Annotated in this window: 56 protein-coding genes (1 of these 56 cut by a window edge); 22 read left to right on the top strand and 34 right to left on the bottom strand. The window is 64.5% G+C overall.

Annotation, left to right across the window (positions count from 1 at the left end; genetic code table 11):
* Positions 1-554, top strand: partial view of an enoyl-CoA hydratase/isomerase family protein gene (locus tag L0977_RS15925; RefSeq protein WP_234265838.1) — the final stretch only. The gene continues 562 nt to the left of window position 1, outside the view; only the last 554 of its 1116 coding nucleotides appear in the window; its start codon lies off the left edge, out of view; its stop codon occupies positions 552-554.
* A gap of 14 nt (positions 555-568) precedes the next feature.
* On the opposite strand, the gene L0977_RS15920 is transcribed toward L0977_RS15925, so the two are convergent.
* The 4 genes from L0977_RS15920 to smpB form a co-directional block, all read right to left on the bottom strand.
* Positions 569-1288, bottom strand: coding sequence for an anti-sigma factor family protein (locus tag L0977_RS15920; RefSeq protein WP_234265837.1), 720 nt, complete (start codon positions 1286-1288; stop codon positions 569-571).
* An 8-nt stretch (positions 1289-1296) separates the two neighbouring features.
* Entirely contained in the window at positions 1297-1815 is a 519-nt protein-coding gene (locus L0977_RS15915) for a sigma-70 family RNA polymerase sigma factor (RefSeq protein WP_234265836.1), read from the bottom strand.
* A 24-nt stretch (positions 1816-1839) separates the two neighbouring features.
* Positions 1840-2214, bottom strand: coding sequence for a COG4315 family predicted lipoprotein (locus tag L0977_RS15910; protein ID WP_234265835.1), 375 nt, complete (start codon positions 2212-2214; stop codon positions 1840-1842).
* Positions 2215-2292: 78 nt separating this feature from the next.
* Positions 2293-2787, bottom strand: a complete 495-nt coding sequence (gene smpB, locus L0977_RS15905; RefSeq protein WP_234265834.1) for an SsrA-binding protein SmpB — start codon at positions 2785-2787, stop codon at positions 2293-2295.
* Between the two features lie 107 nt (positions 2788-2894).
* On the opposite strand from smpB, the gene L0977_RS15900 reads away from it, so the two are divergent.
* Both L0977_RS15900 and L0977_RS15895 read left to right on the top strand, forming a co-directional pair.
* Entirely contained in the window at positions 2895-3341 is a 447-nt protein-coding gene (locus L0977_RS15900) for a type II toxin-antitoxin system RatA family toxin (protein WP_234265833.1), read from the top strand.
* Positions 3338-3667 (top strand): RnfH family protein, encoded by a 330-nt coding sequence (locus tag L0977_RS15895; RefSeq protein WP_234265832.1) that lies wholly within the window; start codon positions 3338-3340, stop codon positions 3665-3667. Before L0977_RS15900 ends, L0977_RS15895 begins: the two co-directional genes overlap by 4 nt.
* Before the next feature lie 16 nt (positions 3668-3683).
* Here L0977_RS15895 and L0977_RS15890 read toward each other — a convergent pair whose 3' ends face one another.
* A complete protein-coding gene (locus L0977_RS15890; RefSeq protein WP_234265831.1) occupies positions 3684-4259 on the bottom strand; it encodes a DUF4124 domain-containing protein in 576 nt (191 codons plus the stop codon).
* Between the two features lie 161 nt (positions 4260-4420).
* Between L0977_RS15890 and guaB the strand changes: the two genes are divergently transcribed.
* The 6 genes from guaB to tnpC all read left to right on the top strand — a co-directional run bounded on the left by guaB (position 4421) and on the right by tnpC (position 11786).
* Positions 4421-5890: an IMP dehydrogenase gene (gene guaB, locus L0977_RS15885; RefSeq protein ID WP_234265830.1), complete on the top strand. Its 1470-nt coding sequence runs from the start codon at positions 4421-4423 to the stop codon at positions 5888-5890.
* A 69-nt stretch (positions 5891-5959) separates the two neighbouring features.
* Positions 5960-7576 carry a glutamine-hydrolyzing GMP synthase gene (gene guaA, locus L0977_RS15880; protein WP_234265829.1) on the top strand — a complete coding sequence of 539 codons (1617 nt, stop codon included), beginning with the start codon at positions 5960-5962 and terminating at the stop codon, positions 7574-7576.
* Between the two features lie 226 nt (positions 7577-7802).
* Entirely contained in the window at positions 7803-9209 is a 1407-nt protein-coding gene (locus L0977_RS15875; RefSeq protein WP_234265828.1) for a tyrosine-type recombinase/integrase, read from the top strand.
* Between the two features lie 225 nt (positions 9210-9434).
* Positions 9435-9830 carry an IS66-like element accessory protein TnpA gene (gene tnpA / locus L0977_RS15870; protein ID WP_006217728.1) on the top strand — a complete coding sequence of 132 codons (396 nt, stop codon included), beginning with the start codon at positions 9435-9437 and terminating at the stop codon, positions 9828-9830.
* Complete coding sequence (gene tnpB, locus L0977_RS15865; protein WP_003121550.1) at positions 9827-10159, top strand: IS66 family insertion sequence element accessory protein TnpB; 333 nt, start codon at positions 9827-9829, stop codon at positions 10157-10159. The genes tnpA and tnpB overlap by 4 nt, the downstream gene beginning before the upstream one ends.
* A gap of 76 nt (positions 10160-10235) precedes the next feature.
* On the top strand, positions 10236-11786 hold the full coding sequence (gene tnpC / locus L0977_RS15860; protein ID WP_234265827.1) for an IS66 family transposase: 1551 nt from the start codon (positions 10236-10238) through the stop codon (positions 11784-11786).
* Between the two features lie 22 nt (positions 11787-11808).
* Here tnpC and cadR read toward each other — a convergent pair whose 3' ends face one another.
* Positions 11809-12228 carry a Cd(II)/Pb(II)-responsive transcriptional regulator gene (cadR, locus tag L0977_RS15855; RefSeq protein WP_010791743.1) on the bottom strand — a complete coding sequence of 140 codons (420 nt, stop codon included), beginning with the start codon at positions 12226-12228 and terminating at the stop codon, positions 11809-11811.
* A gap of 55 nt (positions 12229-12283) precedes the next feature.
* Here cadR and L0977_RS15850 point away from each other — a divergent pair, with 55 nt between their 5' ends.
* From L0977_RS15850 to L0977_RS15820, 7 genes are all read left to right on the top strand, one after another.
* Positions 12284-13384 carry a cation transporter gene (locus tag L0977_RS15850; protein WP_077446928.1) on the top strand — a complete coding sequence of 367 codons (1101 nt, stop codon included), beginning with the start codon at positions 12284-12286 and terminating at the stop codon, positions 13382-13384.
* A gap of 42 nt (positions 13385-13426) precedes the next feature.
* Positions 13427-14365: a PhoX family protein gene (locus L0977_RS15845; protein ID WP_234265826.1), complete on the top strand. Its 939-nt coding sequence runs from the start codon at positions 13427-13429 to the stop codon at positions 14363-14365.
* Positions 14329-14733 carry a rhodanese-like domain-containing protein gene (locus L0977_RS15840; RefSeq protein WP_234265825.1) on the top strand — a complete coding sequence of 135 codons (405 nt, stop codon included), beginning with the start codon at positions 14329-14331 and terminating at the stop codon, positions 14731-14733. Before L0977_RS15845 ends, L0977_RS15840 begins: the two co-directional genes overlap by 37 nt.
* Before the next feature lie 2 nt (positions 14734-14735).
* Complete coding sequence (locus L0977_RS15835) at positions 14736-15161, top strand: thioredoxin family protein (RefSeq protein WP_234265824.1); 426 nt, start codon at positions 14736-14738, stop codon at positions 15159-15161.
* Positions 15158-15838, top strand: a complete 681-nt coding sequence (locus L0977_RS15830; protein ID WP_234265823.1) for a cytochrome c biogenesis CcdA family protein — start codon at positions 15158-15160, stop codon at positions 15836-15838. The genes L0977_RS15835 and L0977_RS15830 overlap by 4 nt, the downstream gene beginning before the upstream one ends.
* Before the next feature lie 90 nt (positions 15839-15928).
* Positions 15929-16348 (top strand): OsmC family protein, encoded by a 420-nt coding sequence (locus L0977_RS15825; RefSeq protein WP_234265822.1) that lies wholly within the window; start codon positions 15929-15931, stop codon positions 16346-16348.
* A 13-nt stretch (positions 16349-16361) separates the two neighbouring features.
* Positions 16362-17354, top strand: a complete 993-nt coding sequence (locus L0977_RS15820) for a cation diffusion facilitator family transporter (protein ID WP_234265821.1) — start codon at positions 16362-16364, stop codon at positions 17352-17354.
* On the opposite strand, the gene L0977_RS15815 is transcribed toward L0977_RS15820, so the two are convergent.
* From L0977_RS15815 to L0977_RS15765, 11 genes are all read right to left on the bottom strand, one after another.
* Entirely contained in the window at positions 17333-17569 is a 237-nt protein-coding gene (locus L0977_RS15815; protein WP_234265820.1) for a thioredoxin family protein, read from the bottom strand. The genes L0977_RS15820 and L0977_RS15815 overlap by 22 nt on opposite strands.
* A 30-nt stretch (positions 17570-17599) precedes the next feature.
* Complete coding sequence (locus L0977_RS15810; protein ID WP_234265819.1) at positions 17600-19045, bottom strand: permease; 1446 nt, start codon at positions 19043-19045, stop codon at positions 17600-17602.
* Between the two features lie 112 nt (positions 19046-19157).
* A complete protein-coding gene (locus L0977_RS15805) occupies positions 19158-20537 on the bottom strand; it encodes an SLC13 family permease (RefSeq protein ID WP_234265818.1) in 1380 nt (459 codons plus the stop codon).
* 42 nt (positions 20538-20579) lie between these two features.
* Positions 20580-21314, bottom strand: coding sequence for an arsenical resistance protein ArsH (gene arsH / locus L0977_RS15800; protein ID WP_326491078.1), 735 nt, complete (start codon positions 21312-21314; stop codon positions 20580-20582).
* Positions 21307-21729, bottom strand: coding sequence for an arsenate reductase (glutaredoxin) (gene arsC / locus L0977_RS15795; RefSeq protein ID WP_234265817.1), 423 nt, complete (start codon positions 21727-21729; stop codon positions 21307-21309). Before arsC ends, arsH begins: the two co-directional genes overlap by 8 nt.
* 22 nt (positions 21730-21751) lie before the next feature.
* Positions 21752-22765, bottom strand: a complete 1014-nt coding sequence (gene arsB / locus L0977_RS15790) for an ACR3 family arsenite efflux transporter (RefSeq protein WP_234265816.1) — start codon at positions 22763-22765, stop codon at positions 21752-21754.
* Between the two features lie 69 nt (positions 22766-22834).
* Positions 22835-23329: an arsenate reductase ArsC gene (locus tag L0977_RS15785; RefSeq protein WP_079364899.1), complete on the bottom strand. Its 495-nt coding sequence runs from the start codon at positions 23327-23329 to the stop codon at positions 22835-22837.
* An 11-nt stretch (positions 23330-23340) separates the two neighbouring features.
* Positions 23341-23904, bottom strand: a complete 564-nt coding sequence (locus tag L0977_RS15780) for an ArsI/CadI family heavy metal resistance metalloenzyme (RefSeq protein ID WP_234265815.1) — start codon at positions 23902-23904, stop codon at positions 23341-23343.
* A gap of 11 nt (positions 23905-23915) precedes the next feature.
* Complete coding sequence (locus L0977_RS15775) at positions 23916-24245, bottom strand: ArsR/SmtB family transcription factor (RefSeq protein WP_234265814.1); 330 nt, start codon at positions 24243-24245, stop codon at positions 23916-23918.
* Between the two features lie 9 nt (positions 24246-24254).
* On the bottom strand, positions 24255-25535 hold the full coding sequence (gene arsJ, locus L0977_RS15770; RefSeq protein WP_234265813.1) for an organoarsenical effux MFS transporter ArsJ: 1281 nt from the start codon (positions 25533-25535) through the stop codon (positions 24255-24257).
* Entirely contained in the window at positions 25535-26578 is a 1044-nt protein-coding gene (locus tag L0977_RS15765) for an ArsJ-associated glyceraldehyde-3-phosphate dehydrogenase (protein WP_234265812.1), read from the bottom strand. The genes arsJ and L0977_RS15765 overlap by 1 nt, the downstream gene beginning before the upstream one ends.
* Before the next feature lie 436 nt (positions 26579-27014).
* Here L0977_RS15765 and L0977_RS15760 point away from each other — a divergent pair, with 436 nt between their 5' ends.
* The 4 genes from L0977_RS15760 (at position 27015) to L0977_RS15745 (ending at position 32048) form a co-directional block, all read left to right on the top strand.
* Complete coding sequence (locus L0977_RS15760) at positions 27015-29036, top strand: ParB/RepB/Spo0J family partition protein (protein WP_234265811.1); 2022 nt, start codon at positions 27015-27017, stop codon at positions 29034-29036.
* A 384-nt stretch (positions 29037-29420) separates the two neighbouring features.
* Positions 29421-29957, top strand: coding sequence for a JAB domain-containing protein (locus L0977_RS15755; RefSeq protein WP_234265810.1), 537 nt, complete (start codon positions 29421-29423; stop codon positions 29955-29957).
* Between the two features lie 700 nt (positions 29958-30657).
* Positions 30658-31110, top strand: coding sequence for a single-stranded DNA-binding protein (locus L0977_RS15750; RefSeq protein ID WP_234265809.1), 453 nt, complete (start codon positions 30658-30660; stop codon positions 31108-31110).
* Positions 31111-31187: 77 nt separating this feature from the next.
* Positions 31188-32048: a DUF932 domain-containing protein gene (locus L0977_RS15745; protein ID WP_234265808.1), complete on the top strand. Its 861-nt coding sequence runs from the start codon at positions 31188-31190 to the stop codon at positions 32046-32048.
* A 104-nt stretch (positions 32049-32152) separates the two neighbouring features.
* On the opposite strand, the gene L0977_RS15740 is transcribed toward L0977_RS15745, so the two are convergent.
* The 3 genes from L0977_RS15740 to L0977_RS15730 are packed head-to-tail and all read right to left on the bottom strand — an operon-like array spanning position 32153 to position 33797.
* Positions 32153-32623 carry a hypothetical protein gene (locus L0977_RS15740; protein WP_234265807.1) on the bottom strand — a complete coding sequence of 157 codons (471 nt, stop codon included), beginning with the start codon at positions 32621-32623 and terminating at the stop codon, positions 32153-32155.
* Complete coding sequence (stbB, locus tag L0977_RS15735) at positions 32620-33363, bottom strand: StbB family protein (RefSeq protein ID WP_234265806.1); 744 nt, start codon at positions 33361-33363, stop codon at positions 32620-32622. Before stbB ends, L0977_RS15740 begins: the two co-directional genes overlap by 4 nt.
* Positions 33360-33797 (bottom strand): hypothetical protein, encoded by a 438-nt coding sequence (locus tag L0977_RS15730; RefSeq protein ID WP_234265805.1) that lies wholly within the window; start codon positions 33795-33797, stop codon positions 33360-33362. Before L0977_RS15730 ends, stbB begins: the two co-directional genes overlap by 4 nt.
* A 297-nt stretch (positions 33798-34094) precedes the next feature.
* On the opposite strand from L0977_RS15730, the gene L0977_RS15725 reads away from it, so the two are divergent.
* Entirely contained in the window at positions 34095-34691 is a 597-nt protein-coding gene (locus L0977_RS15725; RefSeq protein ID WP_234265804.1) for a hypothetical protein, read from the top strand.
* Positions 34692-34738: 47 nt separating this feature from the next.
* Positions 34739-35788, top strand: a complete 1050-nt coding sequence (locus L0977_RS15720) for a relaxase/mobilization nuclease domain-containing protein (protein WP_234265803.1) — start codon at positions 34739-34741, stop codon at positions 35786-35788.
* A gap of 31 nt (positions 35789-35819) precedes the next feature.
* Here the strand turns inward: L0977_RS15720 and L0977_RS15715 are convergent, their stop codons facing one another.
* The 14 genes from L0977_RS15715 to L0977_RS15650 form a co-directional block, all read right to left on the bottom strand.
* Positions 35820-37793, bottom strand: coding sequence for a chromosome segregation protein SMC (locus L0977_RS15715; protein ID WP_234265802.1), 1974 nt, complete (start codon positions 37791-37793; stop codon positions 35820-35822).
* Complete coding sequence (locus L0977_RS15710; protein ID WP_234265801.1) at positions 37777-39675, bottom strand: restriction endonuclease subunit S; 1899 nt, start codon at positions 39673-39675, stop codon at positions 37777-37779. Before L0977_RS15710 ends, L0977_RS15715 begins: the two co-directional genes overlap by 17 nt.
* A complete protein-coding gene (locus L0977_RS15705; RefSeq protein WP_234265800.1) occupies positions 39668-40765 on the bottom strand; it encodes a PDDEXK nuclease domain-containing protein in 1098 nt (365 codons plus the stop codon). The genes L0977_RS15710 and L0977_RS15705 overlap by 8 nt, the downstream gene beginning before the upstream one ends.
* Positions 40762-42339 (bottom strand): class I SAM-dependent DNA methyltransferase, encoded by a 1578-nt coding sequence (locus tag L0977_RS15700; RefSeq protein WP_234265799.1) that lies wholly within the window; start codon positions 42337-42339, stop codon positions 40762-40764. The genes L0977_RS15705 and L0977_RS15700 overlap by 4 nt, the downstream gene beginning before the upstream one ends.
* An 11-nt stretch (positions 42340-42350) precedes the next feature.
* Positions 42351-45761, bottom strand: a complete 3411-nt coding sequence (hsdR, locus tag L0977_RS15695) for a type I restriction-modification system endonuclease (protein WP_234265798.1) — start codon at positions 45759-45761, stop codon at positions 42351-42353.
* A gap of 179 nt (positions 45762-45940) precedes the next feature.
* Positions 45941-47179 (bottom strand): DUF1173 domain-containing protein, encoded by a 1239-nt coding sequence (locus L0977_RS15690; protein WP_234265797.1) that lies wholly within the window; start codon positions 47177-47179, stop codon positions 45941-45943.
* A 10-nt stretch (positions 47180-47189) separates the two neighbouring features.
* Complete coding sequence (locus L0977_RS15685; protein WP_234265796.1) at positions 47190-48356, bottom strand: LPD7 domain-containing protein; 1167 nt, start codon at positions 48354-48356, stop codon at positions 47190-47192.
* A 41-nt stretch (positions 48357-48397) separates the two neighbouring features.
* Entirely contained in the window at positions 48398-49042 is a 645-nt protein-coding gene (locus tag L0977_RS15680) for an OmpA family protein (RefSeq protein ID WP_234265795.1), read from the bottom strand.
* On the bottom strand, positions 49039-51069 hold the full coding sequence (locus L0977_RS15675) for a type IV secretory system conjugative DNA transfer family protein (RefSeq protein WP_234265794.1): 2031 nt from the start codon (positions 51067-51069) through the stop codon (positions 49039-49041). Before L0977_RS15675 ends, L0977_RS15680 begins: the two co-directional genes overlap by 4 nt.
* Positions 51066-52196, bottom strand: a complete 1131-nt coding sequence (gene virB11 / locus L0977_RS15670) for a P-type DNA transfer ATPase VirB11 (RefSeq protein WP_234265793.1) — start codon at positions 52194-52196, stop codon at positions 51066-51068. The genes L0977_RS15675 and virB11 overlap by 4 nt, the downstream gene beginning before the upstream one ends.
* On the bottom strand, positions 52193-53512 hold the full coding sequence (virB10, locus tag L0977_RS15665) for a type IV secretion system protein VirB10 (protein WP_234265792.1): 1320 nt from the start codon (positions 53510-53512) through the stop codon (positions 52193-52195). The genes virB11 and virB10 overlap by 4 nt, the downstream gene beginning before the upstream one ends.
* The gene (locus tag L0977_RS15660; protein ID WP_234265791.1) at positions 53509-54426 is read right to left on the bottom strand and encodes a TrbG/VirB9 family P-type conjugative transfer protein; all 918 of its coding nucleotides are present in this window, start codon (positions 54424-54426) and stop codon (positions 53509-53511) included. Before L0977_RS15660 ends, virB10 begins: the two co-directional genes overlap by 4 nt.
* On the bottom strand, positions 54423-55193 hold the full coding sequence (locus L0977_RS15655; RefSeq protein WP_234265790.1) for a virB8 family protein: 771 nt from the start codon (positions 55191-55193) through the stop codon (positions 54423-54425). Before L0977_RS15655 ends, L0977_RS15660 begins: the two co-directional genes overlap by 4 nt.
* A 23-nt stretch (positions 55194-55216) precedes the next feature.
* Positions 55217-55834 carry a type IV secretion system protein gene (locus tag L0977_RS15650; protein WP_234265789.1) on the bottom strand — a complete coding sequence of 206 codons (618 nt, stop codon included), beginning with the start codon at positions 55832-55834 and terminating at the stop codon, positions 55217-55219.
* Between the last annotated feature and the right edge of the window lie 162 nt (positions 55835-55996).

Raw genomic sequence — 55996 nt, 5'->3', positions numbered from 1 at the left:
CGGTGGCAGCCGGGCTCGCCGACATCGTGGTGGACACCGGCCGGCTGGTGGGGCTGTGGGAAAGCCTCGGGACCACGCCTTTCGAAACCGGCGAAGCGGTCGAGCGCTGGTGCCGCACGTATGCGCTCAAGAACGTGGCGCCTGCCGCCTGGCCGCTGGCCGAGATCGACCGGGTTTTCGCGCTGGACAGCGTGATGGTCATCGTCCAGGCGCTGGAGGGGGGTAGCAGCGACTGGGCCCGCGACACCGCCGCGCTGTTGCGCAAGCGCTCGCCGTTGATGCTGCACGTGGTGCTGGAACAGGTGCGCCGTGCCCGTGGCATGGGCCTGGCCGAGGATCTGCGCATGGAGCGCGACATGGTGCGCCGGTGTTTCCACCTCCGCCCCGGCGTGGCCAGCGAAACCGTGGAAGGCATCCGAGCGCTGGCGGTGGACAAGGACCACCAACCGCGCTGGAATCCGGATCGCATCGAAGCGGTACAAGCCGCCGACGTGGCGGCGTTCTTCGACAGCCCCTGGCCCGCCCACGCCCACCCCTTGCGCGGCCTGGCTTGAAAGCGGGCCCGGGCTCAGGAGCCGGGGGACGCCGCTGACAGTTGCTGGTGCACGGTCTGGGCGAGCGCGAGCAGTTCGGCCCGGGGCAGTGCGCCGGCCAGGGCATAGCCGGTGCCTTGCTCCACCCAATAAAAACGCGCCACGCCCCGGTCGTCGGAAAACCGGAAGGCGGTCTCGGCGCTGTCCTCTGACGGCAGGCCACCGATGTAAAGCGTCAGGCGCAGCTGCCGGTCGTTTTCGAACATGAACTGCGCCCGTGCCCCCTCGTCGCCAGGCAACAACCGGCCGCCGACGAGCTGGTACCCGAAGGGTTTCAGGTGGGGCACCTGCAAGGAGCGTCCGAGGCGGCGCGAGAGCCACTGCACGAGGTGGTCGTGCTGCGCGGCTGTGACCTCCACCGGATGCCGGGTCTCCGGCGTGTAGACCGCGTGTGCGAGCGCTGCATCCTGCGCAAAGTGGCGGGCCATCAGGGCCGGGCTGTTGGCGGGCAGGTCGCCATGCGACCACCAGCCCGAGGCAAAAGCCAGCACGACCATGAGCGTCATTGCTCCCACGCGTCCGATGCGTCGCGCGCGGGCGCGGCTGGCGCCTGCCTGCCGCGCCTGGGCGACCCAAGCCTCGGGCAGCGGCTCGCGCACCGAGTCGGCGTGCAGCGTCTGCAGCAGGGCATCCTGTTGTGCCCAGGCCTCGGTTTCGGCCGTGTCGGCAGAGAAGGGCGCGTGAAGGTCTTTCATGGGGGGGCTTACTTGAGGCGTCGCAGCGGCGCCGGCGCGGTGGTGGGCGCCGGGCGGGCTGGCGCCTCCATGAGTTCGCGCAAACGGGCTCGGGCGCGCGACAGGCGCGACATCACCGTGCCGAGCGGAATGCCCAGCACACGCGCCACGTCGGCATACGGCATGTCCTCCATGCCCACCAGCAACAGCACGCAGCGCTGCTCGTCGGGCAACAGCAGCAGGCAACGCTGCAGGTCCAGCAGGTCGTCGCGCCGCGAAGCCGGTCCGGGCAGATCGGTGTCTTCGGGATCGACCCCCACCGCCACGGGGCGTGCCAGCGCCGAGCGGCGCCCATTCAGGTAGGTGTTGTGCATCACCGTGAACAGCCAGGCCCGCAGGTCGGAGCCCGCCAGCCAGAGCCGCCAGCGGCTGCAGGCGCGCTCCAGGGTGTCCTGCACCAGATCGTCGGCGGCCCAGGCATCACCGGTCAGCGCCCGGGCATAGCGCCTCAGGGCTGGCAGGTGCTGGAGCAACTGGTCCTGTTCCACGGCGTGCCCGGTCCGGCGCCGAGCTCAGGGGCGGGCGGTGCGCCAGAGGTTGTTGACGCCGTTGCCGGTGATGTCGCCGGGCTGGGCGTCCTTGATCCAGAAGTACAGGGGTTTGCCCTGGTACGCCCATTGTTTGCGGCCGTCGTCGCGCGTGATGACCGTGTAGCCACTGCGGGCCTGGTCCGACTCCTGCGCCAGCAGCGGGGGCCAGTTGGTGGCGCAGGGCCCGTTGCAGACCGATTTGCCGCTGTGGGCCACATCGCGGTCAAAGGTGTAGAGCGTCATGCCGTTGGGGCCGGTCAGCCGGTCCTGGCTGGCCAAAGCGGGGGCGCTTGCGGGCGTGCTGCAGGCGGCGAGCACGGTGCCGCTCAGCGTGAGGGCGAGAAACAGAGGGCGCATGGATGAACTCCTGGTGGTGAGGGGAACATCGACATGAACACGCGAGGTGGCTGGTTTATTCCGCCCCGGTCGAAAAAATCAGCGATGGCGGCTCTTCATCGCGCGTTCGACCTCGCGCTTGCCTTCGCGGTCCTTGATGGTGTCGCGTTTGTCGTGCTCGGCCTTGCCGCGCGCCAGCGCGATCTCGCATTTGACCCGGCCACTTTTCCAGTGCAGGTTCAGAGGCACGAGGGTGAAGCCCCGCTGTTCGACCTTGCCGACCAGCCTCTGGATCTGCTCCTTGTGCAGCAGCAGCTTCTTGGTGCGGGCGGCTTCGGCCGTGAGGTGGGTGGAGGTGGTGCGGATGGGATTGATCTGGCAGCCGATGAGAAACAGCTCGCCCTGCCGGATCACCACGTAGCCATCGGTCAGCTGGACCTTGCCTTCGCGCAGGGCCTTGACCTCCCAGCCCTGCAGCACGAGGCCGGCCTCGTACCGCTCTTCGATGTGGTAATTGAAGAGAGCCTTTTTGTTGTCGGCAATGCGCGCGTCGGCGGGCTTGCCCTTGTCGGATTTGCTGGGTTTGGTGACCATGGAATACAGGTGGGGGTGCGATGGTGGATTTCCATGGCCCCTACAATGACAGCAGCGTGTCGCCGCGCCGGCACGCCGGTTGGCGGCGTTGCCAAGCGCCCGATTGTATGAAAACGATCCACAAGTCTGTTCTGCTGTGGCACAGTGCGCCCGAAATGTTCGCGCTGGTGACCGATGTGCAGCAATATCCCCAGTTCCTGCCGTGGTGCGACCGCACCGAAGTGCTCGAATCCGATCAGCACGGCATGGTGGCGCGCGTCGGCATGGCCCTGAGCGGGTTGCGCCAGAGTTTCACGACCCGCAACCACCACATCGAGGGCCAGCAGGTGAAGATGGCCCTCGTGGACGGGCCGTTCTCGCACCTGGAAGGCGTCTGGGATTTCATCCCGCTGGGCGACGGGTCGCAGAAGGCTTGCAAGGTGGAGTTCCGCCTGACTTACGGCTTCTCCAGCATGGCCCTGGCGGCACTGGTTGGTCCGGTCTTTGACCGGATCGCCGGCAGCCTGGTGGATGCGTTTGTCAAACGGGCCGACCAGGTCTACGGCAGCGCATGAGGATCAGCCTGGTCTACGCACCCGTGCCCCGTTCGGTGCAGGAGTTGGTCATGGAGGTGCCCGATGCCTGCACCCTGCAACAGGCCTTGCAGTTGTCGGGCTGGCTGCAGCGGTTTCCGGAAATCGGCAGCGAGCGGCTGCAGTTGGGCATCTGGAACCACCGCGCTGCGGCTGAAACCATGTTGCGCGAGGGCGACCGGGTCGAGATCTACCGGCCTTTGCGGGTCGATCCCAAAGTCGCGCGGCGGGAACGTTTTGTTGGGCAGGGGGCCCGATCAGCCGGCCTGTTCTCGCGCCGCCGGCCCGGCGGCAAAGCGGGCTACTGAAGCCGCCCGGCCAGCATCAACGCGCCACAGTGGCGTCGGAGGCGGGCAGGGGCCCGCAATCGGACTTGATGATCTCGTCGATGCGGCGGGATTCCGAGGCCCGCGCGGCGTCGTCCATGATCTCGCGCTCACCCTTGGCGTTGGTCGTGGCCACCCGGATACCCGAATCCAGCGTGGTCTTGGCGCGTTTGGCCCGCTCGCAGTTCTCGGCCCGGCTCTTGACGAACTTTTCCTGCTCGGCCTTCCTTTTGGCGGCTTCGGCCTGCTCAGCCTGTTTTTTGCGCGCTTCCAGTTCCGTGTCCTGTGTCGCGGGACGGGGTGTTGCCGGCGCAGCAGCCGCCTGCGTGGGAGGCGTGTCGGGTGTCTCGGTCGGGCTGGGGGGCGCCATGGCACGACCACCAGGGCGCTTGAGAATGTTCTTGTCGGGCGTGCCGGCTGGCGGCGGGGTGTCGCTGAAGACACGCTGGCCCCGGCCATCGATCCACTGCCATTGGGCGAACGCGCTGCCGGTACCCAGCAGGAGCACCAGGGCCAGGAAGGCCGGACGGGCCACGGATCGCGAGGGCAGCGAAGAGGAGGCAGAGGACTTCATGGCTTCAGTGTACTGCCGGGCGACGGGCGTCCGGGTGTAACGAATTGCATCCTGCGGATGGGCGGACATCCGGAGGGTGTGGCCGGATGTCCGGTCGAACAGATCGCTGGACGACGGTGGCGAAAGCGCGCGGGTACAATAGTGTTTTTGGAGCTTTATCCATGCGCCTCCTCGGCAAAGCGCTCACTTTCGACGACGTTCTGCTCGTCCCGGCCTATTCGCAAGTCCTGCCCAAGGACACCTCGCTGGCCACCCAGTTCACCCGCAACATCAAGCTCAACCTGCCTCTGGTCTCGGCGGCCATGGACACGGTGACCGAAGCCCGACTGGCCATCGCCATCGCGCAGGAAGGTGGCATCGGCATCATTCACAAGAACCTTTCGGCGCAGGAACAGGCCGCGCATGTGGCCAAGGTCAAGCGCTACGAGTCCGGTGTGCTGCGCGATCCGGTGGTGATCACGCCCCAGACCACGGTGCGCCAGGTCATGAAGCTCTCGGACGACCTGGGGGTTTCCGGGTTTCCGGTGGTGGATGCGGGCAAAGTGGTCGGCATTGTCACCGGCCGCGACCTGCGCTTCGAAAATCGCTACGACCTGCCGGTCAGCGAGATCATGACGCCCCGCGAGCGCCTGATCACCGTTCCTGAAGGCACCACGCCCGAACAGGCCAAGGCGCTGCTGAACAAGCACAAGCTGGAACGCCTGCTGCTGGTGAACGACGCCTTTGAGCTCAAGGGCCTGATCACCGTCAAGGACATCACCAAGCAACTGAATTTCCCGAATGCCGCGCGGGACGCCGCCGGCCGCCTGCGCGTGGGTGCTGCGGTGGGCGTGGGCGAGGGCACAGAAGAACGTGTCGAAGCCCTGGTCAAGGCTGGTGTGGACGCCATCGTGGTCGATACCGCACATGGCCACAGCAAGGGTGTGATTGACCGCGTGCGCTGGGTCAAGCAGAACTACCCGCAGGTGGATGTGATTGGCGGCAACATCGCCACCGGCAGCGCCGCGCTGGCGCTGGTGGAGGCCGGTGCCGACGGTGTCAAGGTCGGTATCGGCCCCGGTTCCATCTGCACCACCCGCATCGTGGCGGGCGTGGGCGTGCCGCAGATCATGGCGATCGACAACGTGGCCACCGCGCTGCAGACCACCGGCGTGCCGATGATCGCTGACGGCGGCATCCGCTACAGCGGCGACATTGCCAAGGCCATTGCGGCCGGTGCCAACACGGTGATGATGGGTGGCATGTTCGCTGGCACCGAAGAAGCCCCGGGCGAGATCGTGCTGTACCAGGGTCGCAGCTACAAGAGCTACCGCGGCATGGGCTCCATCGGCGCCATGCAGCAGGGCAGTGCCGACCGCTACTTCCAGGAAAGCAGTACCGGCAACCCCAACGCCGACAAGCTGGTGCCCGAAGGCATCGAAGGCCGTGTGCCCTACAAGGGCTCGGTCGTGTCCATCATCTACCAGATGGCCGGCGGCCTGCGCGCTTCCATGGGCTACTGCGGTTGCCCGACCATCGAGCACATGCGCGCCAAGGCCGAATTTGTCGAGATCACCTCGGCCGGCATTCGCGAGAGCCATGTGCACGATGTGCAGATCACCAAGGAAGCGCCGAACTACCGCGCGGACTGACCAGTCCCGCTCATCAGGCCGTCCACCGGGACGGCCTTTTTCTTTTTCCTGCAGACATCACCGAACGCCATGCAGCACCAGAAAATCCTCATTCTCGATTTCGGTTCCCAGGTCACGCAACTGATCGCGCGCCGCGTGCGCGAGGCGCATGTGTACTGCGAAGTGCATCCCTGCGACGTGAGCAGCGACTGGGTGCGTGAGTTCGCTGCCGACGGTCAGCTCAAAGGCGTGATCCTCTCGGGCAGCCATGCCAGCGTCTACGAGGTGGACGACAAGGCGCCCGACGCGGTATTCGAGTTGGGCATTCCTGTGCTGGGCATCTGCTACGGCATGCAGACCATGGCGCAGCAACTGGGTGGCAAGGTCGAGGCCGGCCACACCCGCGAGTTCGGTTACGCCGAGGTCCGTGCGCGGGGCCACACAGCGCTGCTCAAGGACATCGCCGATTTCACGACCCCCGAAGGGCACGGGATGCTCAAGGTCTGGATGAGCCACGGCGACAAAGTCACCGAGATGCCGCCTGGTTTCAAACTCATGGCCAGCACCGACAGTTGCCCGATCGCCGGCATGGCCGACGAGGATCGCGGCTACTACGCCGTGCAATTCCACCCCGAAGTGACGCACACGGTGCAGGGCCGGGCGCTGCTGGAGCGCTTTGTGCTGGAGATCTGCGGCACGCGGCCCGACTGGATCATGCGCGACCACATTGAAGAGGCGGTGCAGAAGATCCGCGAGCAGGTGGGCGACGAAGAGGTCATTCTCGGCCTGTCTGGCGGCGTGGACTCTTCCGTGGCGGCGGCGCTGATCCACCGCGCCATCGGCGACCAGTTGACCTGTGTGTTCGTCGACCACGGCCTGCTGCGCCTGCACGAGGGCGACATGGTGATGGACATGTTCGCCGGCAAGCTGCACGCCAAGGTGATCCGGGTCGACGCCAGCGAGCTGTTCCTGGGCAAGCTGGCCGGTGTTGCCGAGCCCGAACAGAAGCGCAAGATCATCGGCGGCCTGTTCGTCGACGTGTTCAAGGCCGAAGCCGCCAAGCTCAAGGCTGCCGGCAACGGCACCAAGGGCGCCACCTTCCTGGCCCAGGGCACGATCTACCCCGACGTGATCGAATCCGGCGGCGCCAAGAGCAAGAAGGCGGTGACCATCAAGAGCCACCACAACGTGGGCGGCTTGCCCGAACAACTGGGCCTGAAGCTGCTGGAGCCGCTGCGCGACCTGTTCAAGGACGAGGTTCGCGAACTCGGCGTGGCACTGGGCCTGCCACACGACATGGTCTACCGCCACCCGTTCCCGGGCCCGGGTCTGGGCGTGCGCATCCTGGGCGAGGTCAAGAAGGACTACGCCGACCTGCTGCGCCGTGCCGACGCGATCTTCATCGAGGAACTGCGCAACTTCAAGGACGACGCCAGCGGCAAGACCTGGTACGACCTGACCAGCCAGGCCTTCACGGTCTTCCTCCCCGTCAAGAGTGTGGGCGTGATGGGCGATGGCCGCACCTACGACTACGTGGTCGCGTTGCGTGCGGTGCAGACCAGCGACTTCATGACCGCTGACTGGGCCGAGCTGCCGTACGCGCTGCTCAAGAAGGTGTCCAGCCGCATCATCAACGAAGTGCGCGGCATCAACCGCGTGACCTACGACGTGAGCTCCAAGCCACCCGCGACGATCGAGTGGGAATGAGTCAAGATCGTCCCAAGGTGTTTCGGAACATCCAAGGAAAACCCGATTTCCCTTGAGGGACAAGGACTTAGCCTCCCAAGGCGTCCCATCGCATCCCAGGGCGTCCCAAGCGATCTGACGGTTGACTTGACGGTATCCGGACACCTAAGCTGGCGGGCCTGCAGCGATACCGTCAGACCCCATGACGGTATTTCGGTCCTGCGACATGCAACGGATCGGAGACCTCATGGATACCTTGATGGAACGGGCGCGGGTTGGGCTGGCGAGCGCGAGAACGCGCCACGGATTGACGGAAGCCAAACTGCGAGAACTGCTGCCGAGTGAGCGGGCCTACAAGGTCAGCGACGGAGGCAACGGTCTGTACGTCGTCGTCTCGCCCAGTGGCAGCAGGTCCTTCCGGTACGACTACCGATTGAGCGGCCGACGCGAGACGCTGACCATCGGGCGCCATGAACCGGTTGCCCGCCAGGCCCAGCGATCTCACCTGGCCTACGGCATGGATGTGACGCTGGAGGAAGCGCGCCTGCTGCTGGCTCGGGCTCGTGTCGATGTCAGTTCCGGGCGATCACCCGCCCGGGTCAAGGTCGAGCAGCGCAGCGAAGTCGCCGACGCCATGAGCTTCGGGCGCTGGACGACCCGGTACTTTGAATTCAAGTCCGACGCCAAGAGCGGTGCCGAACGCCTGGCCGACAGCACCCTGGCTTTGCGGCGTTCGATCTACGAGCGCATCCTGGCTGGCCCGTTCGGGAAGCTCAATCTTGATGAAATCAAGCCGGTGGCGCTGGGTGAGTTGCTCGACCGCGTCAAGAAGGAGCGAGGCCCAGGTCCGGCCGTACACGCAAGGGAATTGGTGTTGCAGGTCTACCGGTTTGCCAATGGTAAGGGCGTCGATATCGCCAATCCGGCAGAAGCACTTGCACGCAAGGCCTACGCCACGTTTGTCCCGCGCGAGCGCAACCTGAACCGGTATGAAATCAAGACCTTGCTTGACGGTCTGGAGATGACCGGCACTGCGCCCACACTTCGGCTGGCCGTCAGGTTTTTGCTGCTGACGGGTGTGCGAAAAGGTGAGTTCATCGGTGCGACCTGGGCGGAAGTGGACTGGGAACGGGCACAGTGGCTGATCCCAGCCGAGAGGATGAAGGCAGGCAAGCCACACACGGTGTACCTGGCAGAGCAGGCCCTGGACATCCTGACGACGCTTCGAACCTGTTTCCCGTCGAGCAGCTTTCTCCATCCGAGCCGCTATGACTCCGCCGAGCCAATCAGCCAGGCCACGTTGAACCGGACGATCGCCGCTTCGGTGGACCGGATCAACAAGGATCGAACACCCAGTCAGGAGCTGTTTCTGCCAGTCTCCGTGCACGACCTGCGCCGAACGTTCTCGTCACGCCTCAACGACGCGCTCTTCCCGGAGGCATTGGTGGAGGCCTGCTTGGCCCATCAGAAAAAGGACCAGGTCGCTGCCGCCTACAACCATGCTCGATTGTCCGGGCCTCGACGGGTCCTCATGCAAGTATGGGCGGACATGATGGACTGCTGGATGCGTGGTGAATCCGCACGGGATGTGATCATCATGGGTAAGACGAAGATCGATGCGGCAGCGCACGACGCAGAAGGCATGAACCTGTAGGTGGGAGCAACATCCGACTTTGCGCCTGGGGGCGGCTGGGTTGGACACGCATTTGCCTCGAAACCGTCACGAGATTTTCACTGTTGTTGTCGATGCTCAAGGGACTGTTCAACCCTTCAGAGACCATTGTGAAATCACAGACAACACGTCCCAGCGATCTCTTCAACGTAAGCGTCCGGCAATCCCATCTTGAGATAGACCCAGTGTCGAGGCATCGTGTGCACGATGAACATCACGCACACTATGGCGAACGACACGATCGCCCAGCGCCCCAAGCGGCACTACTACTCCCCGGAACTTAAAGGCCAGATCGTGGCCGAATGCCAGGTCTCCGGCGCGTCAGTGGCCGGCGTAGCGCTTGCACACGGAATCAACGCCAACATCGTTCATCGCTGGATGCGCGAGCAAGCAGACTCCCTGTTGCCAGCGCCCCGGAATGAGTTCGTTGCGCTGAATCTGCCTCCACCAGTTGAACAGCTCCCAGCAACCGAGACCAGCTCGCCGCCCGTGTCGCGTGCGATTCGCGTTGATGTTCGGCGCAGCGCCAGCGTAGTCACCGTGAACTGGCCCCTGGAAGATGCAGCGTCATGTGCAGCGTGGCTGCGCGACTGGCTCCGATGATCCGCATTGATGCGCTGTGGCTCTCCACCGAGCCGCTGGACATGCGAGCAGGCACCGAGACGGCGCTCGCCCGGGTAGTGGCTGTCTTTGGCGCAGCGCGCCCACACCACGCCTATCTGTTCGCCAATCGACGAGCCAACCGCATGAAGGTGCTGGTGCACGACGGCATCGGTGTCTGGCTGGCGGCCCGGCGCCTGAATAGCGGCAAGTTCGTCTGGCCGCGCGATGCCGCCACCACCGCCACACTCAGCCGAACGCAGTTCGATGCGCTCGTGCTGGGCCTGCCCTGGAAGAACGTCGGCGAGGCTGGAGTCATCACTGTACTTTGAGTGCTCCGGTCGTTGGCCAGGCAATCAGCGCTTGCACCGATGCGCGAATGTGATGTTAGCCGCATCATCTTCTCCCGTGATCACCGCAGACCACCTTGACACCCTGGAGCCGCAGCAGATGCGAGCGGCCCTGCTGTCGTTGATGGGTGAGCTGGCCGAGCGAGACGGCGTGATCGCACGCCAGGGCCAAGAGGCGGTCTTCAAGCAGGCGCAGATCGACAAGCTCACGCACGAGAACGCACTGCTCAAGCGCATGAAGTTCGCCGCACAGTCGGAGCGCTTCAGCGCCGAGCAGAAGAGCCTGCTCGATGAATCGCTGGATGAGGACCTGCAGGCGGTGGCCGATGAGATCGAGCAGGCCACGCCGCCAGTGGCAGGCCGCCAAGACAAGCAAGTCCCCAAACGCGCACCCCTGCCGGCCAACCTGTCGCGGCGCGAGATCCGCCACGAGCCCGAGTCCACCACCTGCGCCTGCGGTTGCCAGATGAAGCGCATCGGCGAGGACGTGGCCGAGAAGCTGGACTACGCGCCCGGCGTGTTCACGGTGGAGCGCCACATCCGGGGCAAGTGGGCCTGTGCCCAGTGCGAGACGATTCACCAGGTGCCTGTCGATCCTCACATCATCGACAAAGGCATCCCTACCACTGGGCTACTGGCGCAAGTGCTGGTGGCCAAGTACGCCGACCACCTGCCGCTGTACCGCCAGGAAGCGATCTTCGGCCGCGCCGGCCTAGCCATCCCCCGCTCCACGCTGGCGCAATGGGTGGGCTCGTGTGGCGTGCAGTTGCAGTCACTGGTTGACGCCATGAGGACAGAGCTGCTGCAGCGCCGCGTGCTGCATGCCGACGAGACGCCGGTGTCCATGCTCAAGCCGGGCAACGGCAAGGCGCACCGGGCGTACCTATGGGCCTATGCCACGGGCGCCTTCGAGAACATCAAGGCGGTCGTCTACGACTTCTGCGAATCGCGCTCGGGCGAACACGCCCGGCGCTTCCTGGGCGACTGGAGAGGCAGCCTCACCTGTGACGACTTCAGCGGCTACAAGGCCTTGATCGCAAGTGGTGTGACCGAGGTCGGCTGCCTGGCGCACGCGCGGCGCAAGTTCTTCGATTTGCACGCGGCGAACCAAAGCCAGATCGCCGAGGTCGCGCTGCAGCAGTTCGCGCGGGTCTACGAGATCGAGCGTGAGGTCAAGGAGATTGCGACCGATCAGCGCCAAACCATCCGGCAACAACAAACGAAGCCGCTGCTTGATGCCTTGCACCAGTGGATGGTGCTGCAACGCCAGAAGGTGCCGGAAGGCTCGGCAAGCGCCAAAGCGCTGGACTACAGCTTGCGGCGCTGGGAGGCTTTGACCCGGTTCGTCGATGACGGACAGCTGCCCGTGGACAACAACTGGATCGAGAACCAGATTCGGCCGATTGCCATTGGCCGCAGCAACTGGCTCTTTGCGGGCAGCCTACGAGCTGGTCAGAGGGCAGCAGCCGTCATGACGCTCATCCAGTCAGCACGACTCAATGGGCATGATCCCTATGCGTATCTCAAGGACGTTTTGGCTCGCTTGCCGACGCAACGGGTTAGCCTGGTTCACGAGTTGCTACCGCATCGTTGGTTCGCACCGAGCTGAATGTCGTTATTTGAGGCTCCGCTCAGCGAACGGTTGGCCAGCTTGCCCCAGTGGCGCTGCGCAGCGATTCAAGTGCACCGCAATCGCCAACGCATACCCCTCCCGCACAGGTACTGCGGATGGCACGCAGTTGCTTGCGCAGCGCCTGCAACTCGGCGATTCGCTGCTCTACCAAGCGCATTTGATCGTCTAGCAAGGCATTGACCTCGTCGCAGGACATGGCGGGGTCGTCCTGCAACTGCAGCAGAGCCCGGATATCGTCGTGCGACATGTCCAGCGAGCGGCACCGAACGATGAAGGCCAACCTGTCGACATGCTGTTGGCCATATTGCCGATAGTTGTTGGCGGCCCGCAGGGGCGCCTGCAGAAGGCCCTCTGCTTCATAAAAGCGCACCGCGGGAACGGAGCACCCTGCCAATGACGATAGTTCACCGATTTTCATATTTGCCTACCTACCGCTTGACTCTACAGCTACTTGAGGGTTTCTAATACGGGACATGAGTACATGTCAAAGCAGTAGCTGCTCGAGCAGTTGCAATTCGCAGACGGTCGACGAGGCCCCAAGCGCCATTGCTTCCGTGGAGAGCACATTTTCAGTTCCGGGAATGGACTGCCCCTCCGAGGAGAACCTCATTCGCATGGCGCTGGGTGGTCTGACCGGGGTTGGGCCGATGACCTTCGATCTGGCCCATCGGCAGCTCCGGGTGGTGCACTCGGGCGAGCCCGCCAGGATCGCCCAGAAGCTGACGCCCCTGAACTTGGGTGCGGTTCTGCTGACAAGCGAGAGGCGCACCGAAGGCGGGCAGTGGAAGACGCGTTTCTCCGTGCCGAAGATGGATTGCCCGTCGGAGGAGAATCTCATTCGGATGGCGCTGGCCGATGCGTCGGCTGTTGCGGCACTGGACTTCGATCTGAAGGACCGTGTACTCACCGTGCAGCATGGGGGAAGTACGCAAGAGCTGCTGGGCCGTCTCATCCCTCTCAACCTCGGCGCGCAAGTGTTGGACAGCGTGCAAAGCGACGAGTCTACGGCCCCAGACGCAGAGGGGAATGCCTCTGAGGCTCGGACCTTAAAGCTGCTGCTCGCTATCAACGGTGCGATGTTTGTCTTTGAGTTGATCGTTGGCCTGATCGCCCAGTCCACAGGTCTCATAGCGGACTCGCTTGACATGTTCGCCGATGCGGCGGTCTACGGACTGGCGCTCTATGCGGTGGGCCGCGCCGCCGCCTTGAAGATGAAGGCAGCGCACATCGCTGGTTGGTTGCAAGTCGTGCTTGCGCTTGGCGCGCTTTTGGAGGTCGTTCGGCGGGCAGTTGTGGGAAGTGAGCCGGCGTCCATGCTCATGATGAGTATCGGGCTGGTCGCATTGATCGCCAACGTCACCTGCCTGGTGCTGATCGCCAAGAAGCGGGATCGGGGCGCCCACATGACGGCAAGCTACATTTTTTCTGCGAATGATGTGATCGCAAACGCGGGGGTGATAGTCGCTGGTGTTTTGGTCGCTTGGACGGGCTCCTCGTACCCTGACCTCGTGATTGGCGCAGTCATTGCGCTGATAGTGCTCAGCGGTGCCCGGCGCATCCTGAACCTCCGATAGCCAATCTAGCGGCATCCCACACCGATGCCTAGCCAAGGTGGGATGGCCGGCCGCTTACTCTTCAACGACGAGAACTCCAACACCAGCGCCAACCCGCACTTTGAAGAGGTGCTGGGCAACCGCCTGAGCCGCCGCAGCCTGTTCCGTGGCGCTGGCCTGACCGCCACCGCACTGGGCGCCACCGCCGTGACCGGCTGCGCTACCACCGGCAGCGGTGGCAGCGGTGGCAGCGTTGCCTCGGTGGACCGCCTGGGTTTCAAGCCCGTGGCCAAGACCACCGCCGACAAGGTGAGCATCCCCGAAGGCTACTCGGCCCAGGTGATCTACGCCCTGGGTGACCCGCTGGCCGCCGGTGTGCCGGCCTACAAGAACGACGGGACCGACACGCAGTTCGAACAACGTGCCGGCGACCACCACGACGGCATGGAATGGTTCGGCCTGGATGCCTCGGGCAAGCCGTCCGCCAGCTTCAACAGCCGCGGCATCCTGGGCGTGAACCACGAGGCCACCACCGACGAGAAACTCGCCTCCTTCTTCATTCACGCCAATGGCGGCGCCTCGACGCTGCCCCGCCCCGCGGCTGAAGTGGACAAGGAACTGGCGATCCACGGCCTCTCGTTTGTGGAAGTGCAGTCCAGCGGCAAGCAGTGGGCCCACAAGGCCGCTTCGCCGTTCAATCGCCGCATCACCGCCATGACCACCGCGGCCATCCACGGCCCGGCCCGTGGCAGCGAACACTTGGTCACCAAGTTCAGCCCCGACGCGACCCTGTGCCGCGGCACGCTGAACAACTGCGGCACGGGCAAGACGCCCTGGGGCAGCTTCGTCAGCGGTGAAGAGAACTGGTACGGCTATTTCTCCCGCGACGCCAAGGACGACGACGCCCGCAAGAAGGACAAACAAGTCCAGGGGTTGGGCTGGTGGACGTGCGCGAACGCGCTGAAGTGGCCCGCACCGCCTTTGACGTGCCGGCCATCGTGAACATCCCGCTGTTTGAACTGGAGCAGCGCTGGAGCGAACTGCCCAAAGACCGAGAGCTGGTGCTGGTTTGCGAAAGCGGTGAGCGCAGCCTCAAGGCCACCTACTACCTGCAGTTCCAGGGCTTCACGCGCGTGAGCAACATGGACGGTGGCCTGCTCAAATGGATGCGCAAGAACTTCCCCGTCATCGGCCAGCGCTACGAGGCTCCAGCTGCTGCGGCGTCGTCTTGCTGTGGTGGCAGCGTGGCCCCCGAGCCGGCCGCCAGCGCCTGTTGCGGTGGTGGGGTAACTGAGTCGGCAATGAGCGCTTCGGCGGCGGGTTGCTGCGGCACGGCTGTGGACTCAACCGCCCAAGCCGGGTGCTGCTGAGCATGGCCTTGAAGTCGATCCGCTGGTGGGGTGTTGCCGGGTTGCTGCTGGCCCTGCTGGCCGGGGTCGCGATGTACCTGCAGCGCGCTCAGGAACCGGCCGCGCCGAAGGTGGGCGCAACCACCGACCCGGTCGCACTGGCACTGGCGGCCGGCAAGCCAGCCGTCATCGAGTTCGGTGCCAACGCTTGTGTCACCTGTCGTGAAATGAAGCCTGTGCTCGCAGCCTTGGCGCAGTCGCACGGCGACCGCATCACGGTGGCCGACGTGGACATCCTGAAACAGCGCGACACCATCGGCCGCTACCAGATCCGCCTCATGCCGACTCAGGTGTTCTTCGATGCCCAGGGCCGCGAGACCGGGCGGAACATGGGAAAGATCAGCGCCGAGGACATCCTGGCCCGCCTGGGTGTGCCGCTCAAGCCATGACGGGCGAAGAGGGCCTGATCGCCGCGTTTGTGGGCGGCCTGCTGACTTCGGCCTCACCCTGCGTGCTGGCAGCGGTGCCGGTGGCGGTGGGGTTTGTCGGCGGGCAGGCACAGAGCCCACGCCGCGCATGGTCACTCACGCTGAGCTTTGTGGTCGGCATGAACCTCACCCTGGTGCTCATGGGGCTGGCGGCGGCCCGATTGGGCCTTCTGATGGGGGCCTTGCCAGGCCCCTGGCTGGTGGTTGTGGGCCTGATGTTGGTGGGGCTGGCGGCGTGGCTTTGGCGTTCGTCGACCGGTGTTTGCGGGCTGGGTCTGCCACAGCGCTGGCAGCCGGCGCTGTCGCGATCCGGTCACCCCGGGGCGCTGTTGCTGGGCGGCCTGATCGGCACGGTCATGAGTCCCTGCGCCACCCCGGCACTGGCCGCAGCCCTTGCGGTGGCGGGTTCCGGTGCCTGGCTGGGCACTTCCACGCTCTGGGGCGCGGCCCTGCTGCTGGCATATGGCATCGGCCACAGTGCACTGGTGCTGCTGGCTGGGGCCATGCCGGCTGGCGCATCGAGGTTGATCCAGCGGGCAACCACCTGGCAGCACTGGCTGCCGGGGAGGCGCAGCTTTGCCACGCTGCTGGGCGCTGCGGGACTGTACTGGTCGGCGGCCGGACTGGCCTGGGTGTGAGCCCACAATTGACCCATGTGACCACACCACCGGCGCAAGCAAACCGCCTGCATGGCCCGGGCTGTCACCCCTCATCATCTGGAACTTCCCATGAACGACTCACCCACCAAGATGCGTTTTCACGTCGAGTCACAGCGCATCGACGCCCACCAGAGCGAGTCCCTGTGCAAGTCGGCCCGCATCAGCCTGGACACCGACATGGCCGGCAACCCGGACGCGTTCAACCCGGCCGAGTTGCTGCTCGCAGCGCTCTCGGCCTGCATGATCAAAGGCATCGAACGTGTGGTGCCCATCCTCAAGTTCGAGCTGCGCGGCGTGAGGGTGATCGTGGACGGCGTGCGCCAGGACGTGCCGCCCAAGATGGAGAGCATCCGCTATGAAGTCGTCGTGGACACCGATGAAACGGATCGGCGCATTGACCTGCTGCACGACAACGTCAAAAAATACGGCACGGTGTTCAACACGGTGGCGCCGGGCACCGATCTGTCTGGCGTGATGCGCCGCGCTTGAGAAAGCAACCTCGATGAGTGCCGGACACGACCACAGCCACGCCCACGCCAGTTTCGACAAAGCCTTTGCCATTGGCATCACGCTGAACCTGGCCTTCGTCGCGATCGAAGCCTTCTACGGCTGGAAGATCAATTCACTGGCCTTGCTGGCCGATGCCGGCCACAACCTGAGCGACGTCGCCGGGCTGGTGCTGGCCTGGGGCGGGGCGCTGGCGGGCAAGCTGCGGCCCAACCCGCGCCACACCTACGGGTGGAAGAAAGGCAGCATCCTGGCCGCGTTCGCCAACGCCTTGTTGCTGCTGGTCGCGATGGGCGCCCTGGTGTGGGAGGCGGTGGGTCGCCTGCTGGCGCCCGAGCCGATGGCGGGCAGCGAGGGCCTGACCATCATGGCTGTGGCCGGCGTCGGCATCGTGGTCAACACCGTGACGGCGCTGCTGTTCATGCGGGGACGCGAGCACGACCTGAACATCCGCGGCGCGTTTCTGCACATGGCCGCCGATGCGCTGGTGTCGGCCGGGGTGGTGGTCGCCGGCGCGCTCACGCTCTGGATGGGCTGGGACTGGCTCGACCCGGTGGTCAGTCTGCTGATCGCAGCGGTGATTCTCTGGGGCACCTGGAGCCTGTTCAGGCAGTCGCTGCATTTGCTGTTTGACGGCGTGCCCGATGGCGTGGACCCGCAGGCGGTTCACGACTGCCTGGCGTCATTGCCGGGTGTCAGCCGGGTTCATGACTTGCACATCTGGGCCATGGACACCTCGCAGGTGGCGATGACGGCCCACCTGGTGATGCCGCAGGGACATGCCGACGATGGGTTTCTGAAAGACGCCACCGAACGGCTGCACGACCAGTTCGAGATCACCCACGTCACGCTGCAGGTGGTGAAGGTGCCGTTCACCACGCCTTGTGGTGACTGGCAGGCAACAAGTGAACCGCCGGGCCGGGCGGCGGGCGGGCACTCAGGTCATGCGCACCACCACGAATCAGGTCACGCGGACAGCCACTTCTGAACTTCCGCCACGGTGGGAATGCGGCCGCTGCTGACCAGCTTTTCATTCACCACCAGACCGGGCGTCGAGAGCAGGTCGTAGGCCATGATCTGCTGCATGTCGGTGACCTTGAGGAATTCAGCCTCGACCTGGCTGGCGGTGGCGGCCTCGCGAGCCACGGCTTCGAGCTTCTTGCAGTTGGCGCAGCCCGAGCCCAGGATCTTGACGGTCAACATGGTGGTTCTCCTTGGAAAGTGGGAACAGATTCAGGCGGTGACCGCCTGGCGTTGACGGCGGCGCAACCAGGCCAGCGCCACGGCCAGCCCGGCCAGGCACAGGCCCAGCGGCAGGGCAAGCGAGGTCCAGCCCGCACCGTCCACCCAGGCACCGAAGATCAGGCCCGCACAGACGCTGAACAAAGCCACCCAGCCGACGTAGGCGGCGGTCTTGGTGCGGCCGATCACCGCGGCCACCATCAGCATGCTCTGCAGGCTCAGTTCCGGGTCGGCCATCAGGTAGGCCAGCAAGGGGCCGGGGTGCATGCCCAGGTCCAGGAACATGCGGGCCACCGGCACTTCGACCAGTGTGGGGAAGTACATGAAGACGCCAAAGCCCACCGCCACCAGGTTGGCCAGTACGGTGTTGCTACCCGCCAGCGACTCAATCCATTCGGGCCGGATCAGCTGGCGCACCATGCCGACCACGAACACGCCGATCACCAGCACCAGGAAGATCTGCTTGACGAAGCGCCAGGCCTCCCACAGCCAGCTGCGCCAGTCATCGGCCGGCAGTTGCCGGGCATAGAACCACACCGCCCAGAGCGACAACGCCACACCGAAGGCGCGGCCGGTGAGGGCGATAGCCAGCCCCTCAGGCACCGGCGTCAGGCGCAGCGCCGCCACCAGCAGGGTGGTGGCCGCCAGGCCCAGCGCGACCCAGGTCCAGCGGTTGGCGCCTTCGATGATGTCCTCCATGCCCTTCCAGGCCGTGGCCGAGATCAGCAGCAGCAGGCCGATCAGCACCGAGCCCTGAAAGCTCACGCCTTCTTCGCCTTTGGCGGCGTCAAACGGCACCCAGCCGAACAAGGTCTCCTGCCAGGCCATGGCCCAGGGCAGCGGCAGGGTGAAGGTTCCCACGGTGGTGGTCAATGGCCACAGCTTCAGCGTGCCCGCAATCAGCAGGGCCACCAGTGACAACAGCACCCCCAGCGCCGCCGGGGCGATGCTGGCCTGGGCGGCGAACAGGGTGTCGGTCTGGGCGTCGTGGCTGGCGTCGTCGCGCCAGAACACCAGCGCCATCAGGATGCCGATGCCAATGCCGAACATCAGGCAGAACACCACGCGCGCCACTGCAAACTCGGGCCCGAGGATGCTGCCGGTGTAGGCCAGCGCCATGATGTTGCCAGCCGGCGCAAAGAACAGGAAGGTCATGGCCGGGCCGATGCCGGCGCCCTTGCTGTAGATGCCGGCGAACAAAGGCACGATGGTGCAGGAGCACACCGCCAGCAGCGACCCCGCTGCCGCCGCTGCGGGGTAGGAGACGTAGGCAGGCGTGCTGCGCCCCAGCCAGCGCGTGATGCTGGCCTTTGGAATCAGCGCGGCCATGGCGCCAGCGATGAAGAACGCCGGCAGCAGACAGAGCAGCACATGCGCCGCCAAGTAGGCGGCCAAGCTGCCAGCCCCACCCGTCAGCAGTTTCAGCATCAGTTCCATCGACGTCCTTTCGCGGTGACTCCCGGTTCATTGTCAACCTCTGCCATCGAATGGCAAGCAGTCATTGGCGATGGCTTGAGGCGGATCAACGGCGCCTGTCAGGTTGATCCTGTCAGGACAGCGCCAGCAGCCCCCAGAGCGTCAACACCCCCACGCAGACCAGATCCAGCGACAGGCCGGCTCGCAGCATGTCGCGCTGGCGCACCCGGCGTGAACCGAACACCAGGGCATTGGGCGGCGTGGCCACGGGCAGGGCAAAGCCGCAGGAGGCGGCCAGGGCCACCACGATCACGAGCGTCTCCACCGGCAAGCCCATCTGGCTGGCGACAGCAGCAAACACCGGCACCAGCAGCGCCGCGGCGGCGGTGTTGCTGGCGAACTCGCTGAGCAGCACCATGAAGGCGGCGACCGCCAGCAACATGGTCCACGGTGCCGCACCTTGCAGCAGGCTGGCCACTTGCTGACCCAGCACCAGCGAGGCACCCGAGGTGGCGAGCACTTCACCCAGCGCCAGGCCGCCGCCGAACAGGATCAGGACGCCCCAGTCGGTGTGCTCGGCGACTTCCCGCCAGCTCGCGAGACGCAACGCCACCACGGCAACAGCGGCAGCCAGCGCAAACACCGTGTCCGGGCTCTGAATGCCCAGCTGCTTGAGGGGCTCGGCCCCAAAGGTCCAGCCCAGCGCGGTCAGGGCAAACACACCCAGCGTCAGAACCCGTGGCCCGGTCCAGGGCACGCCGGTCTCGGTGATGGCGATGCGCCGGTCAAGGTGCGGACGCAGCACCAGCCGGAGGGTGAACACCATCAAGGGCATGAGGACCAGCACCAAAGGCAAACCGATCCAGAGCCACTGGGCGAAGTCGATACCGGCCGCACGCGCCGCGATGGCATTCGGCGGTGAGCCGACCAGGGTGCCCATGCCGCCGATGCTGGCGGAATAGGCCACGCCCAGCAGCACAAAGGCAAATGTCCGCCGCTCCCGCTGCGGGTCGAGCGGCCCTAGGATGCCAAGGGTCAGTGGCAGCACCATGGCCGCCGTGGCCGTGTTGCTGATGCCCATAGACAACACCGCCGTCACGCCGAACAGCAGCCACACGGCACGGCCCAGATGGCCGCCTGAGAGTGACAGCAGGAAGCCGGCCATCTTGCGGTCCAGCTGCTGGGCACGCAGGGCGCTGGCCAGGGCAAAGCCACCCAGAAACAGGAACACGATGGGGTCAGCAAAGGGCGCCAGTACCTTGACTGTGGTGAGTCCCGGCAACCCCAGCGCCAGCGCACCCACCGGCACCAGCAACGCCGTGACCGGCAGAGGAACCGCTTCCGTCAGCCAGAGCGTCCCGATGAAGACCAGAAGGCACAGGCCTTTGGTGACCGACGCCTCGTAGGGCAGCCAGGCATACAAAGCCAGCGACAGGACCAGCGCGACCAGAAACGAGAGCACGGCCCGACGGGCCGAGACCGCGCCCCCGTCGGACGCGATTTCTGGGCTCATCCGTGACTCGGCGTCATGCTGCGTCTGCCATGGCGCCGGAGGTCATACCGCCTTGGGCAGGTTGACCCGCCGCATCAGTTCTTCGGCGCTTTCCTTGCGCTCGCTGTAGCGGTCCACCAGGTAGGGCGAAACATCGCGGGTCAGCCAGGTGAACTTGACCAGCTCCTCCATCACATCGACCACCCGGTCGTGGTAGCTCGACGGCTTCATGCGGTCGTGGTCGTCGAACTCCTGGAAGGCTTTGGCCACGGACGACTGGTTCGGGATGGTGACCATGCGCATCCAGCGGCCGAGCACGCGCATCTGATTGACCGCGTTGAAGGACTGCGAGCCGCCGCACACCTGCATCACCGCCAGCGTTTTGCCCTGGGTGGGGCGCACGGCGCCGGCCGCCAGGGGGATCCAGTCGATCTGGGCTTTCATGATGCCGGTCATGGCGCCGTGGCGTTCGGGCGAACACCAGACCATGCCTTCGGACCACAGCGTCAGCTCGCGCAGTTCCTGCACCTTAGGGTGGCTGTCCGGCGCGTCGTCGGGCAGGGGCAGTCCACTGGGGTTGAAGATGCGCGTTTCCGCGCCCATGGCCTGTAGCAGCCGGGCGGCTTCTTCCACCAGCAGTCGGCTGAAGGAGCGCGGACGCAGGGAGCCGTACAGCAGCAAGATGCGCGGCGCGTGAGCCGAGTGCGGGCGCAGCAGCCGCGCCGGATCGGGCACCCGGAAATGTTCGGCCTGCACCTGCGGCAGGTCGGCCAGGGGTTTGGAGACGGACTTAGACACGGCGACCTTTTACATCGATGACCACTTCGCCATCTTCCTTGATGAAGGGGCCCTGCTGCGGATACGGCAGGATGTCGAGCACGACCTCGGAAGGGCGACACAGGCGCACTCCCAGCGGCGTGATCACGAAGGGACGGTTGAGCAGGATGGGGTGTTGCTGGATGAAGGCCAGCAGCTGTTCATCGGTCCATTTGGGGTTGCCCAGGTCCAGCTCGGCGAAGGGGGTGCCTTTTTCTCGCAGCACCTGGCGCACCGTGGCGCCCATGGCGGCGAGCCAGGCCTGGATCTGCTGTGTGCTGGGCGGGTTCTTGAGGTACTCGATGACGTTGGGTTCCACCCCGCTGTTGCGGATCATGGCCAGCACGTTGCGCGAGGTGCCGCAGGCGGGGTTGTGATAGATCGTGATGTCGGGCATGAAGAAAAGGTCTGATGCGGGTTCAGGCGGTCCGGGGTTTCCAGGCGTTGACGATGGCCACGAGCGAGAGCATCACGGGCACTTCCACCAGCACGCCCACCACGGTGGCCAGCGCCGCGCCCGAGTTCAGGCCGAACAGCGAGATCGCCACCGCCACGGCCAGCTCGAAGAAGTTGGACGTGCCGATCAGGCAGGCCGGTCCGGCGACGTCGTGCGGCAGCTTGAGCCACTTCGCGCCCCACCAGCCGATGAAGAAGATGCCGTAGGACTGCAGGATCAGCGGCACGGCGATGAGCGCAATCACCCCGGGTTTCTCGACAATGGTGCCGGCCTGGAAGCCGAACAGCAGGACCACGGTGGCGATCAGTCCCACCACCGACCAGGGCTTGAGGCGCGCCACGAACTGTCCCAGCGCTGAAGGCGACTGTTTCACCAGCAGCTGGCGCGTGGCCATGCCCGCCAGCAGCGGCAGCACCACGTACAGCACGGTCGAGAGCAGCAGCGTCTCCCACGGCACAGTCACATTGGTCACGCCGAGCAGAAAGGCGGCAATGGGTGCAAACGCCACCACCATGATCAGGTCGTTCACCGACACCTGCACCAGGGTGTAGTTGGCATCGCCTTTGACCAGTTGGCTCCACACGAACACCATGGCGGTGCAGGGTGCCACACCCAGCAGGATCATGCCGGCAATGTACTCACTGGCCGATTGCGGATCGACCCAGCCCGCAAACACATACTGGAAAAACAGCACGCCCAGCGCCGCCATGGTGAAGGGCTTGATCAGCCAGTTGACCACCAGGGTGAGCACCAGGCCCTGAGGCTTCTTGCCCACGTCCTTCACCGCATGCCAGTCGATCTGGATCATCATCGGGTAGATCATGATCCAAATGAACACGGCGACCACCAGGTTCACCTGCGCGATTTCCATCGCGGCCACCGCCTGGAACACGCCCGGCATGACCAGCCCCAGGCCCACCCCGGCCAGAATGCCCAGCCCGACCCACACGGTCAGGTAACGCTCAAAAACACCCATTGATCACACCTCAGAAATGAAAAACGCCCGATCGCATGGCGACCGGGCCAGAGATTCGAAATCAACCGATCAGGCCTTCTGACGGCCGATATCCACCAGCTCTTTTTGCAGTGCCAGGCGGTCGAGCTTTTCAAACGGCAGGTTGACCATCAAGGCGATGCGGCGGCTGAGCACCATGAAGGTGTCGGCAAAAGCCTTCTTGGCGGCTTCGTCGTCACCCTTGACCTCGGCAGGATCGGGCACGCCCCAGTGGGCCGACATCGGCTGCCCGGGCCATACCGGGCACACTTCGCCAGCCGCCTTGTCGCAGACCGTGAGCACGAAGTTCATGTGCGGTGCGTCGGCTTGCGCAAACTCGCTCCAGTTCTTGCTGCGCAGGCTGTCCGTCTTGTAGTGGTTGCGTTGCAGCAGTTCGATGGCATGCGGATTGACCTGGCCAGCCGGGTGGCTGCCGGCGCTGAAGGCGCGGAAGCGACCGCCACCCAGGTGGTTGAGGATGGATTCGGCCATGATGCTCCGGGCCGAGTTGCCGGTGCACAGGAAGAGCACGTTGTAGACGGACATGGGAAAACCTTTCAGCAGCAGCGGGTTGCAGAGGAGGGAGCGGTGGAGGAGGGCGCGCAGCACGCGCCTGCAGTGACGGAAGAGTTGGGGGTGCAACAGCCGGTTGCTGGGGTGGATGACCCGGTGGCTGGAGCGCAGCAGTTAGTGGCTGTAGCGCCGCTCGGTGCGCAGCAGGCCGCAGCCGAGGCTTCATCAGCCTTTTCCCGGAACATCGGGATGTTGCCCAGCGTGTGAAAGTGTTCCCAGGCGATGCCCTGTGGGTCGGTGATCCAGTGTTTTTCGCTGCGGGCATAACAGCAGGTGGTCGCGCCTTCATCGAGCAGGCGCATGTCTGCAGCGGTAGCGCGGTCCTTCAGGGTCTGCAGCTCTTCGGCGTTGTCGGTCTGGATGCCCAGGTGATCGATACCGGGCTGTTCGCCCCGCGTGGAAATGGCAAAGTTCACCGGCGGGTCTTCGAGCATCCACTTGGCGTAGTCCGCCTCGGTGCGAACCGGCTCTGCTGCAAAGAGTTGGCTGTAGAAGGCAATGCTCTGGGGCAGGTCTGCTACATGCAGATGAACATGGAAGCGCTTCATGGGTGGTCTCCTCAGCAGTTGTCGCAGTCGAGCTTGGTGGGTGATTCCAGACAGGCCTGCCCCTGACAGCAGTGCGCCGTCAGGTATGCCAGCAGGTCGTTCATCTGCGGGATGGATGCGCGGTAGAACAGATTGCGGCCATCGCGCTCGGAGGAAATCAACCCGGAGTGGCTCAGTTCTTTCAAATGGAAGGACAGGGCAGTGGATGCAATACCCAGTTCTTCCGCCATGTGGCCAGGGTTCAATCCCTCAGGCCCCGCAACCACCAGCAGACGAAAGATCCGCAAGCGCGTTTCTTGGGCCAACGCGCCCAGAGCCTTGACGACATCGGTTTCTTCCATGGTGTCTCCTCAGGTGGTCGGGGGGCTGGGCAGGGCCAGCTTGGTCGGCAGCGCCAGCGTGAGCAGCCAGCAGGTGAACAGCATCAGCGCCGAGCCCACCAGTGCGTAGAGCAGGCCGCCCCACTGGTAGAGCAGGCCCGACATCAGCGTGCCGAAGAAGCGGCCCAGCGCGTTGGCGGCGTAGTAGAAGCCCACGTCCTCGGCGGCCTTCTCGCTGCCGGCGTAGGCGAGGATCAGGTAGGAGTGCACGGACGAATTGACCGCGAACGCAAAGCCGAACAGGCCCAGACCGCCGACCACCCACCACTGCAGGTTCGGCAGCTCCAGCCACACCGTGGCCGCGATGCCCACCGGGATCAGCGCCAGCGCCAGCGACCAGCCGCGCGCGGCGGGCACTTCACTGCTCAGGCCGTCGGGGCTGCGTTTGACGAGACTCGGCGCGAACGCCTGCACCAGCCCGTAGCCGATGGTCCAGGCCGCCAGGAAGCCGCCGACCATGGTGAAGTTCCAGCCCTGCGAGTACAGGAACACCGGCACGCCCACCACGAACCACACGTCGCGCGCGCCGAACAGCGCCACGCGCGCGGCCGCCAGGCCGTTGATGCCAGCGTTCTTGGCGAACAGTTCCTTGGCGGATTTCGAGGCCTTGGCCTTGCCCATCATGGGCGGCACCGACGACGCCACCCCGATGAGCACCAGCACCAGCAAACTGGCCATGGCCCAGAGCGAATATTGAAAGCCGAGCGCCTGCAGCAGCACGCCGCCGAGAAAGAAGCCGAAGCCCTTCATGGCGTTCTTGCTGCCGGTGAACCAGGCCACCCACTTGAAGAGCTGGTTGTTGCCGCCGTCCTCGGCCTTGGCCTGCGCCTGCGTGACCTTGATCGCCGATTTGCTGGCGGTCTTGGTCAGGTCCTTGGCCACACCGCAGATGCCCTGCGCCACCACCACCCAGGCCACCGACATCGCCGCCGTCCACGCCGGGTTGAGCAGCGAGAGCAGGGTGAAGCCGGTGATCTGCGTGACCAGACCCACGGTCAGCATGCGCTGGATGCCGTAGCGCGTGGCCAGCCAGCCACCGATCAGGTTGGCCAGCACGCCGGCCGCTTCGTACAGCAGGAACAGAAAGGCCAGCGTGAACGGCGAATAGCCCAGCTTGTAGAAGTGCAGCAGCACCAGCATGCGCAGCGCGCCGTCGGTGAGCGTGAAGCCCCAGTAGGCGGCGGTGACGATGGCGTAGTTGCGCACCGCGTGGCTGGCGGTGGACGGCGCCGAAGGCGACGCTGCAGACATCAGATCCCCACCGATTCCAGATGGCACGCCAGGTCCACCATGCGCGTGGCGTAGCCCATCTCGTTGTCGTACCAGGCGTAGACCTTGAGCAACGTGCCGTCGGTCACCATGGTGGAGAGCCCATCGACGATGGAGCTGCGCGTGTCGCGCGCGTAATCGGCGCTGACCAGCGGGCGGCTCTCGTAACCCAGGATGCCGGCCAGCGGGCCCTTGGCGGCGGCTTCGAACAGGGCGTTCACTTCTTCTGCCGTGGTCGCGCGGTTGAGCTCGAACACGCAGTCGGTCAGCGAAGCGTTGAGCGCTGGCACGCGCACGGCGTGGCCGTTGAGCTTGCCCTTGAGTTCGGGGTAGATCAGCGCGATGGCCGTGGCGCTGCCGGTGGTCGTGGGCGCCAGGTTCACCATGGCGCTGCGCGCGCGGCGCAAATCCTTGTGCGGTGCGTCCACCACCAGGTTGGTGTTGGTCGGGTTGTGCAGCGTGGTGATCTGGCCGTGGCGGATGCCGATGGCTTCGTGCACCACCTTCACCACAGGTGCCAGGCAGTTGGTGGTGCAGCTGGCGGCGGTGACGATGCGGTCGCGCGCCGGGTTGTACAGGTGCTCGTTGACGCCGACCACGATGTTCAGCACGTCGCCGACCTTGACGGGCGCGGCGACGATCACACGCTTGGCACCGCGGTCCAGGTGGCCCTGCAGGGTTTCAGGCGTGAGGAACTTGCCGGTGCATTCCAGCACCACGTCCACGCCCAGGTCGCCCCAGGGGATCTGTGCGGCGGTGGCGTGTTCGCTGAACGACAGGCGCTGGTGATTGATGCGGATGGCGTCGCTGCCCTCGGCCGCGATGTCGGCGCGCCACTTGCCCTGCACGGTGTCAAAGGCCAGCAGGTGGGCGGTGGCGGCGGCGCCCCCTTTGATCTCGTTGAGGTGGACCACCTCCAGGCGGTTGCCGCTGCGGAGGTCGATGGCTTCGCGTTCGATGGCGCCGAAGGCCGCGCGCAGGGCCAGCCGCCCCATGCGGCCCATGCCGTTGATACCGACTTTCATGTGAGGAACTCCTATATCTTCAATGATTCAACGTTTTTTGAATAATAGCGGATTGCGATGAAAGTTTTGTGACACGTGGCGAACGGGAAATGGGCTGACCTTGGTCCCTCCGGTGGTGCTAGACAAGCTTCGCCCCCACTGCGCGCCGGCTTCACCGGCTTGCCTGGCCTCTGCGGGCGCTTCCCCCGTCAAGGGCCGCTGCGGCGCCCGTGTCCTCGGCTGCGCCTGCGGGCCGCGCCAGCGCCTTCGCTTCCTCCCTTGACGGCGCACCCGCGCCGGCCCCAGCTGCTGCCCAAGGCCGCGAAGGGCTTCGCGGCCCCTGCGGAGCCCAGCACCCAAGGAGAGCGCCCATGCACAGCACCGACTGACTTCCCAACCTTTTCTCGATGTCTTCCATTGTTTGAACAAGGTCCCCGTGTGGGACAGGAGATTTCACATGAACACCGTTACCCAAATCGAAACCCTGGCCTTGAGCGCCGTGGCTGCTGCGGCTGCCCTTAGCGCAGCGGCCACTACCAGCGAATCCGTCACCGTGCCGGAAGTGGCTCCCTATGAGCTGCACCTGATCCCCTTGTCGCGGCTGCGGCCTTCCAGCCGCAACGTGCGCCAGAGCGGCGGCACGGCCATTCCCGAACTTGCTGCGTCCATCGCCCGCGTGGGTTTGCTGCAGAACCTGACCGTCATCACTTCGCCCGATGGACAGTGGTTCGAGGTGGTGGCCGGGCGTCGGCGGCTGGCCGCCTTGAAGCTGCTGGTCAAGCGCCACAAACTGGCGAAGGACCACCCGGTGCCTTGTCTGCTGGTGCCCGACACTTCGGCCCGCACCGTGAGCCTGAGCGAGAACGTGCAGCGGGAGGCCATGACCCCGGTGGATGAACTGTTCGCCTGGAAGGCGCTGGTGGCCGAAGGCCGGTCGCTGGAAGACATCGCCGCGGACTTCGGCGTCACACCGCTGGTGGTCAAGCGGCGGCTGCGGCTGGCGAACGTCTCGCCCAAGCTGCTGGCGGACTACCAGCAGGGCGCGGTGTCTCTGGAGCAGTTGATGGCCCTGGCGATCACCGACGACCATGGTGCGCAGGAAGCCGCGTTCTACGAGGTGCCACAGTGGCAGCGCCACCCGGAGTCCCTGCGGGACCACCTGACCCGCGACGAGGTGGACGCCAGCAGCGATGCGCTGGCGCGCTTTGTGGGCCTGGAGGCCTATGAAGCGGCGGGTGGTGGCATCCGGCGCGACCTGTTCGCGGACGAGCAGAAAGGCGTGTTTCTCACCGATGCCGGACTGCTGGAGAAGCTGGCCCGCGACCGGCTGGCCGATGCGGCCGAATCGGTGCGGGCCGAGGGCTGGGGCTGGGTGGAAGTCACACCGCGCGTGTCGTCGGCCGAACTGCACATCTTCCAGCGGGCGCGGCGCTCACGCCGGGAACCCACCAAAGCCGAGGCCAAACACATCGAGAAGCTGGAGGCGGAGCAGGCGCGGCTTCAAGACAAGCTCGACGACGAGGACGACGATCTGAGTGATGACGGTGCACAAGCCCTGCACGAGGAACTGGACCGGCTGGGCGATCAACTGGACGCCATTGAACAGACCCTGGTGGTCTACGACCCCGGCGTCGTCGCCATGGCCGGGGCTCTGGTGTCGGTGGACCCCATGGGGGCCGTGGTGGTGCATCGTGGGCTGCTGCGCGAGGAACAGGTCAAGGCGCTGCGGGCGCAGGCGCAGCCGACGCCGGACGCACAAGCAAGAGGCGAGGGGGACCCAGCAGAAGCGCCCACCAGCCGGGCAGGGCTGTCCGAGAAGCTGGTGCGGCGTCTGAGCGCGCACCGCACCGCAGCCCTCCAGGCCGAGGTGGCCCGCCATCCCCGCATCGCTCTGGTGGCGCTGGTGCACCAGTTGGCACTGCGATTGATTCTGGGTGGCTACGGTGTGTCGCCGGTCAACATCAGCGCCACGCCGCAGGACCGTCTGGAGCAACATGCGCCAGACGTGGCGGAGGCACCGGCTGCGCAGGGCCTGCGAGCCGTGCGCGAGGCATGGATATCGCGATTGCCGGAAGACCCGAAAGCCCTTTTTGCCGAACTGCTGGCGATGGAGCACGAAGAACTGCTGTCGCTGTTGGCCCTGTGTGTCGGTCTGACGGTTTCGGCCATTGCCCAGCGCGAAAACGAGGCCCCCGCTGCGCTGCTGGCGAAGGCGGTGGGGTTGGACATGCACAGCTGGTGGAAGCCCACGGCGGCAGGCTACTTCGACCACGTGTCCAAGGCGAAGGCGCTGGAGGCTGTCCAGGTTTTCGCGCCGGTTGAGGTGCAGCGGTTGGCGAAACTCAAGAAGGCGCAGATCGCCAGCGAAGCCGAGCGGCTGGCCGCTGGTTCGGGTTGGTTGCCGCAAATGCTGACCGAGCCAGTGCAGACCAGTGAAGCGCTGGAAGAGGGCGAGCCGGAAGATCATCAGGTCGCTTGAAACAGCGACAAGCGTCCGAACCGCTCCAGTTCATCCCGGCTTCGGCCGGGATTTTTGTGCGTCTCCGGCGCCGCCGGACCGCGCTCTGGTGCTGCGCATCGAGCCACCAGGCCACAGGTGTCCTGGCGTCTCGACCCTGTCGGGCGCCGATCGCTGACGCCTCCGGCCGTCCCGGCCTGCGCGCTTCGCTTGCCTGCTTAACACCTGCTTGTGTGGTGGGGCTGGCTTGCTGTTCCCTTCATCCTTGCACACCGTTCTCGCCGTCAAGGTCTGCGCGCATTGCATGCGCTGGCGGCCTCTCGGCCGTCTTCGAACCTGTGACTGCTGCGCTGCGGCGTGCCGGTTCCGGTCTCGGGCAATCCCGCCCGATCACCGGAGTTGGTCATGCAGCACGATCTGTTTTCTTCCCTCGATTCCTTCCTGTCGGTGCCCGCTGGTTCGGGCGGTTTGCTCATTCGCGACGTTGCCGGTCAGTACCGTCCGGCTGAGGCCGACGAGGTGCTGCTGGCGGCGCAGCAGTTGCTGGCCGCCCAGGTGCGCGGCAGCGACCTGATGGACTCACCCGCTGTGGTGAAGGACTTCCTGCGCGCCCGGCTGGGCACCCTGCCACACGAGGTGTTTGCCGTGGTGCACCTGGATTCGCAGAACCGCGTGCTGGACTACGTTGAGATGTTCCGGGGCACGGTGAGCCAGACATCGGTGTACCCGCGCGAGGTGGTGCGCGATGCGCTGCTTCGGAACAGTTGCGCCCTGGTCCTGGTGCACAACCATCCCAGTGGCGCTGCCCGTCCATCGCGTGCCGACGAAGTCCTGACGCAGACGATCAAGCAGGCGGCGGCGCTGGTCGATGTGCGGGTGCTCGACCACTTCGTCGTGGCGGGCGACTCCGTGAACTCGATGGCCGAGCTTGGCCTCGTGTAACCCCTGGGGCCATACGGCCCCAATTTCTTGTTGTTGATCAGCGCGCGGTGCGCGGGCACAGGGGAGGGCGGAGCATGGCCGGTGTTCACCGGCAGCATGGGGGCCGCGGCCTTGACCCGTGCCCAGGGATCGCGGTCTGGTTTCCTTCCCGCTGCGCGGGAACGATCCCGCTGGACGAACTGACGTTCGGTTCGCTCCCGCCGCTGCGCTCAGGTCCCGTCCCACCCGCCAGATCGTCCCCCCGGTCACCCGCCACGCCCGAAGCCGGGCCGCTTGGATTGCCTGAGACAGCAAACCCCTGAGGTGATCGCATCGGCTCGAACGCCGCGCCAGTCGCTGCGCTTGGTGTCACGCCGTCCGCAGAGACGCCGCTGCTCAAGTAGTGCGGTCGCCTGCGCTGCGCTGGTCGCCCGAAGAGGCGCGGGCAGCGCGTGCGCCAATGGGCCCACCGCACTCCCCCCACGGCGCCCCCATCCACAGGTGAGGGGGACTTGTGGGGGGATCTTTCAGCGGTGGGCCAGGTGACTGGCTCACTGTTTCGTGCTGCAAGGTGTCCCCATCCCCCACCCCTTCCCGAGGGAAGGGGCCTTGCCCACCCCCCGCCCGCCCGTGGGCGGGAGCGAGGGAGTCCGAGCGAGAGGATCAGCTTTGAGGAGCCCGGATCGGGGTCCGGCTGGTCGCTCTTGCAAGGAGTTCCACCATGGCCAACGTTCAAGTCATCCAGCGCCACGCGCACCTGGCCGGTGCCGTCAAGCTCGAATTCGTCAACGGGCGCGAAGGCAAGGTCGCCAAGGCGGTGTTGACCGCCATCAGCAACAGCCGCCGGGGCAGCGGCGAAGAACGCTCCGAGGAAGCCACCGCGATCCAGTGGACGCTGTGGGCCAAGCAGGCCGAACACGCCGCCGAGTACCTGGGCAAAGGCTCGCACGTGAACATCGTCGGCCGGGTGCGCAACAACCACTACCAGGACAACGACGGGGTGGAGGTCTACGGGCTGGCGTTCACCGTGGACGAAATCGACTACCTCGACAGCAAGGCCGAAGGCGAGGCCCGCCGCGCGCGTGAGGGTGCTGGTGATCCACCCGCAGTCGCTCCCAGTACACCCACCCCCAACCGCAAGGCCCGCAACGAGCGCCAAGCGGCACACGCCTGACACAGCACACCGGGCGGGACCCAGCAGCCCGGCTATCCATGCCAACCCATTTCAAGTCTGATTTCTGGAGCATCACTATGAACACCGTCCAAGCTTCCCGCCCCCTGGCCACCCGCTTTGGCCAGAACACCTTCGTCATCCGCAGCGAGACCCCGCTGGCCGAAGACCAGATGCGCCGGGCTGCCCCGTCCATCTTTGCCGAAGGCAAACACGGTAGCCGTTCCGAGCGCTACACCTACATTCCCACCATCGATGTGCTGCGCGGTCTGCGGCATGAGGGCTTTGAGCCTTTCATGGTGGCCCAGAGCAAAAGCCGCATCGAAGGCAAGACCGAGTTCACCAAGCACATGATCCGCATGCGCCATGCGGGCCAGGTGAACACCCGACCCGAGGCCAACGAGATCATCCTGATCAACAGCCACGATGGGGCCAGCAGCTATCAGATGCTCGCAGGCGTGTTCAGGTTTGTCTGCTGCAACGGTCTGGTGGTGGGCGACGTGACCAACGACATCCGCATTCCCCACAAGGGCAACATCCAGGACGAGGTGATCGAAGGCGCGTTCCGGGTGCTGGAGGACTTCGAGGTGGTGGACGCGTCCACCGACCGCATGAAGGCCCTGCCGTTGCAGCGCGAGGAACAGCAGGCCTTTGCCACCGCCGCCCTGGCGCTGCGCTACGGCGAACGCGGGGAGGGCGAACCGCCGGCCCCGGTGACTGCCGCGCAGCTGATCGAAGCCCGCCGACCGGAGGATTACGGCAACAGCCTGTGGAACACGTTTCAGCGGGTGCAGGAGAACGCACTGCGTGGTGGTCAGCTTGGGCGCGGAGCCAAGGGTCGGCGCCTGCACACCCGCCCGGTGGCCAGCATCGACCGCAGCGTGAGCCTGAACCGCGCGCTGTGGGTTCTGGCCGAAGAGATGCGCAAGCTCAAGGCCTGAACGGGGCCAACATCACACCGCCCCAACGCTGGGCGGTGTGGTTCACCAGAAATTCTGAAGCGCTCGCCGGCTGTCGCCGGCTCGCGCGATCCAGGCTGCGGCTTCTACCGAAGCCACAGCCAGGCGGCCATCGCCCAGCTGATGGCCGAAGAAAGCACCGCTGTCGCGGCATGCAGCAGCCACCCTTCCCAGGGACGCGCACCCTTGCGGGCCAGGGCCGCCACGTCCTGCAGCGGCAACGTCACCCGCTGCAGGGTCGGGCCGACTTCATTGCGGAACACCACGCGCGCCGCTTCCTCCATGGCCCGGGTCTGTGTCTCCACAGTCCCCCGAGCCATTTCGTCGGCGCGGCGGGCAATATGCTTCACCGTCTGAACCTTCGCGTTCTCGGTGATTTCGTCCATGCGCTTTGAATACGCTTCGACCTTCTCTGCCAGATCGGTGCTGGTACTCAACAACTCCATGCGGCTCGCTTCCAGTTGGGGTGCCAGTTTCTCGACCCGATCCAGCAACGTGCCCAGATCACCGATGGCCACGGCCATCAGCTCCTCGCGGACCGTGATCAGGTCGCTCACTGTGCCTGCCGTGCCAGCGGCACCACGTTGCTGGCGGCGCTCTCCGCCAGACCGAGCGCCGCAAAGCAGGCATCCAGCTGCGGCAACACACCAACCGCCAGCCGCCGGGTGGCCAGCTTCTGAGCCAGTGTGAGCTTTTCTGCGGTGTCGCTGGCCTTGACGATCAAGGCTTTGTAGTCGATGTCGTCACGGGCCAGGGTGGCGAGGTCGGCGTTGCTGCCCCGGATGCGTCCGTACACCTCGTTGGGCCCCAGATGGCAGGCTGCGTTTTCTGTGGCGATAGGTTGCGCTTTGAGGAATGCCCGCAACAGATCGAAGTGCGCCGGGACATCTGCGGCGCTGCTGACCATGTTGAACACCAGCCGCACCCTCGAACGGGGCACGCCCAGCCGCGCCAGCTCGACCAGGGTGGCGATGGTGTCCTGCTGCTGCTTGAGGGCTGGTACCGTGGGAACCACGAACGCATCGAAGTCCTCATGACTGCCTTGGTACTTCTGCATCAGGTCGAGCAATTCCTCCACGTTGCTGGCCCCGATGTCCACCACCGCGCTGTCCATGGTCTGCAGGAGTTCCTGCAGCTCGCCGAACTGCCGGCCTCGCATCGCATGGCCTTCGCCGTCGGCCGCGTTCAGGCTCTCCACGGAAAACAGCTCCGCGCCGTCGATACGCGGCAGCAGCAGGTGCCTGGCGATGGTGGTTTTGCCCACGTTTCCCGAGAAATTGATGACGGCGATTTTCATGACGGGTCCTTTGCGTTGAGCCTGGCGAGCGCCAGGGGGTTGGTGATTCGGCTGCTGGCGAACGCTTCGGCAATCTCTTTGCCACTGCGCATGTCCGTTTGCACGGAAACGACTTGAGGTGACTGGGGCGCGGTGGTTGTAGGTGGGGATACGGATACCTGTGGCTGGGTGGGGGCAGATGGCACCTCATCTGGACGCGCGCCGGAGCCCAAGCCCTGTCCGACGGAAGCTGCTTCGGATGCCCTGGCCACTTCGCGCTGCACGGTCGCGTTGCTGACGTGCACGCCAGAGGACGCCAGCGCCAGACGAATGGCCTCGAAGGTGTAGCCCTGGGCACGCAGCGCTCGCATCTCGGGCGCAAAGCGCCGCGCTTTGCGTGAGCTTCGGCCGGGCGGTTCGCTCGGGACCAGCTTTATCGCGTCATTTCTATTCATTTTTTGTGCAGCAGTTGATCGGTTGCTGTTCAGTTTGTGCAGTGCCTGTGCGCTGGCTGTTCAACCTGTGCATTTACTGCGCACTTTCTGTTCAGTCGTGTGATGGGTACCTTGCGTTGACACCCATCTTCGACCCTCCAACAGCCCTTTCACGCGCTGGATTTGGGCCCAAATCCAGCAGCTCAAGAGCCTTGGTTCGGGCCAATACTGTGTTCAAGGTGAGTGCAGAGATAGGCGCGGTGGCGCCGGTTGTCTGACACGCTCACCCATGGGTGAATCGTCGTCAGGAGACTCGGTATGGAACCCTCGTCACGTGACCGCATCAGCGTGGACCTACATGGCCTCAAGGCCCCGCTGATGGAGCGAGCGCAGGCCGTTGGCCTCTCGCCTTCCCAACTGGTGCGCCAGGTGCTGGCCGATGCGCTGGGGCATCCAGCGCTGCAGAACGCCGAGGCCTGCCGCACACCTGTCCAGACCGATCCAGCTTCCCGCACACGCCTGTGCCTGCGGATGCGATCGGATGACGCCGCGGCCACGTTGCAGGCCGCGCAGCGGGCGAGCATGGCCACCGGTGACTACGTGGCCGCCCTGGTGGCTGGCGTGCCGGTGGTGCGGGACGGAGGAGGGCACGCGCAGACCTTGCAGGCGCTGATCGCATCCACGGACGAGTTGGCCCACTTCGGTCATCGCCTCTACCAGCTGAATGCGCTGTTGCGGCGCGGCGATGTGGAGCCCATCCGCCCCTACGTCAGCATGCTCGAAACGCTGGCCCGTGACGTGCGCCGCCACCTGGACCATGTCTCAAACGCCCTGGCCGACCTGCAACCACGCCGGCCCAGCGTTTCGCCACCTGCCAGAAGAACCCATGCGGGCCCCCGAAGGAGCCGACCATGAAAACGTCTACCGGCGGCCGACGCGCTGCATCGTCTGGCAATTCGTCAGTGCCTTCGACCCTGCCCAGCCCTTCCCACACAGCCAACCTCGACGGCATCCTCATCACCTGGGGCGACCGCCTGTTCTATCCAGGCAACCGCATCGTCCAGGTTCGGCCCCAGCCCAAGCTGGGCGCTTCGGGCGCTCACCAGCGTGCCAACGCCATCCGCCAGCGCATCGAAGCCACCGTCGTGCGGCGCGCACCTCAGGTCATGGTCAAGGTCACCGGGGGAGGGCGGAGCATGGCGGCCATTGCGGCGCACTTTCGCTACATCAGCAAAAACGGACGACTGGAGATCGAAGACCAGCGCGGGGAGACCATGCAAGGCAAAGACAGCCTGCACCACCTGGCCGATGAGTGGCGCATGGGCGGTGCGCGCATCCCAGACGACGCAGAGCCAGGCCAGCGGCGCGAGGCCTTCAACATCATGCTGTCGATGCCGCGCGGCACCGATCCGCTGATCGTGCAGCGCGCCGCGCGGGAGTTTGCGCAGGCCGAGCTGGCCGACCACAAATACGTCATGGTGCTGCACGACCACCAAGCCAACCCGCACGTGCACATCAGCGTGCGTGCCGTGTCCCGGCTGGGCAAGCGCCTCAACCCACGCAAGAACGACCTGCACCGTTGGCGCGAAACATTCGCTGAGAAGCTGAGAGTCTATGGGGTGGAAGCGGAGGCCACAAGGCAAGTCACCCGCGCCAAGTTCCATCAACCGGATCAGCTGTGGCGACTGAAGGCACAACAAGATGGACGATTGCGCAAGGTCCGAGCGAGCAAGACCGACGGGCCGAAGCTGCTTGCCTCCAGGGCTGCTGCTGTCGATGCCTGGGTGCAGATCGGGCTGGCACTGGCTGGATCGGGACAGGCGACAGACAGGCAACTGGCGAAACACATCGCCAGCTTTGTGAGAGGCGTGACCGACTCGAACAAGGGGGCCGATTCACAGAAGAGGCCCGAGCGGCCGCAAGAGGCCGGACAACACCCAGTGCAACAAACCGATCAACAGCCGACACGCCAACAACCCACACCGTCACCGGACATCCATCCGACCCGCTGAAGGCCGAGTTCGGCCGGCCTTCAGGTGATGCTCAAGGCAGATCGCAGCGCAGAAGGCGCTCTTGCGGAGGCGCGCCGCGCAGCACCTCACGCAGCCACGGCGTCTGCTGGAACGCGGGTGGGGGTTGCGTGGTAGTCGTGACGATGTACTGAAAAGCCGAGGTCGAGGAGCCTTCCAACCCGTTCACCACATCGAACAGGCGATGGTAGACGCTCAGGCCCAGATCGGCTTCGCGGGGGCTGTCGTGCAGCAGAAACGCCGGTAGGCGGGTGGTCCCCTGCATGCTCATGCACATCACCGCCAGGTCAAAGGCAATCACCTTCAGCGACTCGATTGCGGCAGTAGAGCGCTCACCGCCCAGCTGAACTGCCAGCTTCATGCCATTGCCGTCGAGCGTGACCTTGCCGGAAGCGGTAGGCCCCACCGCAGCCCTGATGATCGCGTTGAAGTAGATGGACAGGCGGGTGAATACCTCAACCTGCTGGTCACGGTAAGCGCCTAGGCGCTCGCGCTTCGTTTCGATCTGTTCCTGAAGCTTGGCGACCTTTTCCTGTGCCTGTTCCCACGACTGCCAGTCGCGCTCCAGGCGTTGGATGTCGTCCAGGTTCTTTGTTCCCTGCCTCCAGGCTGTCGATCGGCTGTCGCTCAGCTTCTCTGCCTTCTTCAATGCCTGTTGCAGCGTGTCGCGCTCAGTTCGCGCAGAGGGCAGTTGTCGATTTACCGTGATCACGACCGTCCTGGTTGATTCAACCTCGGTCTTTTTCTCATCGATCTGCTTCTGCAACGCCTCGTACCGTTGGCGCAACCCGTCAAGGTCTGGCAGTTTGTGCGAAAGCTTGCACCCTTCAGCCAAGGCACGGTCAATCGGTACTTCGCAAATCTGGCAGGCGGGCACCTCAGCGTCTCGCACACGCACCGAACTGGCCGGCAGTTCCGCTTGCAGCGTTTTCAGCAGTCTCTCGTGCAGAGGAAGGTTGCTGTTTGCCACCGCCAGTTGCTGCTCCAGATCCGTCACCACCGTGGCCGCTTCGCGTGCACGTTGTCGCAAGGCATCCAGGTTGGACACGTCCACGGAGTCGTCCGTTTTCGCTGCTTGCGCCAGCTTCTGCCGTGCAGCGTGGCGAAGTGCTTCCAGGCCCAGGCGGCCTTCGGGCACCGCCGTTGGCGGCAGTTCCAGCGAACGCAACACATCGGTGCGCAGGTGCTCACAGGACCATTGCCAGCGGGCGGCCTCGTTCTGTCGGGTCTTGAGTTCTTCGCCTTGCGTGTTGGCTTCGGCCTGCAGCTGCATTTCGTCCGGCGAGATGGCGGCAATCAGCGCCCGCATCGCGTCCTGCAGACGGCCGCGCGACATGGACCGGGTGGGCGATTCCGAGTTGGACTCCGCCGCGCGCCAGTCCAGCACATGGTCGAACCGGCATTCCTGGTCCCGCGTCAGCCAAGCCAGCGCCACTCGCCAGGCATCGTGCAACTGGTCCACCGGCATCAAGGCGGTGACCTTCTTCGTGATCACCTGCTGTTCGATGGCATCGATCAGCGGTGACATGCCGGTGGGCTCGTGCAAGCGCTCAAACAGTTGCTCTGGCAACACCCCTTGCACCGCAAAGTGGCCGCGCCCCACACCCAGCGGACGCAGCACCGCCCAAGGCGAGCACTTCAACACCACTTCGGCCGACACCCAGCCGTTTAGAAAGGCCGTGCCGATGCTGAGCCGCTGATCTTCTGGCGCAAAACGGTCCTCACCCAGGCAGTAGCGCAGCAAGCGACAAAACAGGGTCTTGCCGGCCCCGTGGCCCAGTTCACCCGCTTCGCTCTGGTTCCCCATGTCGGCCGGGTCGGGCGACCAGATGAAGTTCAGGCCGGGCCGCAGTTCAATGCTGCGCACCGGGTGGCCGGGTTCTTTCCAGATCGTGAGCCGACGCACCCAAAGGGCTGGTTCTTCACCGCCGGGGGGCAACGGGACGGACAGGGGCACAGGCTCAAACAGCTCAGGCTGCACGCGCATGAACAAACTCCTGAACTTCGGTGGCCAGCGTGGGCAACACCGCCTCCACACCGTGCGTTTGCAAGTAGTGCACCACCCAGCCTGCACGGCCATCGGGCCAACCCAATGTGTCTACCCGTTTCGCATCTGGCCCCAGCGCCCAGGTGCTCTGCGCGCCGGCAGCGGATTCGACCAGGTCCCCGCGCGCGCGCATCTTGCTGATGGCATTGCGCCAGGGGGTGTTGAAGGCCGGTTGCAGGGTGACCACCTGCGCTGGCAGAGGGTCCGCAGCTTCGCCCACCAGCCGGCGCCATTGCGTCGTGTGCTCTGCCGGCAGTGCGGCGGTCAATAGCCTTGGCTGCAGACACAACAGGGTGGCCAGGCGTGCCGTGTCCTGGGGCACGGGCCTGTTCCAGGCCTTCAGTACCGCAATGAGCTGCGCGGTGGCCGTGTGTTCGTCGGCGGGCACCTGTGCGGCCCATGCGCCAGAGGGCAAGGTGGACCAGTCGGGCAGGGCGACCGGCGGGAACCCCACGTCTTCCGGCTTATTGATCCGTGGCCGACCACGAGTGGTTTTCAGCTTCTCGGGTTGTTTGCCGGCGATGCGCTGCAGCAAGATGCTGGCAGGTTCGTCTTGCGGGTTCTGCTGTACCAACTCACCCCGGAAGGCTTTCGCCAAAGTCAGATGGGGGAGTCTTTGGGATTGCGAAACGGCAGCGGAGTGACGGGCTTCGATTTGTTCAACGAGCTTGGAGACGGCTTCGACTCGACGAACAATCTCTGCTTGTTCGTCGAGAGTGGGTAGGTCGAAGGGCGCCGACATGACGGTTTGCTGGTTGATCTTGGGCATGTTGCCCGCCGTACCCGTGGCGTTGTCGCGGAAGTACTTTCTGGTTCTCTCTGCGCTGAGAACGTAGTACAGGTACTTTCCAAGAATGCGCCCGTTTGGTCGGCACTTCATCATCAGATCCGGGTAGATGAACGTGCGACGTGGACCATCAAAAACTGCGCTTACGCCAACGTAGTCCAGTGAATTCGCCCTTTGAATCAGGATGTCTCCGGGCTCCAGCCACAGGTGAGAGTTTTCTGGAATTTGCTCGTCAATGAACTTGGTGTGTTGTGACAGAAACTTTCCAGAGGTGGTAGCGGACAGGGTCAGTGATCTGACTGGCGTTTCAAAGTCCACAGCCTTGGGCGAATAGCCATTCCGGGGTTTTCCAACGAGTACCTCTCCAACGGTGGTGGGCGACCACTGCGCACAGCCGCCTGAGTTGTCTCGCCAGTCGGAGGTGAGTTGCCCAGAAGTTGCTGCATCCAACACCGCTCGTCGAAAGCGCTTGATCAGCTCAGGGATGGCGGCAAGGCGGTCACTGCAGGCGTTGATGCGAGCCAGAAGTGTGTCGAGCAGATCGGCGATTCGAGCTTGTTCCTGCAGCGGCGCGACTCGGAATGGAAGTGTTGCGGCTGTAGCACCTGAAAGCTCTTTGAACGTGGTACCCGTCGCGATTGCCTCCGCTTCTGGCTTCAGGTGCTTGAGTTGGTAGTAGGTGAAGCGAGGGTCGAAGCCACCCGGGAGAACAAAGCTCTTGAAACCCTGGTTGGTTGCAATTTCGTTCGCCGCAATCGCAACGTAGCCGATGGGTGCACGACTTGAAAAAAGAACAGTACCTGCAGGCATCAAAGTAGCACCGCATGCGGCCAGACCGACCGGCGTCAAATCGCGAGAGCCGCATTTGATGGTCTGGCTTCGGTACCCGCTCAGGTCTGCTGGCGTGATCCAGGGAATACCTTCCCCGGGCTTCGCAAAGTTTGCGGGGTCTTTTGACGGCGGAGTGCCTCCGCCGACAATTCGCGCGAAGCTACCAATTGGCACTTTCACCCAGCCGGTTGGCAGTTCACTCATCGTTGCCACCTTCCAGCAGCAGCCCACGCCGCGCCAGCCGCTCACGTGCTTCCACCAGCGCCTCGTGCAGCCGCTGTTCCAGTTCGGCCTTTGGGGGCAGCTCGGTCCAGTATTCGGCCACGGTGATGCCGTCTTTGTGCATCTGCAGCAGTTCCACTTGTTCGCGGCTGGATTCGGCGCAGAGGATGAGGCCGATGGGTGCTTCTTCTCCGGTCTGGCGTTCGTGTTTGTCCAGCCACTTCAGGTACAGCTCCATCTGGCCTTTGTGCGCGGCCTTGAAGCGGCCGAGCTTGAGTTCGATGGCGACCAGCCGGCGCAGGCGGCGGTGGAAGAACAGCAGGTCGAGGTAGAAATCTTCGCCGTCAATGACCATGCGCTTTTGGCGTTCGACAAAGGCAAATCCCCGGCCCAGTTCAAGGATGAAGGCTTCGAGCTGGCGCAGGATCGCAGCTTCGAGGTCGGCTTCGTCGTGGCCTTGGCGCAGGCCCAGGAAGTCCAGGAAGTAGGGGTCTTTGAAAACCTGGAGCGGCGTGGCCGCCAGCGCGGGGGCATGGGTGCTGGCGATCTCCGAGCGCTCGAAGGCTTTGCGATCGATCTGGTGGCTCAGCTCGCGCACGCTCCAGCCGTCTTGCGCGGCATGGTGGGCGTAGAACTGGCGGGCTTCCGGGGTTTTGAGGGCCACGATGGCCACCAGGTGGCTCCAGCTCAATTTTGCCGACAGTGTCGACACAATCTCGGCGCTGGGGAACGCCTCGGCGAACTTCACCATGCGGCGCAGGTTGCGGGATTCAAAGCCGCGACCAAACTCACTGGACAGTTGCTTGCCCAGCTGGTCGAGCAGCTGGGCGCCGTAGCTGGCACGTTCGCCGCCCAACACTTCTGCGTTCAGGCGGTGGCCGACTGTCCAGTACAGGCGGGTAAGTTCGGCGTTGACAGCGGTAGCCAGCCGCTGGCGGCTGCTGGCGATGAGCGCGCGCAGTTCGGCGTGCAGGCTGTCGGCCGGGGTGGGCGTGAGCTGGCTCACTGCCGAACCTTCGCCCTGCGGGCTACGGTGCGAGCTTGCTTGGGAGCGGCCCGGCGCGGCGCTCATGCCTGGGCCTCTTGTCCGGTTTCGTCGATCAACAGGTCGTCCAGCGCGGCGTCGGGGTCTTCGCCCAGTTCTTCGAGCAGGGAGCGCAGTTCGGTCATGGCGCCGCCCAGCTCGCGCTGCAGCAGCCGGGCTACCAGGGCGGGGTCGTCGCGCTGGGCTTCGGCGGTTTCGGCGCTGTCATCCTTGAGCCAGGTGATGTCGAGGTTGTCGCCACGGGCGGCGATCTGTTCGCGGGTGAATTTGCGCCAGCGGCCGGTTTCGCCCGTGTCCACGCGTTGGGCCAGTGCCGCGGGGCCACCTTTCGGGTCGTCGCCGAACACGTCTTCAAACTTGTCGCGCGGCTGGCTGGCGGGGGCGTCTGCCGGGGTGCGGAAGTAGTCGCGGGTGAACGGGGTGCGCTTGCCAAACTGCGGCATGTTGGCGCGCATGTCGTACACCCAGACTTCTTTGGTGTTGCCCTTGTCCTTCTCGCCCTTGGTGAAAAAGAGCACGTTGGTCTTGACGCCCTGCGCGTAAAAGATGCCGGTGGGCAGGCGCAGGATGGTGTGGAGGTTGCACTTCTCCATCAAATCGCGGCGGATATCGGTGCCCACGTTGCTTTCAAAGAGCACGTTGTCGGGCAGCACCACGGCGGCACGGCCGCCCGGCTTGAGGCTGCGGTAGATGTGCTGCAGGAAGGCGAACTGCTTGTTGCTGGTGAGGTAGGTGAGGTCGGTGCGGGTGGGCAGACCGCCGCCTTTTTTGGTGCCAAAGGGTGGGTTCGAGAGGATGAGCGTGGCAGGCGGGAGCTTGCGGTAGTCCTCGCTCAGGGTGTCGCCGTAGTCCACGCCGCCTTCAATGCCGTGCAGCAGCATGTTCATCAGCGCAAGACGGTGGGTGTCTTGCACCAGCTCCATGCCGTAGAAGGTGTCGTGGCGGTAGCGGCGCTGGGCTTCTTCCTTGAGGCTGTCGAAGTCGTTGTATTTGCGCAGGTGGTTGTTGGCGGCGATCAAGAATCCGCATGTGCCAGCCGCTGGATCCTGGATGACGTCGCCCAGCTTGGGGTTGAGCACGGTGACGATGCTGTCGATCAGGTGGCGGGGCGTGAAGTACTGGCCGGCGCCGCTTTTCTTTTCGGTGGCGTTGCGTTCCAGCAGGTTTTCGTACAGGTCGCCCAGGTCGTCGCGCTGCACGCTGTACCAGTCGAGAGCGTCAATTTCGGTGACGAGCTTGCTCAGCGTGGCGGGCTTGGTGATGAAGGTGTTGGCATTGGCGTAGATGGCTTGCACGGCGCCCTGGCCGTGCAAACCGTAGTCCAGCAGCATTTCCTTGTAGGTGTCGAGCCGGTCGGGCGCGGAGGCGCTGATCAGGTCGGCCCAGCGCACGCCGGGCTGCAACAGCTTGGGCTCGCCTTTCTTGGGCGACTTGAACACGGTCAGGCGTTCTTCCTGCCCGGTCTCCTGCATCATTTTCAGGAACAGCAGGTAGGTGAGTTCGCTCAGGTACTGGTGGTAGGTGACGCCGTCGTCGCGCAGCACGTTGCAGAGCGACCAGAGCTTGGCGCCGATGTCGAGCGCAGCATTGGGGTTGGACATGGGGTTCGGGTTCAGCGTTGTGCAGACTGGGGCGGCGGTGCCCACAGCGCATCGTTAAAGGCTTCCAGCACGGGCTGGAGCTGGCCATTGAAGATTTTGTCGAGGCGGTTGAAGCCGCCGCCTTCGCGTTTGAAGATGAGGTCGGGGTCGTCGAGCGCGGCGCGGTCCACCAGCAGGTTGGCTTTGGTCTGGGCGGCGATGCGTTTGAGCCAGTCGCGCTGCGGGTTGGTCCAGGCAACGCCGCCGGGCGGTTTGGCCAGCAGGTTTTGCAGGGCGTGGTCCACACGCTCGGCGTAGGGGAGCAGGGCATCGCCCACGGCGGCCTGGCGAATATAGCCAATGATGCGGGCGGCAATGTCCTGGTTGCTGAGTTCGCGCCAGGCGGTGGCGAGGCGGGCCTCGGTGTAGCCGGCCTTGTCCAGCGCCAGCACCAGTTCCTTGAGCTGCTGGCGGGTGAGGTCGCGCGGGCGTGTGAGCACGGTGAGCAGCGCGGGCAGTTCGTTGCCGTGGCTTTCGATGAAGGCTTTGAATTCCTTGAGGTAGTCCTCGGGGCGGGTGGCCTTGCCGTAGCCGCGTTCGACGTTTTTAAGCTGGTCCGGGTGGTCCGAGACGTACATACCCTGGCCGTTGCCTTCGTGCTTGCGGTCGAGGATTTCGCCCAGGTCGGGGTGCTGGGCAAACCACTTGGCCAGTTCGTTCAAGGGGAGTGCCCGGACCTTTTTCACGAAGTCGTCGGGCGACATGCCGGCCTTGGTCTCGAAGTCCTGAGCGTCTTTGCCTTTGAGGTGGCGCTTTTTGACCTGGAACTTGGCCAGGAACTGGTCGCGCACCAGTTCGCGGGCCGCATCGTCGGCGACGGTGAGCAGTTCGCCTTCAAGCTGCGAGAAGCTGAGCTTGGGGTTGACCACCACGGGTTTCATGGCGGTCATGTTTCCAATGTTCTCGAACACGCGGACGGCGTCGATGACGCGGAAGTTGTCTTTGGCTTCGCCGTCAAAGTCGCACAGGCGGGTGGCGCGGCCGAGCATCTGGTCAAAGAGGATGCGGCTGTTGACCTGGCGCAGGAAGACCAGGTTGCAGATTTCCGGCACGTCGATGCCGGTGGTGAGCAGGTCCACCGTGACCGCCACGTTGGGAAGGCGCTCGTTTTTGTAGCGGCGGATGAGTTCCAGGGGCTTGTCGGCGTCGCCGGTGACTTTGATGACGGCGTCGTCTTCCACCGAACCGTATTGAGTTTCGAAGGCCTTTTTGAGGACTTCGACCACCAGATCGGCGTGGCTGCTGCTGACACAGAAGATCAGCGTCTTGCGGCGCCCGCTGGGGTCCAGCTCCTGGGCCAGGTACTGGCACACCGCTTCGTTGAACGGACGCGTGATGACCTTGCGGTTGAAGTCCTCGACCTGGAGCTTGATCTCGTCGGGCGCCTTGAACAGGTCGATCTGGTTTTTGGTGACGTCGTAGACCTTGACGTCTTCGCCCACGTGCCAGGTCATGCCGTGGGTGGACAGCTCGGTGTAGAGCTGAATGGGTGGCTCGTAGTCCACCAGGAAGCCATCGACCACGGCCTCGCGGTAGGTGTACGAATAGATCGGGGCGCCAAAGATTTCGGTGGTGTGCAGCGCTGGAGTGGCGGTGAGGCCGATCTTGGTGGCGTCGAAATAGTCGAGCACCCGGCGGTATTTGGAGATGTAGTCGTCAAACCCGCGAAAGGCCATTTCGGTGTCGGACATTTCGCGGTCCAGCGTGTAGCCGCGGTGGCATTCGTCGATGACGATGCAGTCGAACTGGTCCACGGTGGGGGGCGCCACGCCATCGGCCGGAAACAGCACCCGCTTCATCATGCCTTGCACGGTGGCCACCTGGACGCCCGTGTCCTCGTCGGGCATCTGTTCGTCCAATTCCTTGATGCCAAACACGTCCGCAAAGGTCTGCAGGCGTTCCATGCGGGTGTCTTTGAAGGCGTTGGCGGCCTGGATGCCCAGTGCTGAACGGTCCACGAGAAACAGGATGCGACGGAAACGCTTGGCCTTGAGCAGGCGGTAGATGAGCGCGACGCAGGTTTTGGTTTTACCGGTGCCGGTGGCCATGGCCAGCAGGATTTCGCGCTGGCCCTGGCTGATGCGGCGCTCGGTTTCCTGAATCGCGGTTTGCTGGTAGTGGCGCAGCGGGAAGCCGTAGTTGAAGGCGGTGTTGCTCAGTTCCTGGTCTGCACGGGCTTCGTCACGCGCGAGCAGGACCTGCAGACCCTGCGGCGAGTACCAGCCGTCCAGCGCATGGGCGAGGTTTTCTGGGCGGCGAAGGTCACAGAACCAGATGCCGCTCTTGGTGGCCAGCTGGCGAAGGTAGGGGCGCCCGTTGGTGGCGAACACAAAGGGGATGCGGAACTCGCCGCGTTCGCCCCAGTTTTCTTCGTGGAGAAAGGTCTCTGAGCTGGCGCCGAAGGTGCGGCTGTAGCGTTTGCTCTGCTGCAAAGCGGCCGATACGTCTTTGGCCTCGCGTTTGGCTTCGACCACCGCTAGAGGGGTGAGACCTTGGAACAGCACGTAGTCGGCCGAGTAGCCCTCGCAGGGCCATTCGGCGATGGCGATGTTGCGGCCTCGCTCCGGGCGGGTGCCTCTGCTGTAGCGCAAGACTTCGGTGTCGGCTTCCCAGCCAGCCTGGCGCAGCTGTTCGTCGATCAGGCGCCGGGTCTGGGATTCGTCCAGCACCACCTGCGTGGCGGCTGCGGTGGCGAACGAGAGCAGCTGGGTCTTGTTGAATTGCGGAGCCGCCTTGACTTCCGTCTGCAGGGCTTCAAGGCGCTGGCCGAGTTGTGCTTTGGCTTCTTCGGCCTCGGTGGCGACCTGCTCCCACACCGTGCGCTCTTCAGCCAGGGTGGAGAGTTGCGACTGAGCCTGGGTCAGCTGGTTCTGAACCTGCTCGTGCCTGGACTGGTATTCGACCACCGCCTGGCGAAGCTCATCCAGCTGGCTTTTAAGTTCGGAGCCCTCGTCAGCGGGCGGTGTCGGTGGCAGGAACGGGCCGGAGCGGTATTCGGGATCTTTGAACGTGCGGTGAAACCAGAGCACCAATTGCCAGGCGAACCGAAGGGAAGTCAGTGCTTTGGCGTGGTTGCCTTCAAGCGCGTGGTTGGCGGCGTTGCCCGCCACACGAATCTGGTCCAGCAGCTGTTTGATTTCCCGAGGCAGGAAACCATCGGCCTGAAGGCGCCGGATCAGGTCGTATTGGGACTCTTCGGCAGAGGTGTACAGGCCGATCCGGGCGGCGACCGTCTGGGTCAGCAGTTCGGCGAGCTGGCGAAGCTTGAGCAGACTGGTGTTCGGGTCGTCTGAAAAGTACCGCTCCGCCAGGGCGCCCAGACGCCAGAGCTGCTGCTCATAGGGTTTGAGCAGATCGAAATTGGAACGCTTGCTCCCTTGCATGTTCAGCCGTCGTTTTGTTGGTGATTTCTGCAGACGTTGCAAAACAGATTGCCTCTGAGTTTAGTGGACTCGGCATGGGCGTAATGGGTTGGCGGGCGTGGGGTGAATTCGCCCAGATTGCAGGCGGCTTCTGAGATGCGCGGGAGCAATCCAGCGCAATTCGATTGCGCTGCGTCCAATCAGGCGAGGGCTTCCGTTCTGACGGTTGGGAACGGGGGAAGAGGCTGCTGGGATGGGTGCCATACCCAGTGGTGGGCTGGCTGGTTGCGGGTGTTGGATCCCTCCAGCGGGTTTTCTTCGAGAGTGTCGCTTTCCGTTGCGATGTGCAACTCGAACGGATCGCCCAGATCGGTGAGCACGGCGCTGGCCATGCTGGTGCCTGCGCACAGGTTGTAGCGAAGGGTCTTCAAAAAGCTTCGCCGGCAGTTGACCAGGGACCGGACAAGGTGGGCCTCATGGGGGCTGTCCACCGGAATCCACTCCTGGGTGAAAGTGACCAACGACAGGGAATCGATGGTGGGAAGGCCCGAATAGCTGACGCAGAAGGTTCCGATCATGACCAGATGGATGGAATCGAAGGCCCCCCAAAGTGCCAGTTCTCCTGAAAATCGGCGCTCCAGCTGGCGGAACAAGCGCTCGTCGATGGCGAAGGCTTGATCGGGGACATGTTTGATGACCGCTCTGAAACCGTACCGTGACGGCACGATCTCTTTGACTTCGCCGATCAGGAGCATGAGCTGGCTGGGCTTTCCTGGATGCGCCAAGGCGCTGGTCCATTTGGCAAGGCGGCGCGCGTTGATGGGGTCGCGATGCTCCACAGAGAACACTTCGGGCACATACAGGCGGTTCTGCAGTGCGCTGCCACGTGCAAACTTGTGCGTTGCGGCTGAATGCAGGTGCCGGCGGACGATGGCCCAGTTTCGCTTGCCCGTGAAGCCCTGGTGCCAGTGGGTCAGTTCGGCCTGGTCCCACAGGTAGTGGAGCAGGGCGCGCAGACTGAGCTTCTGGCCTTGGGATGCGATGTTGGGCGAGGTGCTGGCGGCGGGAGGTTGGGACGATCTGCCGGGCAGTTTGGACAGGGGGAAATCGAGCTTCAATGCCGTTTCACCCGTGGCGGGATTCTCCACAATAGCAGTGCCGACCAGTTGGCCCAGGCCAGACAGATCCGCAGGCAGTTCATAGGATGGGCACGAGGTGGCATGCTGACTCCCGGTATTGGGCATGCGCTTGACGATGTACCCGTTCATCAAGCGGGCCACGTACATCTCGATGCCATCGCCGGCTGGACGACACAAACAGCGGGGGCGCTGGTGGTTCGCGTAGGCCTCGGCAATGGCATCGGCGAAGCCGGACGCATGCATTGCCCAGCGGCGATCACCTATCCAATAGGTGGCCGTTGATTCGGGGGCATCGTCCACCGCGCAAGCCTCAGCGTGTGGGAGCCGCCCGGTCACGCGAGCGTTGTGGTACCTGCTGAGGTGCCACGACAGGACGCTGAGAGGGGGCGTTCTTGTCGTAGACCTTGACCCTGTGCACCAGACCGTCGCGTGTGCGCTGGGCAAGCTTCTCGGCTGCCGCCACCATGATGGCCTCACGTCTTTTCTCGGGCACCCGATTGGCAACCAGGATGGCCTCAATGGCTGCCAGAACGGTCTTACGTCCGCCGCTGCCGCGGCCAGAGGGCTTGTCTGAGGTGTTGGCGCCTTGTGCGGTGGAGGCATCGCGGGCGGGTTCTATGCGGTTGCTCAGGCGTTGTTCCCGTTCCACCTTGAGCCGTTCCAGGTCGGCTGGGTTGGGCTCGTAGCCCAGGGTTTTGACGCCGCGTGCTGCGGCTTCCAGCCAGACGAGGCGCCTGAAATCCTCACTGCCCGTGATGCGCAGGGAGTGCCAGTTGCGGGTCTCAGCGACATCAACCATGGAACGGGCCACAGAGGGGCTGTTCGTGTCGGTGGCCAACCGGAAGGTGGATTCGGTGAACGCGACGCGTGAGGTGTCTCCCCTGAATCGGTATTCGGTCAGGCCAATGCTCACATCGCCCAGGGTGACCGGGGCGCGTTTGATGATGTACCGGTCCATCAGCGCCGCCTCCAGCCGGGCGACGAGGGCTTCACGCTCGACCTGGGTGTCCATGCGGGTGCTGGCTTGCGGGTCGGATGCTTCGGGGGCGATCTCTTTGTCTTTGGTGGGCAGGGGGATGACGTTCGAATCTGCTGTCTGGCGTGTTTGATCTGTCTTCGCCGGTTTTGCTTGCGGGCCAGTTGCCGGCGGCTGGATATCACGGGCTCCATCCCGCTTCCATTGGCCCTCGACCTTGTGAACGAAGGACTTTTGCCCGCGCACATCCACGACGACGAACCGGTTGGCGCCGAGCTGATCGGCTTTGGCCACCATGTCCTGATAGCGGTCGGTGCGATAGGTGAGTTCGGCGAACGGGTCACGCAGCTCGTACCGTTCGGCCGGCTCAGGCTCGGGTGTCTGAAACGTCCGGATGGCGATGGCGGCTCGATCTGCGGGCTCCACTGTGCCGCCCACTGTGGCACTTGTATCTGCCGTGGGTGGATCCGCGCGCCGGGCCGGTGTAGTTCCGTCTTCCATGGTGGTCTCCTTGGGTGGTTTTTTTCAGCACGAGGGGGGTGTCAGGGTTTGGGTGTGGCGGAGGCCTGGACGGAGACCGGTGGCGCCCGGTACACCTCGATCTCGACGCGTCGGTTGAGATTCCTGCCGCGCGGGTTACCGTTGTCGGCAAGGTGGTCGCCGCTGGGCTGGTGGGTGGTGCGGATGCGAGCGGGGTCCACGCCGGCTGCGACCAGGTAGTCACGCACGGCGTTGGCCCGCGCTTGTGCGATGCGGCTTTCGGCCGATGAGTCGCTGGTGCCATCGGTGCGGCCCCTCAGCACCACGAGTGGCGCGGCCTTGGCTTCCTCCACCAGTGCCGATGCCTCTTCGGAAGGGATCGAAACCCTGGTGCTGTTGAATCCGAAGTGGACGATGCGAACGCTGTTGGCTTGCGCTTTCTCCAGGGTCGCCGCCATCAACTGCTGGCGCGCGGCCATGTGGACCAGCGTAGCGCTTGTGGTTTCGGCGAGGCGGTCGGATTCGTTGGCCTGTATGCGGGTGTTTTGCAGGTCGTTCTTGCAGACCTGCAGTTCAACGGCCATCTGTGCGTTCGCTGGACGCTTCTGTGATTCGTCCACTGTGGGCGGCTTCGGTGGCGATGTGCAGGCGCCGAGCACTGCGGAGTACATGGCGAACAGGACGAGGCGGGGCATCTGGGCGGTCATGAGCGTTCTCCCATGTTGGTCAATTCGCGTGTTTCATCCGGTGGTGTTTCAGTGATCGGGCCGAGAGCTGATTCATCGCTTGCGGGCTCGATGAATCCACCAGCGGATGGGGTGTTTGGCTCTACCTTGAAGGCATTGAGGCAGGCGTCGGCCGCTTTGTCGATGGAACCGTTCAGAACTTCTTTGGGCAGATGAATGTCGTGAACCAGTGCATCGACATCGAGGGTGCTGCTTTCTTCGTCGAGTTCTTCGTCTGCATATCTCCAACGCTGCTGCACCTTGGCTTGGTGGAGGTCCATCTTCATGACGGCTACCTCTGGTGCAGGCAGGAGGCGTGAGGTGAACGCCCGGTCCTGGAAGTAGCGGATCTTTTCGCCGAGGATGGGTTTGCAGTTCTCGCAGATCACCACCAGCCGCTCGGTACCCAGTTCCTTGAACTCTTGCGGCAACAGCAGAGATCGTCGCTGCTCGCTTTCGTTGCGGCTGATGGTGCTGTGACCTTGTCCGCTGAAGGAGCGGCTGCGCCCCCGGGACATGACGCGCTCCGTGAAGTGGCCCAGCATGGCGCTGTATTCGTCGGCATCGCGCTGCTCGCGCGGGGCGAACAGGATCTGCAGGCCGTGGTTGGTGGCGAAGGTGCGGGCTTCCTTGTCGCCATAGACCGCGTCCAGCTGCGACATGGCCTGCACCACGGTCAGCAGGCGCAGGTTGTAGCCGGCCAGGAAGGCTGCGGAGTGGGTGATGATCCCGACCCGGCCCATGGCGGTGAACTCGTCGTTGACCAGTAGGCACTGGTACTTGAGCGACGGGTCGTGCTCCGGTAGGTGCTGCGTGTTGAGGCTGACGAGCTGGGAAAAGAACAGGGTGAGCAGCGGCCGGGCATTGGCCAGGCGGTGAGGCGGGATGCGCACATAGACCGACATGCGCTGGCGGCGCAACTGGCTCAGGTCGAAGTCGTCGGCGCTGGTGGCGGCATCGACCACCGCATCCGCAAAGATCGTCAGTGGTGCATGGAACGTAGCCACCACGCTGGACAAGGTGTTTTCCGAATTGCACAGCAGGCGCTGCAGGGCATCCAGGCATTCATCAGTGAACGGCTTGCCGGCTTCCTTGCGCTGCTCGATCAGGCCGCTGAGATGTTCTTTCAAGGGGCGCCCTTGCCCAGAAGACTGCCGCAGCATTTCGCCCACCGTGCGGGGCAACTCAGGCGTTTCCAGCAACAGCAGGCCCAGACCGAGGAAGAGGTTGCGGGCTTGGTCGTTGAAGAAGGCTTCGGACGAGGTGCCGCTGCCGTCGTTGGGGTAGAAGACCTGGCCGATGCCCAACAGGTCACCGACGCGGTGCAGGGGGCTGGTGCGAACCGCGGTGAGCGGGTTCCAGCGGTGGCTGCGGGCTTCTTCGTCGAAAGGTGAGAAGGCGTAGACCGCCTGATGGTGCTTCGCCCTGTAGCCTGCGGTGATCGCGTGGTTCTCGCCTTTGATGTCGAGCACGACCACCGAATCCGGCCAGTTCAGCAGGTTGGGCACCACCACACCGACGCCCTTGCCACTGCGGGTGGGGGCGGACAGCATTACGGAGAGCTGACCGGGCAGAGCCAGGAAGTGACCATGGAAGCGGCCGACCAGGATGCTCGGGGTGTTGGTTTGCTGATCGGTCAGCAGCAGTCCGGCGCGCTTGACTTCAGCGGTGGAGGCGAAGCGGGCATCGCCATGCAAGGCGCGGCGCGGGCGGCTGGCGGCGTACATGGCGCCCGGAAAAACGATCAGCGTGACAAAGCCAGCCATGCCGATGGCCGTGACCATCCGCCGCCGAAGCACTGGCACATCGGCATACAGCTGCCAATAGCCCAGGATGCTGTCCCAGCCCGCAAGCTTGGGGTTTGCCTTGCTGAAGACCAGGAACAGCACGGCCGACAGGTACAGGGCCGCGAACACCAGTGCAGCGAACCCGAAGAGCATGAACACGCTGGCCGCCACCTTCCGAGCAGTTGGCCAGGACGCCATGGGCAGGGCCAAGGACGCGCTCATGTCTGCGCCCCGTCAAACAGGCTGGCTTGAGCATCGGGTGCGTTGCCAGAATGGTTGTCGTCGGAGGCGAAACGCCTGCGGCGCGGCTCGTAGGCGATCTCGGAGATGAAGCGCCCACGTTCGTCGCGCCCGAACTGCACGATGACGTCGATCACGATGCCCAGTAGGCCTTTGATCTCGTCCAGGCGCAGACCACCGCCGGCGCTGCTCTCGCGGATCATGAGCGACATCTGTTCCAGTGCCAGAGCACAGCTGCCGGCGTGCACGCTGGTGATGCTGCCGGGGTGACCGGAAGCGGCCAGGCGGATGAAAGAGAAGCACTCTTCGCCGCGCAACTCGGCCAGGAAGATGCGATCGGGCTTCATGCGCAGGCAGGCTTCCAGCAGCGACTTGGCCGTGACGCGTGCTGTGCCCTGTGCGTCCTTGCTGTAATACAGGTGCACCACGTTCGGGTGGTTGGGCAGGGTGAGTTCTGCCGTGTCCTGGATGGTGATCAGGCGCTCGTGGTGCGGCACTTCCTCCACCAGGCCTTTCATGAAGGTGGTCTTGCCAGATCCGGTCTTGCCGCTGACCACGATGGTCTGGTGCTTCTGCACTGCGAGCCGCAGAAACTCCGCATAACGACCAGCCGATTTCAACGCGAGCAGCTGCTTTTCAAAAGGCTGAAGGCCGTCGTCATCGTCACCCATTTCAGCGCGTTCATCGATTCGATTGAAGAGGCCGTCGCTTTCGAAGTCGTCCAACCGCTTGATCAGCTCCGATGGCTTGCGCACCGTGATGGACACAGTGCCGCGCGTCACGGCTGGAGGAATGACGAACTGGATGCGCTCCCCGCTGGGCAGCGTGGCCGACAGCAGGGGGCGTTCCTGGTTGATCTGCTGGTCGCAGTAGGTGGCCACGGCTGTGGCCAGCGACAGGCAGCGTTCTTGCGTCATGTTGGGCGCGTCTACCTGCTGCCAGCCCTGCACGGTTTCCACCTGCAGCACGCAGGGGCGGTTCACGCAGACCTCCAGCACACCCGGAGCATCCAGCTGTTCGCGCAGCGGCCGCAGGAACTCGACCACCGAGGTCGCGTCGCCACACCAGCCGTCTGGCTGGGCGTCTTCGGTGAAGAGCAGGGCGTTCATCGTTCGACCGGCTGCAGTGCGTAGACCGATGAGAAGTCCACGTCGCGGGCCACGTAGATGCCGACGATGCCGCCCTGGTTCTGGTAGATCAGCGGCGGGATGTTGATGGTGCTGTCCAGCACCTTCTCGGCCAGCTTGCTGGTGTTCTCGGTGGTGGAGGGCAGGACGATGGTGTCTGCGTCGCGGTCCTGCATCTGGTTCTGGATGACCAGCTTGACCGCGTCGTCGATCAGGGAAAGCAGCATGGCGGCGCCAATGCGATCGCCCCATCGGTTGTCCACATGGCCGTCGATGCCCGACTCGCCCAATTGCCCCGTGCCGGGCGACTCAACGTCCACCGTGACGCCATTCGGCGTACGGATGCGGGTCCACAACACAGGAATGCGAACCGTGCCGGGCCGTACCGACGCGATGCGGTATTCGCCGTCCAGGTGCGATCCGCGCTCGATCAGCAGCACCCTGCCGTTGTCGCTGTACACGTCGCGCTGCACCTGGCAGCCGACCAGGCCGGAGGTGGCGCTAATGACTCGGGTCTTGAGTGCACAGGTGAAAGCTGTGCCCTTGGGCAGGGTGAGGCTGCGGTCGCCCAGCGTGGTGGCTTTCACCCGGGGTGTGGCGGAGCCCTGCAAGTCGCCGCCGAACAGGCTGGCCGCCGCAGTACGAAGGCTAGGTCCGGTGTCAGGTGACGGCGTTGATTCCGCACCTGAGCTTCCCAGACCTCCTGGAACGGTATTGCCCTGGGTCAGGTTGTCCAGAAGCCCTTGCAGTCGGCGCTGGTAGTCCTGCAGTTGCTTGGACGTGGTCGCCGCTGGATCGTTGGACGATTGCGTGGTGTCACCGTTGGCGCCAGCGACGCCGCCCGGGCGGGACGACACCACCAGCACTGGTGCGTCGTCCGGCGAAAGGGCCTTTGGTCCCGACGGTGTGGCCGTGCCTGTGTTCCGCAACCCGATGGGGTCGGCCGCTTCTGCGGGTGTTGGAATCAACGCAGGCACACGAGGCGTCACAGGCTGTGTCATGTCCAGCTGGCGGGTGCCAGTGCCCGCGGCCGAGGGGCGGTCTCTCAGCAACGACTTGTCTTTGTCTGCATCGCTGTTGTGGTCGATGAAGCGGTACAAATACAGGCCGCTCATGCCTGCGACCATGGTCACCACCAGGCCGATGACCGAGATGTTCTTCCAGGACAGGTTGAGGGGCTGGCGGCGGGCCACGTTGGGAATACCCGCTTCGCCAGGCAGGGGGCTGATGGTGTTGCCGCTGTCCTGCGGCGATGGATCGTCGTTTGGCGCCGACGAACCCATGGGTAGTTCAGTCATGGCTTTGCTCCCGTGCTGGAGGGTGAATGGGAGGGATCGGTCTTCAACAACCGCTGCACACCGGGCACGGTGGTGGAACCTTTGGCCGGCGATCCCTCCAGATCAAATGCTTCGTTCCAGATGCCCACCACGGCCAACCCCGCCCGCAGCATCAGGCGGCGGCTGACACGGTCCACCACCAGCATGTCGTCCTCCATGCGGGCGTTGACCAGGGTCTCGCTGCCGTCGCCCAGCACATGGAAGACGGCGGGCACCTCGCGGTTGCCTGGGAAGCGCAGGTAGGTGAACCGACCGTCGTCGTAGACCAGTGTGGGAACGATGTCTACCGAACCGGCACCTTCGGCCAGCGCGTACTGGGTGTTGAGCACGGCTGGCTTGGCCGCCAGACGCTCCGCCACGATCTGCTGGGCCGTCGGTGGGGGCGGGATCGGCGGCAGGCTCGCCAGCGCGGCTAGTTCCCTCTGCGCCGGACTGGGCGAGGCGGCGGCGGGTTTGGGGGACCGGATGGACAGGCGATAGACAGGTGTCTGTCGGTCACTGTCCGAAAGGACCACGAAGCGCAGCGTGTGTGAGCGTCGGTCGGTGATGACCGCGAGGTTGTTGGGTGCATCGGCCGCGCTCTTGGCCTTGACGTACAGGTGGCGCCCGCCCGGCTGGGCGGCCACGCACCACGCGGCATCGGGCTTGCTGCAATCACCGCCCTGGCCCACGGCCACTTCGGTGATGACCTCGCCCTTGTCGAACTCCACCAGTGTCACCATGCCGCGTTTGACCGGAACGGTGATCACCGCGTCGGCGTCATAGACGACCTCGCGCAGGCGCGGATCGGATTTGTCTGTGGGCTGCGCCGCCGAGGCATGCAGAGGAGTCAGGGTCAATGAGACCAGCACCATGGGAAGTACCAGAAGGTTCATGGCTTCACTCCCGTGGTTTGTGTGTTGATCTCGGGGTCTGAGCGGTAGGCCGTGACCACGAAGCCAAACGGGTTCTCCAACCGGTCCGACTCTTTGGCCAGCACCTTGGGCTGGTACTGGTAGACCACACTGGCCACGTGCCGGGTGGTCACGTCCGGCAGGTTGCGGTCGGTCATGCGGACGGCCTTGTCGTAGGTGACGGTGGCGTCGCTCTGGTTACCGCTGCGGCCCGATGCGCGCAGCCTCACACCAACGATGTTGATCCGCCACTCTTCGGTGGAGCCCACTTTCTTCTGCAGTGCCACATCGCCCTCGAACTGCCGGTTGTATTCCGCGAAGACGGCGGGCACCGCCATGCGGGCCACCTGGTCAAAGTCCCGCTGCAGGAACATCCAGCTGTAGGCCTCGCGGGAACGCACAAAGGTGGCCAGGTTGTGCTTGTCCAGCGCCTCCATGGCGGGAATGGTTTCTTCGCTCAGGCGCTGCTGGATGGTCGTTTCACCGGTGACCCGGTCCACCACGATGGGGATCTCCACCACCTTGCGAAGCGGCCCCTGAACGAAAACGGCGGCGATGCCGATCAGGCCAATCGCCAGACCGGCAGCAGCAGCCGCCCAGGCCCGGCGCTCGGAGCGCTCCAGCATCAAGGCGCGGTCGATTTCCCAGTCCCGGTTGGCTTGAAGCGATGTTGCTTCGGGCGCCGGAGGGGGCGTTTTGGGCCGTTTCGGCCATGCGGCGGCCTCACCTGACATCAGGATGGCACTCATGGGGGACTCCGGTGGGGTGGTGGTTACGGCAGGAAGTCGGAGACCTTGCCGGTCCGGCCCAGCATCTGGTACTGGCGCTCGCGCTCACGGGATCGGGCGATGCGCTCCTCGCTGTCGGCCATGCCTTGCAGCATCTGGATTTGCGAGGACTCGTGTGCCAACAGGGCGTTTTCAGCGCCAATACGGGCCTGAATCTCTTGCACTGACTTCTGGTCGGTGGTGGCGTTAATCTGGGTCATCAGCGACTGGATCTGGTCCAGCCGCTGGGCGGCCGACTTCATGGCGTCCTGCAACAGCCCCTTTTGCTGGTAAGGCTGCGCCAGGGTGGCCTGGCACTCGGTACGCGCATCGCCGGTTCGGTCCATGCAGTTGTAGAGCATCCCAACATCGCGCAGCACCTTGGCCGTGGCGTTGAGGCCGCTGTAGCCCGAGGTGTTGATGGCGTTGAGGTAGGTGTAGGCCTCGGCCGGGATGTAGTTCTTGAGCAGCGGGTTGTTGAATACGTCGCCCAGGCTCCGCATGCCGTTGATGCTGTCGATCTGGGTCTGCAGATGTTTGATCTGCTGGATCTGGTTGTTGATCTGCGTGATGTCGTTGACCACCTGCTGCACCGCCTGAAACAGGTTGGCAACATCGATCACGGGAATGCCACCGGCCCGCGCGTGGCTGGCACCCAGAGAAATCGGCTATTCGTAAAAGTGGGTTGAAACGGGATCAAAGCTCTCCTGCCTCGATCATGCGGATGAGTGTTGAAATGTCCGCTCCGTAGTTCTTGGGCGGCGGTGGTGCCTTGTGTTGGTCAG

Source organism: Hydrogenophaga sp. NFH-34 (assembly GCF_021401345.1).
GTDB classification, from domain to species: Bacteria; Pseudomonadota; Gammaproteobacteria; order Burkholderiales; family Burkholderiaceae_C; genus Hydrogenophaga; species Hydrogenophaga electricum.
The sequence above is the reverse complement of the archived record's forward strand: the minus strand, read 5'-3'. Positions and strand labels throughout refer to the sequence as shown.

Coding starts and splice junctions, on each gene's coding strand:
- L0977_RS15920 (WP_234265837.1), bottom strand. CDS start 1,288: ATGAAAGACCTTCACGCGCCCTTCTCTGCCGACACGGCCGAAACCGAG.
- L0977_RS15910 (WP_234265835.1), bottom strand. CDS start 2,214: ATGCGCCCTCTGTTTCTCGCCCTCACGCTGAGCGGCACCGTGCTCGCC.
- smpB (WP_234265834.1), bottom strand. CDS start 2,787: ATGGTCACCAAACCCAGCAAATCCGACAAGGGCAAGCCCGCCGACGCG.
- L0977_RS15900 (WP_234265833.1), top strand. CDS start 2,895: ATGAAAACGATCCACAAGTCTGTTCTGCTGTGGCACAGTGCGCCCGAA.
- L0977_RS15895 (WP_234265832.1), top strand. CDS start 3,338: ATGAGGATCAGCCTGGTCTACGCACCCGTGCCCCGTTCGGTGCAGGAG.
- L0977_RS15890 (WP_234265831.1), bottom strand. CDS start 4,259: ATGAAGTCCTCTGCCTCCTCTTCGCTGCCCTCGCGATCCGTGGCCCGT.
- guaB (WP_234265830.1), top strand. CDS start 4,421: ATGCGCCTCCTCGGCAAAGCGCTCACTTTCGACGACGTTCTGCTCGTC.
- guaA (WP_234265829.1), top strand. CDS start 5,960: ATGCAGCACCAGAAAATCCTCATTCTCGATTTCGGTTCCCAGGTCACG.
- L0977_RS15875 (WP_234265828.1), top strand. CDS start 7,803: ATGGATACCTTGATGGAACGGGCGCGGGTTGGGCTGGCGAGCGCGAGA.
- tnpA (WP_006217728.1), top strand. CDS start 9,435: ATGAACATCACGCACACTATGGCGAACGACACGATCGCCCAGCGCCCC.
- tnpB (WP_003121550.1), top strand. CDS start 9,827: ATGATCCGCATTGATGCGCTGTGGCTCTCCACCGAGCCGCTGGACATG.
- cadR (WP_010791743.1), bottom strand. CDS start 12,228: ATGAAAATCGGTGAACTATCGTCATTGGCAGGGTGCTCCGTTCCCGCG.
- L0977_RS15850 (WP_077446928.1), top strand. CDS start 12,284: ATGAGTACATGTCAAAGCAGTAGCTGCTCGAGCAGTTGCAATTCGCAG.
- L0977_RS15845 (WP_234265826.1), top strand. CDS start 13,427: ATGGCCGGCCGCTTACTCTTCAACGACGAGAACTCCAACACCAGCGCC.
- L0977_RS15835 (WP_234265824.1), top strand. CDS start 14,736: ATGGCCTTGAAGTCGATCCGCTGGTGGGGTGTTGCCGGGTTGCTGCTG.
- L0977_RS15830 (WP_234265823.1), top strand. CDS start 15,158: ATGACGGGCGAAGAGGGCCTGATCGCCGCGTTTGTGGGCGGCCTGCTG.
- L0977_RS15825 (WP_234265822.1), top strand. CDS start 15,929: ATGAACGACTCACCCACCAAGATGCGTTTTCACGTCGAGTCACAGCGC.
- L0977_RS15820 (WP_234265821.1), top strand. CDS start 16,362: ATGAGTGCCGGACACGACCACAGCCACGCCCACGCCAGTTTCGACAAA.
- L0977_RS15815 (WP_234265820.1), bottom strand. CDS start 17,569: ATGTTGACCGTCAAGATCCTGGGCTCGGGCTGCGCCAACTGCAAGAAG.
- L0977_RS15810 (WP_234265819.1), bottom strand. CDS start 19,045: ATGGAACTGATGCTGAAACTGCTGACGGGTGGGGCTGGCAGCTTGGCC.
- L0977_RS15805 (WP_234265818.1), bottom strand. CDS start 20,537: ATGAGCCCAGAAATCGCGTCCGACGGGGGCGCGGTCTCGGCCCGTCGG.
- arsC (WP_234265817.1), bottom strand. CDS start 21,729: ATGCCCGACATCACGATCTATCACAACCCCGCCTGCGGCACCTCGCGC.
- arsB (WP_234265816.1), bottom strand. CDS start 22,765: ATGGGTGTTTTTGAGCGTTACCTGACCGTGTGGGTCGGGCTGGGCATT.
- L0977_RS15785 (WP_079364899.1), bottom strand. CDS start 23,329: ATGTCCGTCTACAACGTGCTCTTCCTGTGCACCGGCAACTCGGCCCGG.
- L0977_RS15780 (WP_234265815.1), bottom strand. CDS start 23,904: ATGAAGCGCTTCCATGTTCATCTGCATGTAGCAGACCTGCCCCAGAGC.
- L0977_RS15775 (WP_234265814.1), bottom strand. CDS start 24,245: ATGGAAGAAACCGATGTCGTCAAGGCTCTGGGCGCGTTGGCCCAAGAA.
- arsJ (WP_234265813.1), bottom strand. CDS start 25,535: ATGTCTGCAGCGTCGCCTTCGGCGCCGTCCACCGCCAGCCACGCGGTG.
- L0977_RS15765 (WP_234265812.1), bottom strand. CDS start 26,578: ATGAAAGTCGGTATCAACGGCATGGGCCGCATGGGGCGGCTGGCCCTG.
- L0977_RS15760 (WP_234265811.1), top strand. CDS start 27,015: ATGAACACCGTTACCCAAATCGAAACCCTGGCCTTGAGCGCCGTGGCT.
- L0977_RS15755 (WP_234265810.1), top strand. CDS start 29,421: ATGCAGCACGATCTGTTTTCTTCCCTCGATTCCTTCCTGTCGGTGCCC.
- L0977_RS15750 (WP_234265809.1), top strand. CDS start 30,658: ATGGCCAACGTTCAAGTCATCCAGCGCCACGCGCACCTGGCCGGTGCC.
- L0977_RS15745 (WP_234265808.1), top strand. CDS start 31,188: ATGAACACCGTCCAAGCTTCCCGCCCCCTGGCCACCCGCTTTGGCCAG.
- stbB (WP_234265806.1), bottom strand. CDS start 33,363: ATGAAAATCGCCGTCATCAATTTCTCGGGAAACGTGGGCAAAACCACC.
- L0977_RS15730 (WP_234265805.1), bottom strand. CDS start 33,797: ATGAATAGAAATGACGCGATAAAGCTGGTCCCGAGCGAACCGCCCGGC.
- L0977_RS15725 (WP_234265804.1), top strand. CDS start 34,095: ATGGAACCCTCGTCACGTGACCGCATCAGCGTGGACCTACATGGCCTC.
- L0977_RS15715 (WP_234265802.1), bottom strand. CDS start 37,793: ATGCGCGTGCAGCCTGAGCTGTTTGAGCCTGTGCCCCTGTCCGTCCCG.
- L0977_RS15710 (WP_234265801.1), bottom strand. CDS start 39,675: ATGAGTGAACTGCCAACCGGCTGGGTGAAAGTGCCAATTGGTAGCTTC.
- L0977_RS15705 (WP_234265800.1), bottom strand. CDS start 40,765: ATGAGCGCCGCGCCGGGCCGCTCCCAAGCAAGCTCGCACCGTAGCCCG.
- L0977_RS15700 (WP_234265799.1), bottom strand. CDS start 42,339: ATGTCCAACCCCAATGCTGCGCTCGACATCGGCGCCAAGCTCTGGTCG.
- hsdR (WP_234265798.1), bottom strand. CDS start 45,761: ATGCAAGGGAGCAAGCGTTCCAATTTCGATCTGCTCAAACCCTATGAG.
- L0977_RS15685 (WP_234265796.1), bottom strand. CDS start 48,356: ATGGAAGACGGAACTACACCGGCCCGGCGCGCGGATCCACCCACGGCA.
- L0977_RS15680 (WP_234265795.1), bottom strand. CDS start 49,042: ATGACCGCCCAGATGCCCCGCCTCGTCCTGTTCGCCATGTACTCCGCA.
- L0977_RS15675 (WP_234265794.1), bottom strand. CDS start 51,069: ATGAGCGCGTCCTTGGCCCTGCCCATGGCGTCCTGGCCAACTGCTCGG.
- virB11 (WP_234265793.1), bottom strand. CDS start 52,196: ATGAACGCCCTGCTCTTCACCGAAGACGCCCAGCCAGACGGCTGGTGT.
- virB10 (WP_234265792.1), bottom strand. CDS start 53,512: ATGACTGAACTACCCATGGGTTCGTCGGCGCCAAACGACGATCCATCG.
- L0977_RS15660 (WP_234265791.1), bottom strand. CDS start 54,426: ATGAACCTTCTGGTACTTCCCATGGTGCTGGTCTCATTGACCCTGACT.
- L0977_RS15655 (WP_234265790.1), bottom strand. CDS start 55,193: ATGAGTGCCATCCTGATGTCAGGTGAGGCCGCCGCATGGCCGAAACGG.